Genomic DNA, 56,027 nt, shown 5'->3' with positions numbered 1-56,027 from the left:
CCCGAGCGGGCGAGCGGGCGCCGAACGGTCCCGGCCCGGGGCGGTGGCACCTCCGTGCCGGACGGTCCGCAGGCCCGCGTAGCCTGTGGCGCGTCAACGAGGCACGACCGTCCGTGGGGGCCCTTCCGTGAGTACCGTTCAGCCCGTTCGCGCGTCCTTCCGGATGGTGCGGAACAACCGCCGCTTGCTGGTGTTCCCGCTGCTCGGCGGTGCTGCTGCGGCGCTGGTGGTCGGTGTCCTGGCGGTGCCGGCGCTGCTCCGGGGCTGGGCCGACCCGTCGCCGTCCGCCTCCGCCGTGGCCGCCGTGGCCGCCGTGGCCGTCGGCTACCTCCTGGCGGGGTTCGTGTTCACCCTCTGCGGCGCCGCGATGGTCTGCGCGGTCGATGACGTGCTGCGGGGGGAGCCCGTCCGGGTCGGCGTGAACTGTCGGCGGGCCCTGCGGCACTGGCGGCGGCTGCTGGCGTGGAGCCTGCTCAACACGACGGTCCTGGTGCTCGTCCGGCAGCTGGAGCGGGTTCCGGTCATCGGCTGGTTCATGGACGGCCTGTTCAGCACCGGATGGGCCGTCGCCACCTACCTGGCGCTGCCGGCCATGATGATCGACGGCCTCGGAATCGCCGAGGGCACCCGCCGGTCGGCCCGGATGCTGCGCGAGACCTTCTCCCGGCAGGTGTACGGCTCGGTGTGGATCGCGGTGCCCCTGGTCCTCTCGGTGATCGTCGGGTTCGTGGCGTTCATGCTCGGGGCGGAATCGAACAGCGCGGGCCTCGCCGCCGCGGGCGGGGTGCTCGCCGCCCTGCTCCTGGCCTGCGCGCTGCTGGCGGGGGCCACGGTCTCCGGAATCTTCCGCACCGTGCTCTACCGGGACGTCTCCGTCGCGGCCTGACGCCCCGGAGCCGATCGCCCCGCCCACGGCACGCCGGTCGCCGATGTCCTGCGACTCCTACCCGATCGGGGGGCGGAACAGCACCGGCACCCGGATCGAGGTGGTCCGGGAGGCCGAGGGCGGCCGGCTCACCACGGTCAGGGTCGGTCCGGCGGCCTGAGCGGGCCGTGGTCTACTGGACCCGGACCCACTGAACCCGGTGGTCGGCGGCTTGTAAAGAACTCTTTCCAAAGCTAGCTTTAGAACATGAGCGAACCGCCGCCGGCCATCCGGCTCACCGACCCGCGCGCCCTGCGCGCCTACGCCCATCCCACCCGGATGGCACTGGTGGGCCTGCTCCGCCTGCACGGGCCGCTGACCGCGACCCGGGCCGCGGAGCTGCTCGGCACCGAGTCGGTGGCGAGCTGCTCCTTCCACCTGCGCCAGCTCGCCAAGTACGGCCTGGTGGAGGAGGCGGGCGGCGGGCGCGGCCGGGAGAAGCCCTGGCGCGCGACCGCCGCCTTCACCAGCTGGGACGCCGCCCCCGCCGACCCGGAGCGGGCCGCCGCCACCGAGGCGCTGCAACGGGCCGTGCTGGACGGCTACTTCGCCCGCGCCACCAGCTGGCTGCTGCGCCGCGGCGAGAGCAGCCCCGAGTGGCGCGAGGCCGCCTCCTTCGGCGACAGCGCCGTCCTGGTCACCGCCGCGGAACTCACCGAACTCGAAGCCCGCGTCGAGGAGTTGATCCGTCCCTACGCGGAGCGGCTGGGCCGCCCCGGCCCGCCCCCCGCGGGCGCCCGGGCCGTCCAGCTGATCCGGCTCGCCGTCCCCACCGACCCCGCCCCGGAGGGGGAAGCACCGTGACCCTCCTCGCCACCCGCCCGGCCGCCGCCGTCCGCCGCCGGATACCCGAGCTGCTGCACGAACCGGCCTTCCGCCGCTACTGGACCGGCCAGACCGTCTCCTCGCTCGGCGACCAGATCACCCTGCTGGTGATCCCGCTGATCGCGGTCGCCACCCTGCACGCCGACGCCGCCCAGATGGGCTACCTGAGCGCCGCCGGCTACCTCCCCTACCTGCTGTTCTCGCTGCACGCGGGCGGCTGGGCCGACCGCTACGGGCGCCGCCGCCGGATGATGATCGCCACCGACCTGGGCCGGGCCGCCGCCCTGCTGACCGTCCCGATCGCCCACGCGGCCGGGGTGCTGACCCTGACCCAGCTGTACGCGGTGGTGCTCGCCGTCGGCGTGCTGTCGGTGTTCTTCCACGTCTGCAACCCGCCGCTGTTCGTCGCCCTGGTGCCCGCCGAGCGCTACCTCAGCGGCAACGCGCTGATCAACGGCAGCCGGGCCGCCACCTACGTGGCCGGCCCCGGCCTCGGCGGCCTGCTGGTCCAACTCCTGGCCGCCCCGCTGGCGCTGGTGGTGGACGCGGCCTCCTTCCTGGTCTCCGCGCTGTTCCTGCGGAAGATCGACCCGGTCGAACCGCCGCCCGCCGAGAAGGGGCACAGCGGCGCCGCGGAGGGCCTGCGCTGGATCCGGCGCGACCCGGTGATCCGGGCCTCGCTGCTCGGCACCGCCACCGTCAACCTGTTCACCTTCGTCATCGGCGCCCTGTTCGTCCTCTACGCCACCCGCGAACTGCGCTTCAGCGCCGGCCTGCTGGGCGCGGTGATGGCCGCCGCCGCGGTCGGCACCCTGCTCGGCGCGGCCCTCACCGGCCGGCTCGCCGCCCGGATCGGCATCGGCCCCGCCTTCCTGCTCGGCCTGGTGCTCTTCCCCGCCCCGCTGCTGCTGATCCCGCTCGCGGGCGGCTCGGTCGCCGCCGCCGCGGCCCTGCTGTTCGGCGCCGAGTTCCTCTCCGGCGTCGGCGTGATGATCCTCGACATCTCGGCCGGCACCATCTTCGCCGCCTGCATCCCCGACGCCCTGCGCTCCCGCGTCTTCGGCGCCTACCAGGCCGTCAACTACGGCGTGCGCCCGCTCGGCTCGCTGCTCGGCGGCCTCCTCGGCAGCACCCTGGGGCTGCGCCCCGCGCTGTGGATCGCCGCCGTCGGCGCGGTCTGCTCCGCCCTGTGGGTGCTGGCCTCCCCCATCCCGCGGATGCGCGAACTGCCCGTCCGGCCGGAGCCCGCCGAGGACGCGTCCCGGGCGACGGCCCAGGAGCCGACCGCCACGCGCTGACAGCCGTGCGCCGACCGGCGCTCCCCCGACGGCCGTACCCCGGCAACCTCGCCGCGGTGTACGGCCGTCGGCGTTCGCGCCGCCGCCCGTCTCACCGCCCGTCTCACCGCCCGTTTCGCCGTCCGGGTCGCTGCCCTCATCGCCGTCCGCAGCACGTCCGCGGCAGCGTTCACGTCGCTGTTCGCGTCACTCGGCGGACCGGTCGGCCCCGGCGGCGGTGGCCCAACCGGCGGCGCACCCTAGCGCATTCGCGCATATGCCCGAGGGATATGACCGAAAGTCTCGCTCTCCCGTGGCGACGCCGGTAGCGTTGCGTCCTGGTCAGACTACCGCAGGTGAAGGCGGTGACGGCGACGCACCGTGCCCGCACGGTGGGGAGGGAACGCGGTTCGTGTCCGGGATCGAGGAGTGCCTTGCGGAAGCCATGGGGATCACCGGCGCCCTGGGGGTCAGCCTGGTCGACTGGACCAACGGCCTGGCCATAGGCACCGCCGGTCTCGGCCCCGACGGCGACCACGAGGTCGGTGCGGCCGACGCCACCGAACTCGCCCGGGCGGTCACCCAGACCCCCTCGTTCGCCGACCCGGACACCGGCGCGCCGCCCGCCGAGGACGTCATCGTCACCTCCGGGGCCCACTACCACCTGCTGCGCTTCGTCCCCGCGTCCTTCGACGCCAACGTCTTCCTCTACCTGCGGCTGGACCGGGAACACGCCAACCTGGCGATGGCCCGACTGCGGCTGGCCGCCGTCGCCGACCGGCTGGTGCTCTCCTGATGTGGCCCACCGACACCCTCGCCCCGGCACCGCAACCGCCCGTGCCCTCGCTCCCGTCCGTCCCGGTCGCTTCGGTCGCGCCGGTCGTCCCGCCGATGCCGTCCGTGCCGCCGCTGCTGGTGGCCTCACCGGTCTCGGTGCACCGACTCGCCCCCGCCGCCGGGCCGTTCGGCCACGCCGCCGAGGTCCCCGGCCCGTACCTGACCGCCGACCGGCCCGCCGAACCGCAGGGCACCGGAGTGCAGGGCGCCGAACAGCGGGACGCCGGACCGGTGGCCGCCGAGCCCCCGGCCGCCGAGCCCCCGGCCGCCGAACAACCGGCCGTCCGGCCGCGGGCCCACGCGGCGCCGCTGCCGCGCCGCCGGCGCTCCAGCTGCGCGCCCGCCACCACCTTCGAGGCCGCGCTGACCGACCTCGCCGCCGACGGCTCCACCGGCGCCCTGCACGGCCCGGACGGCGCGGTGCACCTGTCCGGCGGCCTGGTGGTGCACGCCGAGGCGCCGGGCGCGGCGACCGTCGGCCACCTGCTGACCGGGGCCGGGCGGATCACCCTGCGCGAGTGGGAGAACAGCCTGCTGCTGGGGGCCGGACGGCACGCCGAGTACCTGGTGGGCAGCGGTCTGATCGGCCCGGGCGAACTCGAACTCGCCCGGCTGGCCGCCACCTTGGACGGCGCGCAGGACGCGCTCGCCCAGCACGACGGCGAGTTGCGCTTCGACCCGGTCGCCCGCCCGGCGTTCCGGCTGGCCCGCCCGCTCTCGGTGCTGGAGCTGCGCGGCGCGATCGGCCGCCGCCGCTCGCTGCTGGACGGCTGCTGGCCGTCCGCCGAGCTGGACCGGGCGCCGCTGCGGGCCACCGGCGCCGCCCCGACCCGCCGCACCGCGGTGCCGCGCCGCCGACGGCAGGCGCTGCTGGCCGCGGCCGACGGTACCCGCACCGCGCCCGAGCTGGCCCGGCTGCTGGGGCGCTCCACCTACGGCACGCTGCTGGACGTCCGGCAGTTGGCCGCGGCGGGGCTGCTCGCGGCCCCGCGGCCGGCCGCCGTCCCCGACCCGCCCCCGGCCGCCGTGCCGCAAGCCGCGCCACCGGACGTGCTGCTGCCGCCCGGTCCGCGCTCCCACGACTCCTCGGACCCGGAGGTGGGCCTGCTGCTCCGACTACGCGCCGCTCTGGAGGCCCTGTGACCGCCCCGCCCGCCCGTCCCGTCCCGCCGACCCCGTCATGAAGCGGACCTTTCGACAACTGACCGCGAGGAGGACCCCCGTGCTGCCGGAGGCCGAGGTGCAGGCCGAACTGCGGGGCCTGCGGGCGAGGATCCCGCACCTGACCGGGTCGCTGGTGGCCACCATCGACGGCCTGGTGGTGGCGCACGACGCGCCCGCGCTGGAGCCGGAGGGCGTGGCCGCGCTGACCGCGGCCGCGCTGGGCGTGGGTTCCCGGCTGACCGAGGCGACCGGGCAGGGCGCCTTCCGGGAGCTGATCACCCGCGGCGAGCGCGGCTACACCGCGACGTACGCGGCCGGCGCGTACACGGTGCTGACCCTGCTGGCCGGTCCACAGGCCAACGTGGGCCGGCTGCACCTAGAGGCCCGTCGGGCCGGGGCGCGGATAGCGGCCCTGGCCGACACCGACCTCGACCGGACGACCTTCTGACCCCGGACGCCCCTCCCACCCTGCGGTACACCCGTCGCTCCAAAGAGCTGACGAGTCGTCAATTCCTTTCACGGAAGAGGTACTTGGAAAAAATGGCTGCTGTGGAAACCGCCCTCAAGGACATCATGAGCGCGATCGAGGGCACCATCGGCGTCGCCCTGGTCGACTACAACAGCGGTATGGCGCTGGGCACCGTCGGCGGCAGCGCGGAGCTGGACCTCAACGTCGCGGCCGCGGGCAACACCGACGTGGTGCGGGCCAAGCTGCGCGCGATGGAGCTGCTCAACCTGAACGAGGCGATCGAGGACATCCTGATCAGCCTCTCCACCCAGTACCACCTGATCCGGCCGCTGACCTCGCGCACCGGCAAGGGCCTGTTCCTGTACCTGGCACTGGACCGCAACCGGGCCAACCTGGCGATGGCCCGGCACCAGTTGAAGCGGATCGAGGCCGACCTGGAGGTGTGACCTGCGCAGGGCGAGCAGGCCCCCGGTGGGAACGCGGACGGACGGCTCCGTCCCGCCGACCGGGGCCCGCGCCCGGGGGCGGCGGGGCAGCGAGGCAGCGGACGGTCTGCCGTTAGGCGGGGATGCGTCCCGCCCGGAGGTCTGGCCCGGTATGAGGTGTGACAGGTAACGTGGCAATGTGAAATTTCACTGTGCGGCGAGTCGGCCGGCCCGTCACCACCGCACACCCGGACCGCCCGGACCGCCCGGACCACCTCGGAGGAGCCCCCGCCGATGACCGACCAGCCCGCCCTGAACACCGGCAGCCACGACCTCCCCGTCAGCCCCGCCCTGGCCGCCCACATGACCGGCCAGTGGGCCGCCACCCCGCTGCCCGCCGACGCGCGCGTCCCCGGGTACGCCCACTTCCCGGGCCGCCGCGCCCGGCTCGCCGCCGCCTTCCCCGGCGAGCGGCTGCTCGTCCCCGCCGGGCAGTTGAAGGTCCGCAGCAACGACTGCGACCACCGCTTCCGCCCGCACAGCGCCTACGCCCACCTCACCGGCCTGACCGGCGAGGAGCAGGTCGGCCACGTCCTGGTGGTCGAACCGGACGGCGAACCCGTCCTGTACCTGCGCCCCCGCTCCGACCGCTCCGGCGGCTCCGGCGAGTTCTACCGCGACCGCCGCTACGGCGAGTTCTGGGTCGGCCGGCGCGCCGACCTGGGCGAGGCCGCCCGGCTCACCGGCCTGCGCACCGCCCACCTCGACGACCTGCCCGAGCTGTTCACCGGCAGCGTCCCCACCCGGGTGCTGTCCGGCGTCGACCCGGTGCTCGACGCCCTGGCCGGCCGCCCGGCCGCCGCACACGCCGCCCCCGACGGCCGGCTGGCCGCCGCGCTCTCCGAACTGCGCCTGGTCAAGGACGCCTGGGAGGTCGAGCAGCTCCAGCTCTCCGTCGACCACACCACCGCCGGGTTCGCCGACGTCGTCCGCGCCCTGCCCGCCGCCCTGCGCCACCACCGCGGCGAACGCGTGCTCGAAGGCGCCTTCAACGCCCGCGCCCGCGCCGAGGGCAACGGCACCGGCTACGAGACCATCGTCGCCTCCGGCGCGCACGCCTGCGTCCTGCACTGGATCCGCAACGACGGCCCGCTGGACGCCTCGGAGCTGCTACTGCTCGACGCCGGCGTGGAGACAGACACCCTCTACACCGCCGACCTCACCCGCACCCTCCCGCTCTCCGGCACCTTCGCCCCCGCCCAGCGCGACGTCTACCAACTCGTCCTGGCCGCCCAGGACGCCGCCATCGCCACCCTGCGCCCCGGCGCCTCCTTCCGCGCGTTCCACCGGGCCGGCATGCGCGTCATCGCCGAGGGCCTGGCCGCCTGGGGCCTGCTGCCGGTCCCCGCCGAGGAGGCCCTCCGGGAGGACTCCGGCCTCTACCGGCGCTACACCCTCTGCGGCAGCGGCCACATGCTCGGCCTCGACGTGCACGACTGCGCGAAGGCCCGCGCCGGGACGTACCTGGACGGCGTCCTCGAGGAGGGCATGGTCCTCACCGTCGAACCCGGCCTCTACCTCCAGCCCGACGACCTCACCCTCCCGCCCGAACTGCGCGGCCTCGGCGTCCGCATCGAGGACGACCTCGTCATCACCGCCGACGGGGCCCGCCTGATGTCCCACGCCCTCCCCCGCGAACCCGACGCCGTCGAATCCTGGATGGGCGACCTGCTCGGCTGAGCCGCCTCCCCCGGGGCCCGCAGTAGAGTCCGGGGCATGCTCCTGTGGATCAACGGGCCCTTCGGCGGCGGGAAGACGCAGACCGCGCACGAGCTCCGGCGGCGGCTGGCCGGCAGCGTCGTCTGCGACCCCGAGCACGTGGGCTTCGGCCTGCACCGGATGACGCCCCCCGCCCTGCGCGGGGACTTCCAGGACCTCCCCGCCTGGCGGCAGGGCGTGTACGAGGTGCTGGACCGCGCCCTCACCGGGCACGACGGGACGGTGATCGTGCCGATGACGGTCGTGGAGCCCGCGTACTTCCGCGAGACCGTCGGCCGGCTGCGCGAACGCGGCCACGACGTCCGGCACTTCGCGCTGCTGGCCGAGCGCGGGACGGTGCTCCGCCGACTGCGCGAGCGTGGCTTCGGGCACGCCGTGGGGCTCCTCGCCGGGAAGGACGCCCCGCTGCGCCGGGAGAGCTTCGCCGTGGCGAAGCTCGACCTGTGCCTGGAGCGCCTGCGCGGGGACGAGTTCGCCGCGCACCTGTGGACCGACCGCCTCAGCGTCCCGCAGGTCGCCGACCGGATCGCCGCCGCCTGCGGGCTGGCGCTCGCGCCGAACACCGACGGCGCGCTGCGCGGGCGCCTGCGCCGGGCCTGGACGGGGGCCCGACACATCCGGTTCGACTGAGCCGCCGACGCCCCGCCGCCCCCGCTCTCACCCCGCGCGCAGCGCGTCCCGCCACAGGTCGCGGGTGACGTCCGCCGCCCCGCCCGTGCGGGCCCGGCGGTGGGCGGTGCCCGCCCACAGGTGCATCGCCGCCAGGTCGCCGCGGCGGCCCGCGGCCGCCCTGAGCGGCTGGGTGAGGTGGTGCACCTCCGGGTACGCCGCCGGGGCGTGCCCCTCGTGGCGGTCGGTGAACGCGTTGCGCAGCCCGCGCGCCGGGCGGCCGGTGAAGGCCCGGGTGACGGTGGTGGCGTCCAGTTCGACCAGGGCCCGGCGGTGCGCGGCGGACGCCCCGGACTCCGCGGTGCGCAGGTACGCGGTGCCGAGCTGCACGGCCGCCGCACCGGCCCCGAGCGCCGCGGCGATCGCCGCCCCGTCCCCCAGCCCGCCCGCGGCGATCAGCGGCAGCGCGGTCACCTCCCGTACGGCGGCCAGGAGTTCGAGCAGCGGAAGCGTCCCGGGCGGGTCCTCGGCGCGGTGCGTACCGCGGTGCCCGCCGGCCTCCGGGCCCTGGACGACGAGCGCGTCGAGGCCGAGCGCGGTCGCGGCCCGGGCTTCCGCGGGGCTGGTCACGGTGCCGACCTGCCGGATGCCGGCGGCCCGGACGGCGGCGGCCTCGGCCGGTTCGGGCAGCCCGAAGGTGTACGACACCCAGTCGACCGGGTCGCGCAGCAGCAGTTCGACCTTGGCGTCCCAGTCGTCGCGGTCGGCCGGGATCTCGGCGGGCAGTTCGACCCCCCACCGCAGCGCCTCGGGCCGCAGCCGCTCCCGGTAGGCGTCCACCGCCCCGGACGGTGCGGGCGGCCCGGGGACGAACAGGTTCACGCCGATCGGCCGGTCCGTCAACTCCCGCGCCCTCTGCACCTGTTGGCGCACCCCCTCGGCACTGCGGTACCCCGCCGCGAGGAACCCGAGCCCCCCGGCCCCGTTCACGGCAGCCACCAACTCGGGGGTCCCCGCCCCACCCGCCATCGGCGCCACGACCACCGGCACCGCCCACTCCGCACCCATCCCGCGCTCCCTCCACCGCCCCCCGCCCGCCACCCTACGCCGCCCCGCACCACCCCCCGGCCTGCCACCACGGCGCGAATGTTCCGACAGGCGGGAGGCACGTGGTGGACACCGACCGGGGCAGGCGGGCGGCGCCTCCGACCGCCTACCGCCACGTCGGCCCGCCGGTCATCCGCGCCGCGGCCCGCGACGCGCCGCCGGGCACCCCGGTCGCCTCGGCCGCGCAACTGTCCGACCGGCTCGGGCGGCAGCCCGCCCCGGCCGGGCCGTTCACCTGCACGGTCGGGACGGACGGGGTGCTGCGGCCGGCGGACCGGCGCAGCGAGCACGTGGCGTGCGCGGGCGGCGGGGCGGTGCCGGGCGCGGGTGAGGTGGAGTTCGCGCGGGCGGCGGACGGCGGCCACCGCGCGGTGGAGATGTCGAACCCGTCGACCGGCTACTGCCCGGACACCGCGTGCCGGCCGGCCGTCGCGGCGGCGCTGGAGCGGGCCGGGGTGCGGCACCCGGGCGGGTTCACGTACGCGGCGGTGTTCCGGCGTTGCCCGGAGTGCGGGGAGACCTCCCTGGCGCGGGAAGGGTTCTTCGTGTGCGTCTTCTGTGAATCCGAGCCGCCTGCGCGGTGGAACGCGGGCCCGCCGATAGCGTGACGGGCGTCACACCCGAGGGCTGTCACATCGGGGACGGCCGCGGGGTCAGACCTTCGAAAGCACGCGACGACCGTTCGAAGAACAAGGAGCCACCACCATGGACGCACGCCTCGACTACTTCGCCAACCCGCTCGGCGCGAAGTTCCTGAAGTACATCAACTCGGCCGGCCACGCCCTGGGCCTGTCGGCGCTCCCGATGTCGACCCAGGAGCTGGTGAAGATCCGCGCCAGCCAGATCAACGGCTGCGGTTTCTGCACCGACATGCACACCAAGGACGCCGCGCACGCCGGGGAGACCCAGCAGCGGCTCAACCTGGTCGCCGCCTGGCGCGAGGCCAAGGTCTTCACCGAGGCCGAGCGCGCCGCGCTGGAACTCGCCGAGCAGGGCACCCGGATCGCGGACGCCGCGGGCGGGGTCAGCGACGACGCCTGGGCGGAGGCCGCCAAGCACTACGACGAGGAGCAGCTGGCCGCGCTGGTCGGCCTGATCGCCCTGATCAACACCTACAACCGGATCAACGTGATCATCCAGCAGCCCGCCGGCGACTACGTGCCCGGCCAGTTCGCCTGACCCACCCCGCCCCCGGCCGCCCCCGCCCCACCGTCAGGGCAGGGTGCGGCCGGTCCGCCCCCGGGACGGGCGAGGGGCACGGTGGCCGTCGGCAGCGGGGGCTCGACGGTGGACTCCGGCAGGGTGGCGAGGATGTCCTCCTCGCGCGCGAGGCAGCGGCGCATCGACGCCTTCCCCACCCCGCCCCCCGCCCCCGTTTCCGCAGCCCGCTCCGCAGGGGCGGGTCAGCCGGGGGTCCGCGCCACCGGTATCCACAGCTGCGCGGAGGACTCCCCCGGACCGTCCGGCACCGGCCGGACCCGCAGGATCTCCGGGCCGGGCCGGTACTCGTACGGGTTGGACGGCATCCACCGGGCCGCCACCTCGGCCCACAGCTGCTGCAGCGCCTGCGGGAACGGCCCGGTGTTCTCGAACACCGCCCAGCTGCCGGCGGGGCAGTCCAGCACGTCGAGGTCGGCGGGCAGGTCGTCCGCGTCCGCGCCGCTGACCACCGCGTGGTAGTAGTCGAGCAGGCTGCCCTCCGCGAAGCCGTCCAGGCCGTCCGGGCCCTCCTCCGGCAGCCGCACGGTCGCCGCGACCAGGCCCTGCGGGTCCTGGTCGGACAGGGCGGTGATCCGCCGCACGGTCTCCGCCGGGATGCCCCGGACGTGCTCGGCGATGTGCGGGTTGACGCCCTCGTGGACCAACGGGACCCGGGCCTTGCGGCCCACCACCCGGAACGCTTCCTTCTCCACGATGCGGTACCGCATGGTGGCACTCCCTTCGACGACGAGACGGAAGGAGAGCCGGGGCTGCGCGTTCAGCACCGCCCCGGAGCGCCGGGCTTCCCCGGGGCCGACCCCGTGCAGGGCCCGGAACGCCCGGGCGAAGGACTCCCCGGAGCCGTAGCCGTAGCGCACCGCGACGTCCAGCAGCGACGGCTCCCCGGCCAGCACCTCGGCCGCCGCGACGGTCAGCCGCCGGCGCCGCACGTACTCCGACAGCGGCATCCCCGCCAGCGAGGAGAACAGCCGCCGGAAGTGGTACTCCGAGGTGGCGGTGATCCGGGCCAGCTCGGCCACCTCCAGTCTCCGGTCGAGGTGCTCCTCGACGTGGTCCATCGCCTGGTTCAACCGCTCCAGCAACCCCGTTCCCCTTCCCTTTCCTTGCCACCGACCCTAGGCGGGGCCCGCCCCCCGCACCCGACATTCCCGGCCCGCTCCGGTCGGGTCCCCACCCGGGTCGGCGCCCGGCCCGGCCCCTGCCCGGGTCGGCGCCCGCTCAGCGTTCCGCGGCGCGGATCAGCCCGGCCGCGAGGCCGGCCGCGACGGCGGAGGTGCGGGAGTCGACGCCGAGTTTGTCGTAGATGTGCACCAGGTGGGTCTTGACGGTGGCTTCGCTGATGAAGAGGCGCCGGGAGATCCGCCGGTTCGGCAGGCCCTCGGCGAGGAGTTGGAGGATCTCCGCCTCGCGCGGGGAGAGCGAGGGCCGGCCCGCCCGGACGCGGCCGAGCAGCCGGGCGGCGACGGGCGGGGCGAGGACGGTCTCGCCCCGGGCGGTGGCCCGGATGGCGGCGGCGAGGTCCTCGGGCGGGGCGTCCTTGAGCAGGTAGCCGGTGGCCCCGGCCTCGACGGCGGCGAGGATGTCGGCGTCGGTGGAGTAGGTGGTGAGGACCAGGACGGCGGGCGGGTCGGGCAGCGCGGTGATCCGGCGGGTGGCCTCGACGCCGTGCATGCCGGAGCCCATCTGGAGGTCCATCAGGACGACGTCGGGGCGCTGCCCGGCGGGCAGTTCGGCGAGCAGGGCGAGCGCGGCGGCGCCGTCCGCGGCCTCGCCGACGGCGGTGGCCTCCGGCAGGTCCTCGACCACGGCGCGCAGTCCGCGCCGGACCACCGGGTGGTCGTCCACCACCAGCACCCGGATCACCGCCGCACCCCCGCGGGCAGGAACCGCCCGGCCGCCCGCCGCGCGCTGCCCGGCGGGCGTTCGACGGCGGGGCCGCCGGGGCCGGGTGCGGGCACGCCGGGGCCGGACGCGGGCGCCGCGGGCTGGTCGACGGCGCGCAGCGGGAGCGCCGCGGCGACGGCGGTGCCCTCGCCGGGGGCGGACTCGACGGTGAGGGTGCCGCCGAGGGCGGCGATGCGCTCGTGCATGCCGTGCAGGCCGAAGGAGTCGGGGGCGGGCGCGGTGGCGGGGTCGAAGCCGGTGCCGTCGTCGTAGACGTCGAGGGTGACGGCGTCGTCGAGGTAGCCGAGGGTGACGGCGACGTGCGCGGCGGCGGCGTGCCGGACGGCGTTGGCCAGGGCCTCCTGGGTGAGGCGCAGCAGGGCGACCTCGGCCTCGACCGGCAGCGGGTACGGGTCGCCGTCGCGGTGGAAGGCGGCTCCGGCGCCGTCGGCGAGGCGGCGCAGCGCGTCGGGGAGGGTGGTGCCGTCGAGCGCGGGCGGGGTGAGGGCGTGGACGAAGCGGCGGGCCTCGGCCAGGTTGGCGGAGGCGGTGCGTTCGATCTCGCCGAGCAGCGGGGCGGCGGCCGGGAGGTCGGCGGCGCCCCGGGCCTCGCGGGCCAGCAGCACGATGCCGGCCAGGCCCTGGGCCAGGGTGTCGTGGATCTCCCGGGCCAGGCGCTGGCGTTCGGCGAGGCGGCCGGCCTCGCGCTGGCTGGCGGCGAGTTCGTCGCGGGTGCGGACCAGGTCCTCGATCAGCCGCTGGCGGGCCCGGCTCTCCCGGTAGAGGGCGGCGTAGCCGTACGCGGTGAGCAGCGCGACGGCGGCGCCGGCCAGCGGGCCGAGCACCTTGGCGGTGGTGAGCCCGCCGGGGGTGGTGGCCTGGGCGGCGAGGACGGCGGCGGTGAGCGCGGCCACGGCGGGCAGGGCGAGGCGCGGCGGCAGCACGTGCAGGCAGCCGAAGTACAGCGGGAAGGCGAGGTAGCTGAACTCGGGGTGCCGCAGGGTCAGTCCGATCCACAGCAGGGCGACGGCCAGCAGCCAGGCGCCGCCCAGGGCGCGCGAGGCGCGGACCGGCCGCACCGCCCCGCCCGCCGCGTACAGCGCCGCCAGCGTGCCGGCGGTGGCCCAGCCGCCCGCGCCGAGCGCGCCGTCGGCGGCGGCCCGGGCCAGCAGCACGGCGAGCAGGGCGAGGAACAGGCCGTGCACGGCGAGGTTGGCCAGCCGCAGCGCGGGCGTCGGGCCGGCCGGCGCGGCATGTGGCGCGGCGTGCGCTGCGGCATGTGGCGAGGCGTGCGGCCCGGCCGCCGACTCGGCCTGCGACGGGGCCTGCGGCGGGGGCGGCGGCGGTTCGGTACGGGGCACGCCTTCCGAGGGTACGGGGCGGTGGCGGCCCCGGACCGCGCCGCGGCATCAACCGTTCGATGGATTTCCGGGTGCACCCCTCGGCGGGTGGCGGCTCCGTCCGTCTCCCCGATGGCGGCGGGGCCGCCGCGGACCAGTCTGGAGTGGTCCGCTCCTCCGTCCCTCCGAAAGGTCTCCCGTGTTCGTCGCTCTGCGTGACATCCGTTTCGCCCGTGGGCGGTTCGCCCTGATGGGCGCGGTGGTCACCCTGATCACCACCCTGGTGGTGTTCCTGTACGGCCTGACCGGCGGCCTGGCCTCGGCGGCGTCCTCGGCGATCGCCGAACTCCCGGCGGACGGCGTGGTGTTCGGCGCCCCGGCGGGCGGTCCGGCGGAGGCGTCGTTCGCGGCCAGCACGGTCTCGCCGGCCCAGCGGGACGCGGTGGCGGCGGCGGGGGCGGGCGCGGTGCACCCGCTGGGCGTGGCGATGAGCCGGCTGACGGCGGACGGCGGGGCGGCCGCGGTGAGCGTGCTGGGCACCGATCCGGCGCTGCTGCCGCCCCTGGTCGCGGGCGCCGCCCCGGCGGACGGCGAACTCGCGGTCGGCGCCGACACCGCCGCCGCGTACCACCTGGCCCCGGGCAGCCGGGTCACCGTGGGCGCGCGGCAGTTGACCGTCTCGGCGGTCACCGCGCAGCGCTCCCTGTCGCACGCGCCGAGCGTGTGGACCACCCCGGAGACCTGGCAGCAGGTCTCCGGCCAGCACCAGCCCACGGCGCTGGCGGTGCGCGGCACCCCGCACGGCCTGCCCGCCGACCTGCTGGCCGTCCCGCTGGGCGACGCGCTGTCCGGGATCGACGGGTACGCGGCCGAGCAGGGCAGCCTGCGGCTGATCCAGGGCTTCCTGTTCGCGGTGAGCGCCCTGGTGGTCGGCGCGTTCTTCACGGTGTGGACGGTGCAGCGCCGCCCGGACATCGCGGTGCTCAAGGCCGTCGGCGCCTCCAGCGGCTACCTGGTGCGCGACGCGCTGGCCCAGGCGGCGGCCGTCCTGCTGGCGGGCGCGCTGCTCGGCGGGGCGCTGGGCGCGACCGGCGGGGCGTTCGCCTCCGCGGCGGTGCCGTTCGACGTGGGCGTGTGGACGGTCGCCGTCCCGGTCGGCGCGATGGTGCTGCTGGGCCTGCTGGGCGCGGCCCTCGCGGTGCGCCGGATCACCGCCGTCGACCCGCTGGCCGCGCTGGGCGCCCACCGATGACCCCCCGTCCCGCCCCCGTCCCGCAGGAGCCCCCCGTGACCGTCCCCGCCACCCCCGCCACCCCCGCCTCCACCGCTGCCGCCGCCGTCCGCACCGGCCTCGCGCTGCACGGCGTGACGCTCAGCTACCCGGACGGCGAGAGTCGGCTGACCGCCCTGGACGACGTCGAACTGACCGTCGCCCCGGGCGAGTTCGCCGCCGTCGCGGGGCCCTCCGGCTCCGGCAAGTCCAGCCTGCTGGCGGTCGCCGCGACGCTGCTGCGCCCGGACCGCGGCCGGGTGCTGGTGGACGGCGTGGACGCGGGCGCGCTGGGCGAGCGCGAACGCACCGCGCTGCGCCGCGAGCGGCTGGGCATCGTCTTCCAGCAGTCCAACCTGCTGGCCTCGCTGACCGCCGTCGAGCAGCTGCTGGTCCTGGAGTCGGTGCGCGGTCGCCGCCCGGAGCGGGCCCGCCGCCGGGCCGAGGAGCTGCTGGAGTCGGTCGGCCTGGCGGGCGGCAAGCAGCGCCGCCGCCCGCACCAGCTGTCGGGCGGCGAGCGCCAGCGGGTGAACATCGCCCGCGCGCTGTTCGGCAGCCCCTCGGTGCTGCTGGTGGACGAGCCGACCTCGGCGCTGGACCACGAACGCGGCGCCCAGGTGGTCGAACTGCTCGCGGAGGTGACCCGCGCCCACCGCACCGCCACCGTGATGGTCACCCACGACCGCGACCTGCTGGGCCGGGTCGACCGGGTCCTGGAGATGCACGACGGCCGCCTGACCGGCTGAGCACCCGGCACCGCCCCGGCCGCCCGGGGAACCACCCGGGGAGCCGACCGGTCAGCACTCCACCCCCAGCAGCCCGCGCAGCGCCGCCCGCCCGCCCTCCGTGACCCGCAGCGCCCGGCTGTCCGGGCGCCGCAGCACCCAGCCGGCGTCCACCGCGTGCCGGCAGAGCGCCGCGCCGACGGCGCCCGCCAGGTGCGGGCGGCGCTCGGTGAAGTCCAGGCAGGGCCGGACGGCGGGGCGGCGGCCGGGGCGGACGGTGATGCCGGTCGCGGCGAGCCAGTCGGCCCCGGCGGCGGTGAGGGAGAGCCCGTTGCGGTCGTCGAGCAGGCCGCGGGCGGTCATCGCGTCGGTGACGGCGACGCCGAGCGCCCCGGCGAGGTGGTCGTAGCAGGTGCGGGCGCGGGCGAGTTCGCCCTGCTGCCGGGCGGTGCGCAGCGAGCGGGCGGGCGGCGCGGGGGCGTCCCGGACGCCGAACTGGGCCAGTGCCTCGACCAGTTCGGCGGCGGCCGGGCCGGACAGCCGCAGGTAGCGGTGGCGGCCCTGGCGCTCCTCGGCGAGCAGTCCGGCGCCGACCAGCCGGTTGAGGTGGCCGGTGGCGGTGGGGGCCGCGACCCCGGCGCGGCGGGCGAGTTCGCCGGCCGTCCAGGCGCGGCCGTCCAGCAGGGCGAGGCAGAACGCGGCCCGGGTCGGGTCGGCGAGCAGGGCCGCCGTCGCGGCGAGGGAGCGGGTGCCGGTCGGGGTGTCCATCCGTCCATCCTGCCGGGCGGACGCTTCGGCGCGGGCCGAAGCGTCCCGGTCCTACGGTCGGCGGCATGCGAAACGACCTTCCCCCGGCCCCCTCCCACCGCGTCATCGAGCCGCACGTCCTGTACTTCGGCACCCCGGTGGTGCTGCTGAGCAGCGTCAACCCGGACGGTTCGGCGAACCTCGCGCCGATCTCCTCGGCCTGGGCGCTGCACCGCACGGTGGTGCTGGGCCTCGGCCGCAACGGCTGGACGGCGCGCAACCTGGCGGCCCGCCCGGAGCTGGTGGTGAACGTGCCGGGGCCGGAGCTGTGGCGGCGGGTGGAGCGGCTCGGCGGTACCACGGGACGCCCGGACGCCCCCGGCGGACCGGACGCGCCGGACGGAGCGGAGACGCCGGAGACGCCGGACGGCCCGGTGTTCGTCCGGGACAAGTTCGCCCGCGCGGGCCTGACCGCGCTGCCCGGGCAGACCGTCGCCGCGCCGCGGGTCGCCGAGTGCCCGCTGCACCTGGAGGCCGAGGTGGTGGACCTGCGGCCGGACGCCACCGGGGAGTTCCGGCTGGTGGAGGCGCGGGTCCGGCGGACGCACGCGACGGAGGCGGTCATGGTGCCCGGCACCGACTACGTGGACCCGGCCGCGTGGAGCCCGCTGGTGTACAACTTCCGGCACTACTTCGGGCTGGGCCCGGAACTGGGCCACTCCGCCCGCAGCCGCACCGCGCGCGTCCCGCACACCTGACGGACCGTCAGCGGGCGGGCAGCCGCAGCGCGTTCTCCGGCTCGGCCGGTTCGGTCCGGTCGCCGGCCGCCCACAGGTGGCGGACGTGGCCGAGGTGGCGGGTCATGCACGCCTCGGCGGCGTCCGCGTCGCCGGTCAGCAGCACGTCCAGCAGTTCCAGGTGCTCCTCGGCGGAGCTGACCAGCTCGCCCTGCTGGTCGAGCCGGTTGAGGCCGTACAGCCGGGAGCGCTTGCGCAGGTCGCCCACGGTCTCGACCAGGCGGGCGTTGCCGGCCAGCGCGAGCAGGTCGAGGTGGAACTGGCGGTCGGCCTCCAGGTAGCCGATCAGGTCGTGCTCGCGGGCGGCCTCGACGATCGCCACGGCCTGCGGGCGCAGCGCCTCCAACTGTTCGGCGGTGGCGATCCGGGCGACCCGGCCGACGGTGGGGACCTCGATCAGGGCGCGGATCTCGGTGTACTCGTCGAGGTCCCGGTCGGAGAGCTCGGTGACCCGGAAGCCCTTGTTGCGGACCGCCTCGACCAGCCCCTCCCGGGTCAGGTCGAGCATCGCCTCGCGGACGGGGGTGGCGGAGACCCCGAAGTCGGCGGCCAGGGTCGGGGCGGAGTAGACCACCCCGGGGCGCAGCTCACCGGAGATGAGTGCCGCACGCAGGGCGTGGGCGACCTGGTCGCGCAGCCGCTCCTGGACGGAGATGAGGTTGCGGGGCTTGAGGTCGGCCATGGTGTTCCTCCGGAGGTTCAACAGGACCCCATTGTACAATGTCACGTTGCGGAGAGCGGACGCCCGGCCTTCGGTCGTGACTGTCCGTGTCGCCGCGCCGCCCGCCCGGACCACCCCGCGCCGCGCTACCCCGCCACCGACACCGCCACCGCCACCGCCGTCGACCCCGGCCCCGACACCGCCCGCCGCACGTACTGCGCCGCCGCCACCGCCAGATCCTGCCACGCCGTGCCGACGCTCTTGAAGAGCCTGGGACGATCATGGCCGACGGCAACCCCGCCCGTCACCAGTTCCACCGGATTCACCAGCCGCTCCGGCCCGGCCCCCGCCATCAGCAGGTCCCCGGCCTCGCGCAGCGCGACCGCCCGGGCCTCCACGAGCAGGTCGGCCCGGCCCACCGGGCGGGCGTCCACCTCGCAGACGTCCGGCTCGTGCGAGCCGACCGCCGCGACCGCCGCCCGGTCCGGCACCAGCCGGCCGTCGAACAGCGGGGTGCGGGCGGTGGTGCAGCCCACCACCAGGTCCGCCCCGGCGACCGCCTCCGGCCCGCCGACGGCGCCGCGGCCAGGCCGAACCCGGCCGCGTACGCCGCCACCTCCCCCGCGGGCCCCGGCCGCCGCGCCACCACGGTGACCCGCTCCAGCCCGGGCGGCACCGCCCGCAGCGCCGCCACGTGCCCCACCGCCCGCGGCCCGGCCCCGAACACCACCGGCTCCCGCGGGTCCGGCGCCGCCGGCGCCCGCAGCGCCGGCGCGGTGACCGCGGGCGTGCGCAGCACGGTCAGCGCCGCCCCGTCCAGCAGCGCGACCGGCCGCCGCGCGGGCCCGTCGAACCGCAGGTCCGCCCCGGCGATCCGCGGCAGCCCGGCCCCCGGGTTCCCGGGCGCCGCCCCCGCGGCCTTCACCCCGGCGAACCCCCGGCCGCCGCGGGCATCAGCAGCAGCTCCCCCGCCGGTACGGGCCCGCTCGCCCGCGCCGGGCACCCCTCCACGTCCGGCCCGCCCCGCAGCGCCCGCTCCAGCGCGTCGACGGCGGCGAGGTGGCCGAGGGTCGGCTCCAGGTGCTCGACCCCGACGGCCACCGCCCCGACGGCCACCGCCCCGACGGCCACCGCCCCGACGGTCACAGCAGGAACCCCGGGCCCAGGGTGTCCTCGGGGTCGAGGACGAAGCGGTGCTCGCCGGTGCGGTGGGCCGCGCCGGTGACCTCGGTGACGACCGCGCCGTCCTGCGGGGCGCGGACCCGGCCGGTGAAGGTGGTGCCGATGACCGAGTCGTGCCGCAGGGTGCGACCCGGAGCGAGGGCGCCGTCGTCGGCGAGCAGGGCGAGGCGGGCGGAGGTGCCGGAGCCGCACGGGGAGCGGTCGATCCGGCCGTCGGCGAAGACGGTGACGTTGCGCTGGTGCGGGCCGGACGGGGTGTCGGGCAGTTCGTCGTACAGGATGACGCCGTGGAGGCCGTCGCGGTGGTCGGCGAGCACCGGGTGGCCCGCCAGCGCGGCGCGGACCTCCCGGCCGGCGGCGGTCAGGTCGGCGAGCCGGTCGGGGACGACGGACAGGCCGAGCGCGGCGGCGGGCAGCGAGGCGTGGACCGCGCCGGAGTCCGCCAGGTCGACGGCCACCGGGCGTCCGAGCACGGTCAGGTCGACCTTGCGGGCCAGCACCCGGGTCGGCACGTTGCGGAAGGTCACGGCGGTGGTGCGGCCGCCGCGGCGGTGCACGGTGGCGCCGACCCGGCCGGAGGGGACGTCGATCCGCACCAGCGCGGTGCCGTCGTCGGGGGCGTCGACCAGGCCGGTGTCCACGGCCCACGCGCCGAGCGCCATGGTGCCGTGGCCGCACGCGGTCGAGTAGCCGTCCCGGTGCCAGAACAGGACGCCGAAGTGCGCCTCGCCGTCGTCCGCGGGGACGACGAACCCGCCGTGCGTGCCGGCGTGCCCGCGCGGTTCCCGGGTCAGCAGGCGGCGCACGTCGTCCAGCGGGCCGGGCCGCGGCGCGGTCGCGCTGCCGCCCGCGCCGATCGCGATCGCCCGGCGCTCGGCGACGGTGTCGCCGGGCACCGGCGGCAGCCCGGCGACGACGATCCGGAACGGCTCGCCCGCGGCGTGGTAGTCGACCGTGGAGACCCGGCCCATCAGTACTCCCCGGCGGGCAGCACGCTGACGGTGCGCGAGGCGGTGTAGAAGTCGAGCGCGGCCCGCCCCTGCTCGCGGGGGCCGTACGAGGCGCCCTTGGCGCCGCCGAACGGCAGGTGGAAGTCGACGCCGCTGGAGGGCGCGTTGATCCGGATCATGCCCGCGTCCAGGCGGTCCGCGGCGGCCAGCGCCACGTCCAGGGCGCGCGAGTGGACGGAGGTGGACAGGCTGTGCCGGGTGTCGTTGGCCAGCGCGACCGCCTCGTCCAGGTCGGCGGCGGGCAGCAGCACCGCGACCGGGCCGAAGAACTCCTCCGCCAGCAGCGGGTGCCCGGCCGGGACGTCCGCCAGCAGGGTCGGCTCCAGGAACCAGCCCGCCCGGTCGGCCCCGGCCCCGCCGGCCAGCACGGTCGCGCCGCCGGCCCGGGCGGTGTCGATCGCCCCGGTCAGCCGCTCCAGCGACGGCCGGCCGATCACCGGCCCGCAGACGGTGTCCGGGGCGGCCGGGTCGGCGGCCGGGGTCCGTCCGAGCGCCTCGGCCAACGCCTCGGCCAGCGGCTCGTACGCGTCGCCGACGGCGATCACCCGGCCGGTCGCGGTGCACTTCTGGCCCGCGTACCCGGCGATCGCAGCGGCCAGGTGGGCGGCGGCCTGCGCGATGTCGGCGTCGGGCAGCACCAGGGCGGCGTTCAGGCCGCCCATCTCGGCCTGCACCGGGACGCCGCGCCCGCTCGCCCCGGCGACCACCGCGCGGCCCACCCCGGACGAGCCGGTGAACGAGACCACGTCCGCGCTCCCGACCAGCGCCGTCCCCTCCTCGGCGCCGCCCGGGACGACGGTCAGCACGCCCGCGGGCAGGTCCGCGAGTTCGGCCAGCCGCAGCGCGCAGGCCACCGCCTCCGCCGACGGCTTGAGCACCACCGCGTTGCCGGCCGCCAGCGCGGGCGCGGCCTTCCAGGTCGGGATCGCCAGCGGGAAGTTCCACGGCGTGATCAGCCCGGCCACCCCGTGCGGGCGGCGGCGGGTCAGCAACAGGCCCTGGCCGGCGGCCGGTTCGTGCACCTCGCCGGAGGCGGCGAACGGCGCCTGCGCGTAGTAGCGCCAGATCGCCACCGTGCGGGCCACCTCGCCGCGCGCCTCGGCCACCGGCTTGCCGACCTCGCGCACCACCAGCGCGACCAGTTCCTCGGCCGCCGCCTCGACCGCCGCGGCGGCCCGGCCCAGCGCGAGCGACCGCCCGGCCGCCCCCAGCGCCCACCAGCCGCGCTGCGCCTCCCGCGCCCCCGCGACCGCCGCCGCGACGCCGTCGGCCCCCGTCGACGGCACCGAGGCCACCAGGTCGCCGGGGTCGGCGGGGTTGTACGAGTCGATGGTGCTCATGCTCAGGAACCTTCCATTGAACGTGAATTGACGGAACGGCACAGAAAGCCACCACCCCCGGCGGGCGGGCGCGCTACAGCAGGAAGCCCGCCGGGAACGGGTCCGTCGGGTCGAGGAAGTACTGCGCGGTGCCGGTCACCCAGGCCCGGCCGGTGACGGTCGGGACGACGGCGGGCAGCCCGGCGACGGTGGTCTCCTCGACCAGGCGGCCGGTGAAGGTCGTCCCGATGAAGGAGTCGTTGCGGAACTCGGCGCCGATCGCCAGCTCGCCGCGCGCGTGCAGCTGGGCCATCCGCGCCGAGGTGCCCGTCCCGCAGGGCGAGCGGTCGAACCAGCCGGGGTGGATGGCCATCGCGTGCCGGGAGTGCACCGCGTCCGAGCCGGGCGCGAGCAGCTGGACGTGGTGGCAGCCGTGGATGGACGGGTCCTCGGGGTGCGTCGGCCGGTGCCCGTCCGCGGCGTTGATGGCGTCCATCACGGCCAGCCCGGCGGCCAGGATCTCGTCCTTGCGCCCGCGCTCGAACGGCAGGCCGAGCCGTTCCAGCGGCAGGATCGCGTAGTAGTTGCCGCCGTACGCGAGGTCGTAGCCGACCGTCCCGTACCCGGGCACCTCCAGCTTCCGCTCCAGCGCCGCCGCGTACGAGGGCACGTTGCGGATGGTGACGCCGACCGCCGCGCCGTCCACCACCCGGACCTCGGCGACCACCAGCCCGGCGGGGGTGTCCAGCCGCACCGTGGTGACCGGTTCGACCACCGGCACCATGCCGGTCTCCACCAGCACGGTGGCCACGCCGATGGTGCCGTGCCCGCACATCGGCAGCAGCCCGGAGACCTCGATGTACAGCACCCCGAAGTCGGCGTCCGGCCGGGTGGGCGGCTGGAGGATCGCGCCGCTCATCGCGGAGTGGCCGCGCGGCTCGTACATCAGCAGCGTGCGGAACTCGTCGAGGTGCCGCTGGAAGTGGGTGCGCCGCTCGGCCATGGTGGCGCCGGGGATGGTGCCGAAGCCCCCGGTGACCACCCGGGTGGGCATGCCCTCGGTGTGCGAGTCGACGGCGTGGAAGACGTGGCGGGTCCGCATCGCGGTTGTTCTCTCCAGTCGGCTGTCGGCGGGTCCGGACCTCCGGCGGCCGGACCGGCTCCCCTCCGGGGCCGACCCGAACCGCCTTGCGGCACGGGCTACTTGTGGCCCTCGGCGAGCGCCTTCCCGGTCGCGGCGCGCACCGCGGCCTCGACCTCCGGGACGAGCGGCAGGCGCGGGGCGCGGGTCGGACCGCCGGGGCGCCCGGCGAGGTCCATGGAGAGCTTGATGGCCTGGACGAACTCGGTCCTGGAGTCCCAGCGCAGCAGCGCGTGCAGCGAGCGGTAGAGCGGGACGGCGGTGGCCGGGTCGCCGGAGACGGCCGCGTGGTACAGCTCGGCGCAGGCGGCGGGCAGCGCGTTCGGGTAACCGGCGATCCAGCCGACCGCCCCGGCCAGGGCCAGCTCCAGCAGGACGTCGTCGGCGCCGATCAGCAGGTCCAGTCCGGGGGCCAGCTCGGCGATCTCGTAGCCGCGGCGGACGTCGCCGGAGAACTCCTTGACCGCGACGATCGAGCCGTCCGCGTGCAGCTGCGCCAGCAGCGGCGGGACCAGGTCGACCTTGGTGTCGATCGGGTTGTTGTAGGCGACGACCGGCACCCCGACCCGGGCCACCTCGGCGTAGTGGGCCCGCACCGCGGCCTGGTCGGCCCGGTAGGCGTTCGGCGGCAGCAGCAGCACCGAACCCGCCCCGGCCTCGGCGGCCTGCTCGGCCCAGCGCCGCGACTCGGCACTCCCGTAGGCCGCCACGCCGGGCATCACTCGGGCCCCGTCCCCGGCCGCCTCGACGGCGGTGGTGACGACCCTGGCCCGCTCCTCGGCGGTGAGCGTCTGGTACTCACCGAGCGAGCCGTTGGGGACGACGCCGTCGCAGCCGCTGTCGATCAGCCAGCGGACGTGCTCGGCGTAGGCGTCGTAGTCCACCGTGAGGTCGTCACGGAAGGGCAGCGCGGTGGCGACCATGATGCCGCGCCAGGGACGGGCGTGGTCGCGGGGGGTGCGGGTCACGGGGATCTCCCTCGATATGATGTGTGACATTTTATAAGTGGGCACCAGGGACCACAAGGCCCCCGCCACCACCGGGCGGCCCCACGGCTCCCCCGGCCTTCGGCCGGAAGCGCCCTCGGTACGTCCTCTCGGCCCGCCCGGCCGGAAGCCCTCACACCGGGGGTGCGCCCGGGTTCTCGACCGGCGCGGCGAGAGCGCGTGCCGGGCGGGCCCGGCCGCCGGCCCTGGGGCCTGTCTTCGAACCCCCGTCGTAGCCCTGCAGCGTCCGGTACGTGCTCTCGGCGGGCCGGGCGAAGGGCCTCGTACTGGACGTACTCGGCTCTCTGCCCGGTGCGGCGGGAATGGGTGCCGGGCGTTGCGGGACAGGCGGGGGTTTGAAGACAGGCCCTAGTCCGGCCCCGGCTCGGCCAGTTGCGCCAGCGGCACCGGACAGGACAGCGGTCGGCTGTCCGGCCGTCCGGCTCCGCCGCCGGACAGGCGGGCCACCGCGGGTCCGCACATCCGGCCCTGGCACCAGCCCATGCCGGCCCGGGTGAGCAGCTTGACCGTCCGGGCGTCGCCGGCACCGAGCCGTTCGACGGCCTCCCGGACCGCCCGGGCCGGGACCTCCTCGCAGCGGCAGACCTCGGTGTCGTCGGTGACCCAGCCGGTCCAGTCCGGCCCGGGCGCGTGCGCGGCGGCCATCAGCGCGGCGAACGCGCGCCGCCGTCGGCGGACCGCCGCCGCCCGGGCGGGGAGCGGGCGCCCGGCCACCGCGTGGGCGGCCAGCACGCCCTCGGCGAGCGCCAGGTCCGCGCCGCCGACGCCGCAGGTCTCCCCCGCCGCCCACAGCCCGGACACGCTGGTGCGCTGCCGGGCGTCCACCGCCAGGGCCACCGTGCCGTCCGGCCCGGCGGCCGTCGCGGCGCCCAGTTCGGTGGCCAGCTCGATCTGCGGCACCAGCCCGTGGCCGATCGCCAGCGCGTCGCACCCGATCCGCCGCTCGCTGCCCGGCACCGGCTTCCACCGGGCGTCCAGCCGGGCCACCGTGACGGCGGTGACCCGGTCGGTGCCGTGCGCCTCGACCACCGCGCTGCCGCGGCGCAGCCGCACCCCGTGCCGCAGCAGCCGGGCGCCGTGCGCGGCGCCCTCGGCGAGTTTCCCGGGGTTGCCGGCCAGCACCGGCAGCCCGCGGGCGTAGCCGAGGTACGAGGTGGCCTCCACGATCGCGGGGACCTCCGCCCCGGCCGCGACCAGCGAGGAGGCGGCGGCCAGCAGCAGCGGGCCGCTCCCGGCCACCACGACGCGCCGGCCGGGCAGCACCAGGGAGGACTTGAGCATCGCCTGCGCGCCGCCCGCGGTCACCACCCCGGGCAGCGTCCAGCCGGGGAAGGGCAGTTGCCGCTCGTGCGCGCCGGTGGCCAGCAGGACCGCCCGGGCCCGGACGGTGGCCCGGTCGGCCGCCCCGGGGCCGCGGGTGGCGTGCAGGCGCCAGGGCCCGGTGTCGTCGCCCGGGGCGCCCGCCTCCAGCGCCCAGACGTGGTGGCCGGCCAGGTGGTCGACCAGCGGCGAGGCCGTCAGCCGCTCGCGCAGCCGGGCGAACACCGTCCAGCCGTGGTGCAGCCGCTCCGGCCGGGCCGCGCCCAGTTCGGGGGCGGGGTGCCGGTAGTACTGGCCGCCGAGCCGGCTGCCCGCGTCCACCAGGGCGACCCGCAGGCCGAACCCGGCGGCGGCGTCGGCGGCGGCCAGCCCGGCGGGGCCCGCGCCGATCACGGCGAGGTCGTAGCGGTCGCGGTACGGCCCGTCCCGGTGTTCGCGCGGCTCAGACTCCGAGGTCGGCATGGCCGTGCCCCTCCTGGGTGGTGACGGTGTCGCCGTGCTCGGCGGGCAGCAGGCACAGGCGCTGGTTGGGTCGGCCGTTGACGGTGGCCAGGCAGTCGAAGCACTGCCCGATCCCGCAGAACGCCCCGCGCGGACGGCCCCCGCGCCGGGTGGTGCGCCAGGCCGGCACGCCGTCGGCCCACAGCGCGGCGGCCAGCGTCTGCCCGGGCAGCGCGGGCACCGGGCGGCCGTCGAACCGGAAGGTCCGGACGGGGCCGGGTTCGGCTCCCACCAGGTCGAGCGGGTCCACGGCTACTCCTCCCCTTCCCGTACGTCGCACCGCACCGGCCACCCCGCGCGGAAACCCGCGCACCGCCACCCGCTCACCCCGCTCACCCCGCGCCCCCCGCGCTCCCCGTGCCCTCGGCGTCGTCGAACCGCTCCGGTCGGAACGGCGCCAGGTCCAACTCCGGCTCCGCGCCGGTGAGCTGGCGGCTGATCAGCAGCCCGGTGGCGGGCGCCAGCCCGATGCCCGCGCCCTCGTGCCCGCAGGCGTGGTACAGCCCGGGCGCCCGGACGTCGTGCCCGACGGCCGGCAGGTGGTCGGGCAGGTAGGGGCGGAAGCCCCGGTAGGCGCGCTGGACCTGGGCGGCGCGCAGCACCGGGAACAGCGCGGCGGCCTGGGCGGCGAGCCGGTGCAGCACCTCGGGGCTGAGGGTGCGGTCGAAGCCGACCCGCTCGCGGCTGGCGCCGATCAGCACCGGCCCGGCGTGGGTGCCCTCGACCACGGCGGAGGACTGGAGGCCGGCCGAGCCGGAGGCGACGTCGGCGACGTAGTCGGCGGCGTAGACCTTGTGCCGGACGATCCGCGGCAGCGGTTCGGTGACGAGGACGAAGCCGCGCCGGGGCAGCACCGGCAGGCGGACCCCGGCCAGCGCGGCGAGTTCGCCGCCCCAGGTGCCGGCGGCGTTGACCACGGCGGGGGCGGCGAGGGCGCGGCGGGCGGTGGCCACGCCGGTGACGGCGCCGCCGGGGCCGCGCAGCAGGCCGGTGACGGCCTCGCCGAGGTAGCGGTCGGCGCCGGAGGCGCGCAGCAGGTGGGCGGCGGCCAGCGCGGGCTGGACCTGGGCGTCCTGCGGGTACAGGTAGCCGCCGGGCAGGTCGGCGGCCAGGTGCGGTTCGAACTCGGGCAGTTCGTCGGCGGTGACCGGGACGGCGGTCACCCCGGCGGCGCGCTGCTGCGCGGCGAAGCCGTGCAGCGGGTCGAGTCCGGCGGGGCCGGTGGCGACCACCAGGCCGCCCTTGGGCTCGTACTCGACGCGTGCGCCGAGCTCGGCGGCGAGGTCGCGCCACAGGCCGGTGGAGAGCAGGGCGAGGTCGAGTTCCGGGCCGGGTTCCTTGTCGGAGACCAGCAGGTTGCCCTCACCCGCGCCGGTGGTCCCGCCGGCCACCGGCCCGCGGTCCACCACGGCGACCTCCAGGCCGGACCGGGCGGCGTAGTAGGCGCAGGCGGCACCGACCACGCCGGCCCCGACCACCACGACGTCGTAGGGGTTTCGCTTGAGCACCTCAGTAATATGTCACATGGCTCGAACTCCGGGCAAGGACTCCCTCCACCCGGTCGTCACCGCCCCCGGAACGCCGAACGGCCCCGGACCGACGGGTCCGAGGCCGTTCACCGCCGCGCGGGGCTCGCCGCCCGCGCGCCCGGTCAGGTGATGTCGTCGATCTGGTCGCGGCGCGAGGCCGGGACCGGCGCGGGCGCCTCCACCGTCTCGACCCCGCCGACCGGCTCGGCGCCCGCCACGCCCTCGACCGTCAGGTCGACCCGGGAGGCCTCCTCGTCGCTCAGCCCGGCGTCGGGGTTGCGGGCGGCCTTGCGCTTGTCGTTGAGGAGCGCGACCCCGACCGCCAGGAAGTACAGCGCCCAGATCGGCGCGGCCAGCGCCAGCATCGACAGCGGGTCGGTGGACGGGGTGGCGAAGGCCGCGAACACCGTGATGCCCATGACCATCGCGCGCCACCAGCTGAGCAGCCGCCTGCCGGTGAGCACCCCGACCAGGTTGAGCATCACCAGGAACAGCGGCAGTTCGAAGCCCGCGCCGAACACCAGCACCATGCGGGTGATCAGGTCCAGGTACGTCTCCACCGGCACGATCGACTTGACGCCGTCGCCGACGAAGCTGATCAGCATCTCCGCGGTCAGCGGCATCACCACGTACGCGAGCACCGCGCCGGCCAGGAACAGCGGGGTGCCGACCAGCAGGAACGCCACCGAGTAGCGCTTCTCGTGCTGGTGCAGGCCGGGCGCCACGAACTTCCACAGCTGGTACAGCCAGACCGGGGTGGCGGCCACCGCGCCGGCCGTGAGGCTGACCTTCAGCATGACCGTGAACGGGGTGGTCAGGCCGATGTTGGAGATCTCCGCGCAGTGCTTCAGGCCGGCCGGCAGGGTGCCGTCCGGGTTGCACGCGGGCAGCGGCTCGATCAGGAAGTCCAGCAGCGCCTTGTGGTAGAACACCGCGACGATCGTGAAGAGGATGATCGCCAGCAGCGACTTGACCAGCCGGTTGCGCAGTTCGCGGAGATGGTCGGCGAGCGCCATCCGCCCCTCAGGGTCCTTGGCCGCTTTGCTCGTCTTGCTCAACCCGGTCCTCGAATCGTGCGCTCGTCGTAGTCGGTGTGGTGCGGGGCCCGACGCGGGCGTTCAGGCGGCCCGGTCGGGGCGGGGGGCGCCCGGGGCGGCCTTGACCACCCGTTCCGGTTCGGCGGCGGGCCGCGCGGCCGGGGCGGGGGCGGGGGCGGCGGGCGCCTGTCGGCCGGAGTCGAACTCCCGGCGCAGCGCCCTGCCCTCGCTCTTGAGGATCCGCAGCGAGCGGCCCAGGGCCCGCGCCGCGTCCGGCAGCCGCTTGCCGCCGAACAGCAGCACCGCGAGCGCCGTGACCAGCAGCAGCGAGCCGGGTGAAAGGAGTCGCATCCGCAGTGCACCGCCTTCCTCGTCCGGGAGGCAGGGCCCCCTCTCTGCGGGCGATGGTAGCCGCTCGGGGTGTCCGCGCGGGAACCCGGTACCCAACGATCGGGTACCGGTCACCGACCGGCCGGCCGTGGTCAGTCGCCCGCGGCGGCCCGCTGCAGCGCGCCGACCGCGCCGTCCACCTCGCGGGCCAGCGCCCGCACGTCCAGCCACAGCCGCAGCGCCAGCGCGCCGAGCACCAGCAGTCCCGCGGTGGACAGCAGGACGGCTCCGACCAGGGTCCAGTTCACGTGCGGTCCTCCCTATCCGTCCACCGGCAGCAGCCGCATGGTGCGCACGCCGGCCTCGGTGAGCGCGGCGACGATCTTCTCCCCGGCGATCTTGCGGACGACCGCTCCGCAGGCCGGGCAGGTGAAGCTGTAGAAGGTGCGCTCCTTGCTGGCGCCGAGCGCCAGCCGGAACTCGCGGGCCGGGAGCTCGACCTTCTCCCGGCACTGCGAGCAGTACACCTTGAATCTGGTGCCGTCGGTCACGTGGTTCCGACCTGTCCGTCCCGGTAGTGCTCCAGCGCGGCCAGCGCGGCGGTGCGGGCCTGTTCGGCGAGCTGGGCGGGGGCGGTGATCCGGCCGTCCCGGCCCAGCCGCAGGGCGAGCGGGCGCAGGCCGGACGGCTCGGCGGAGCGCAGGGTGATCCGCAGGCCGCCGTCGGGGAGCTCCTCGGCGCTGTCGTGGGTGTAGTACTCGGCGACCCAGCGGCCGCCGGGGCCGACCTCGACCACCACCTGCGGGTCCTCGGCGGTGGGGGCGACCAGCCCGGCGGACAGGTCGCGGGGCTGGAGCCGGGGCGGGTTGGCGGGCTCGTCGAGCACCTTGATCTCGGCGATCCGGTCGAGCCGGAAGGTGCGCCGGTCCTCGGAGGTGCGGCACCAGCCCTCCAGGTAGGTGTGGCCCTCGGTGACCAGCCGGATCGGGTCGACCTCGCGCTCGGTCAGCTCGCCGCGGCCGTGCGACCAGTAGCGCAGCCAGATCAGCCGGCCCTCGCTGAGGGCGCGGTCGATGTCGGCGAAGACGGTGCCCTCGGCCTCGAAGGTGACGCCGACCCGGGCCGCGGACTCGGCGTTCTCGCCCGCCGCGTCCTCGATCTTGGCGACCGCCCGGGTGAGCGCCTGCCGGTCCCGCTCGCGCAGGCCGGGCAGCCCGGCGACGGCCCGGGCGGCGACCAGCAGCGCGGTGGCCTCGTCGGCGGCCAGCCGCAGCGGCTGGGCGACGTCGTCCACGTTGTGCCACCAGATCCGCTCGCCGTCGGTGTCGATGTCGAGCAGGTCGCCGCCGCGGAAGGAGGTGCCGCACATCGGCAGCACGTTCAGGTCGCCGATCAGCTCCCGCTCGGTGATCCCGAACGCCCGCGCCACCTCGGCGACCTCGGCCCCGGGCCGCTCGCGCAGGTAGGTGACCAGCGACAGCATCCGGCGCGTCTGGTCGATCGCGTTGCTCATGCCTGCACCTCCGCGAGACCGGCGACGGCGCGCAGCCGGTCGATGACGTCGGCCCGCAGGTCCTCCGGGCCGATCACGATGACGTCGGGACCGTACTCGGCCAGGTCGGCGCCCAGGCCGTTGCCGTACGGGATGTCCAGCTCGTCCCAGTCGGCGTCGGCCGGCCGGGTCTCCAGCGCGCGCTGGCGCAGCGGGTAGGCGGCGCCCGAGCGCACCCTGACCCGGGCCACCGCGGTGGCGCCCTCGCCGGCGAACCGGGCCACCACGGCCCGGACGTCCACGTGCTCGGGCACCTCGCCGGTGAACGCGCCGGCCCGGGAGCGGACCTTGCCGGTGATCCGGGAGAGCCGGAAGACCCGGGCCGAGCCGCGGTCGCGGTCGTAGCCGGCCAGGTACCAGTGGCCGCGCCAGCACTCCAGCGCCCAGGGCTCCACCGAGCGCGGCTCGGCGGTGGCGGCGCCGGCCTTGCGGTAGTCGAAGGTGACCGGCCGGCGGTCCCGGGCGGCGGTGAGCAGCGGCTCGAACGCGGCCTCCCGGCCGGGGATCCGCGGCTCCAGCGCGCCGTGCTCGCGGTCCTCGGCGAACGGGACGCCGGCCGCGCGCAGCTTCTGCAGGGCGCCGCTGGCGGCGCCGGACATCTTCGCCTGCTGCCAGACCCGGGCGGCCAGCGCCAGCGCGGCGGCCTCCTCGGCGTCCAGCGCGATCTCGGGGAGCCGGTTGCGGTCGCGGCGGGCGAGGTAGCCGATCTCGCCGTCGAGCGCGTTCTCGTCCACGTCGATGATCAGGCCGAGTTCGCGCAGGTCGTCCTTGTCGCGCTCGAACATCCGGTTGAAGGCGTCCTCGGAGCCCTGTTGCCAGGCCTCCCGGTACGCCTCGACGGACTCGCGCAGCTCTTTCTTGGAGAGCGGACGGCGGGTGTTCATCAGGCACAGGGCGAGGTTCATCAGCCGCTCTGCCTTGGCGATCGCCATCGGTGACCCTTCCTCCGATCGGGGGTGACCCGCCTGACCGTACCGGTACGAGCACGTCCAGAGAAAGCCGAACCCCCGGCTCCTGGCGGAACCGGGGGTTCGGTGGTGCGTCCGAGGTCAGACGCCCAGCAGGTCCACCACGAAGATCAGGGTGGAGCCGGCCGGGATGAGCGGGCTCGGGGACTGGTTCCCGTACGCCAGGTGCGGCGGGATGATCAGCTCGCGCCGGCCGCCGACCCGCATGCCCTCGACGCCCTGGTCCCAGCCCTTGATGACCCGGCCGCCGCCCAGCGGGAAGCGGAAGGTCTGGCCGCGGTTCCAGGAGGCGTCGAACTCCTCGCCGGAGGCGAAGGTGACACCGACGTAGTGGACCTCGACGACCGCGCCGGCCTTGGCCTCGGCGCCGTCGCCGACCACGATGTCGCGGATCTGGAGCTCGGTCGGGGCGTCGCCGCCCGGGAAGTCGATCTCCGGCTTGGTCAGGCTCACGATTGCTCTTCTCGTTCGGTTGCGTGAACGGGACTCATCCTAGGCGCACCGACGGGCCGTCAGCTGTCGCCGCCGCCGACACCGGCGTCCAGGATGTCGACCACGAACACCAGGGTGGAGTTGGCCGGGATGCTCTCGCTGGCCTGGTCCTTGTAGCCCAGCGAGGCGGGGATGACCAGCTCGACCCGGCTGCCGATGTTCTGGCCGACGATGCCCTTGTCCCAGCCCTCGATGACGCTGCCGGCGCCGGTGGTGAAGGTGAACGCCTGCCCGCGGTCGAGCGAGGAGTCGAACTTCTTGCCGTCCTTGTACAGCGCGCCGGTGTACTGGACCAGCACCTTCTCGCCGGACTCGATCTTGCGGCCCTTGCCCTGGATCAGCACGTGGCTCTTCAGGTCGGTCGGGTCGGCGGCGCCCTTGGGCGGGGTGATGTCGGCGGGCTTGGTGCCGTTGTCCTTGACCTGCGGGAAGTCCGCGGGCGGCGGGGTCACGTCACCGGAGAGCACCGCGCCCGGCGCGGTGGCCTGCCGGATGTCCAGCACGAAGACCAGGCTGTCGGCGGCCCCGATGCCCAGCTGGCTGTTGCCCTGCGCGCCGAACGCGGCCCCGGGCGGGGCGACCACCAGCAGGCGGCTGCCGGCCTTGTGGCCCTCGACGGCGTTGTCCAGCGCCGGGATCAGCGACCCGCCGCCGGCCTGGTACAGCTGCGGCTTGCCGTTCTCCTCCCCGTACGAGCCGGGGATGTCCTTGCCGGTCTGCCAGTCCATCGCCGTGTAGTCGACGGTGACCCAGTTGCCCTTCTCCACCTTCGGGCCGTTGCCCGCGGAGAGCTCCTTGACCACGAACGTCCCGTCCGGGGCGTCCTTGGGCAGCGTGATGGCCGCCTTGGAGCCGAAGTCGCCGGCGACGGTCGGCAGCACCTTGGCGCTGTCCTTGATCGGCGGCACCGGCTCCTGGGTCGGCGTGTCCGAGGGAGCGGGGCTGGCGGCGGCCGAGTCCGCCTGCGCGGAGGGCTTGCCGTCGTCCTTGTTGACGTAGTACATCGTCACGCCGGACGCGACCAGCAGCACGGCCAGGACCGAGCCCAGGATCACGCCGAGCCGGCCCACCCCGCCCGGGTCCTCGTCGTAGCCCGCTTCGGAGAGCGGCACCTTGCGCTGGTTGGACGCGAAGACCTTCGGGGCCTCCTCGGCCTTCTCCCCGGGGGCCACCGGGGCGGTGGGCGGCGCCCACCCCGCCTGGGTCAGCATCTCGGCGGGGACGACGATCGACTCGCGGTCCACCGAGGGCTTGTTCCCGTTGGTGTCGGCCTCGCCCGGGCTCGACGCTTTCTCAGACATGACTCCCCATTCGACTCGCCCGACGACGCGTGTACCACTGGTGCGGGGCAGCAGTATGTCAGGTCGGCATGAGAGCGGGTCAGCCCGGCCCTCGCCCGGCTGTCAGGCGGTTCTCAGACAGCTTCCAGGATGTCGATCACGAACACCAGGGTGGAGTTCGCCGGGATCGAGCCGCTGGCCTGGTCGCCGTAGCCCAGCGACGGCGGGACCACCAGCAGCACCCGGCTGCCGACGTTCTTGCCGACCAGCCCCTGGTCCCAGCCCTTGATCAGGCTGCCGGTGCCGACCTGGAGGGCCTGCGCGCCGCCGTGGTTCCACGAGGAGTCGAACTGCTTGCCGTCCGTCCAGGTCACGCCGGTGTACTGGACCACCAGCGTCTGCCCGCTCTGCACCTGCGGGCCGGTGCCCTGGACCAGCACGTACTGCTGGAGGTCGGCGGGCGGCTGCTGGCCGGCCGGGACGGTGATGGTCGGCGCGGCCTTGCCGTTGTCCTTCACCTGCGGGGCGTTCGCGGGCGGCTGGGTGAGGTCCCCGGGGACGGTGGTGTCCTGCGGCAGCGTGCTCACCACGTCCAGCACGAACACCACGGTGTCGTCCTTGCCGACGCCCAGCGCGCTGGAGCCCTGGCTACCGAACCCGGCGGCCGGCGGGGCCACCACCAGCACCCGGCTGCCGGCCTTCCGGCCCACCACGCTCTGGTCGAAGGCGGGCACCAGCTGCCCGCTGCCCGGCTGGTACAGCTGCGGCTTGCCGCCGGAGTCGTAGGAGCTGGACAGGTCCTTGCCGCTGGTCCAGTCCTTGACGGTGTAGTTGACGGTCACCCAGTCGTTCTTGTTGACCACCGCCCCGGAGCCCTCGCTCACGGTGCTCACCACGAACTGCCCGGACGGCGGCTCGGTGGGCAGCGTGATGGTCGCCTTCGAGCCGAAGTCCCCCGAGACGGTGGGCATCGGCGAGGCGGACGCCACCGGGCTCGGCACCTCGGCGGCGGAGGCCGAGGAGGCCGCCGGCGTCGTCGCGGTGGACTTCCCGGAGCCGCCCGAGCTGCTGCACCCGGCGAGCAGCGCGACGGTCAGGGGAACGGTGAGCAGGTAGGCGGTTCGACGCATGACGTCAGCCTATGACCCGATTCGTCCGGTCCGTCGGAGGCGCGGCGCGCCCCCGGCGGACCGGACCGGGCCGGCGGATCACATCCCGGCGATCAGCTTCTCCACCCGCTCGTCCACCGAGCGGAACGGGTCCTTGCACAGCACGGTGCGCTGCGCCTGGTCGTTCAGCTTGAGGTGCACCCAGTCGACGGTGAAGTCGCGGCGCTGCTCCTGGGCGCGCCGGATGAAGTCGCCGCGCAGCCGGGCCCGGGTGGTCTGCGGGGGCACCGACTTGCCCTGGAAGGTCAGCAGGTCGGTGGTGACCCGCTTGGCCTGGCCGTTCTTCTGCAGCAGGTAGAACAGGCCGCGGCGGCGGTGGATGTCGTGGTAGGCGAGGTCGATCTGGGCGACCCGCGGGTTGGACATGGTCATCTGGTGCTTGGCCCGGTACTTCTCGATCAGCTGGTACTTCATGATCCAGTCGATCTCGGTGCCGACCTTGGCCAGGTCCTCGCTGCGCACCGCCTCCAGGGTGCGGCCCCACAGGTCCAGCACCCGGGCCACCGTGCCCTCGTTGAGGCCCTTGCGGTCGGCGAACTCCAGCGCCTTGGTGTAGTACTCCTCCTGGATCTCCAGGGCGGAGGCCTCCCGGCCGTTGGCCAGCCGGACCTGGTGGGTGCCGGTCAGGTCGTGGCTGACCTCGCGGATCGCCCGGATCGGGTTCTCCAGCGTCAGGTCGCGCATCACCACGCCGGCCTCGATCAGCCGCAGCACCAGGTCGGTGGCGCCGACCTTGAGCAGCGTGGTGGTCTCCGACATGTTGGAGTCGCCGACGATGACGTGCAGCCGCCGGTAGCGCTCGGCGTCGGCGTGCGGCTCGTCGCGGGTGTTGATGATCGGGCGGGAGCGGGTGGTGGCGGAGCTGACGCCCTCCCAGATGTGCTCGGCGCGCTGGCTGACGCAGTAGACCGCGCCGCGCGGGGTCTGCAGCACCTTGCCGGCGCCGCAGATCAGCTGCCGGGTGACCAGGAACGGGATCAGCACGTCGGCCAGCCGGGAGAACTCGCCGTGCCGGGCCACCAGGTAGTTCTCGTGGCAGCCGTAGGAGTTGCCGGCCGAGTCGGTGTTGTTCTTGAACAGGTAGACGTCGCCGGCGATGCCCTCCTCGTGCAGCCGCCGCTCGGCGTCCACCAGCAGGCCCTCGAGGATCCGCTCGCCGGACTTGTCGTGGGTGACCAGCTCGGTGACGTCGTCGCACTCGGGGGTCGCGTACTCGGGGTGGGAGCCGACGTCGAGGTAGAGCCGGGCGCCGTTCTTCAGGAAGACGTTGCTGCTGCGGCCCCAGGAGACGACCCGGCGGAAGAGGTAGCGGGCCACCTCGTCCGGCGACAGCCGGCGCTGGCCCCGGAAGGTGCAGGTGACTCCGTACTCGTTCTCCAGCCCGAAAATTCGGCGGTCCATGTGCGACTCTTCTCTGTTCGAAGCTCGGTGGAACCCCTCGGTGGCGGTCGGTGGACCGGCGGGCGGCCCGCGCTGCGCGGCGGGCCGCCCGGGCGGTCATTCGGTGTCGGTGCTCGCGTCGCCCGCGCCGTCGGCGTCCTCGTCGGCGGCCGACTCGTCGCCGCTGAGCAGCCGGGCCAGCTGGCCGCCCAGGATGCGCTTGAACTTCCGCTGCTGGAAGCGCTGGCGGTCCAGGACCGCGACCTCCAGCTGCTCCGGCGTCATGGCGCGGGGGCTGCCGCCGTTGGGGTCGCGGGCCAGGCCGTCGACCGCCAGCTTGAGCGCCTCGGCGAGGGTGAGTCCGGCCCGGTGGCGCTGGCCGAGGTAGTTGCCGATGGAGTCGGCGTTGCCGCCGACCACCACGGCGTTCTTCTCGTCCACCACCGAGCCGTCGGGGGTGAGCCGGTAGATCTGGTCGTCGGCGGAGGTGCGGCCCACCTCGGCGACGATCAGCTCGACCTCGTAGGGCTTCTCCCCGACCGAGGAGAAGATGGTGCCCAGGGTCTGGGCGTAGACGTTGGCCAGGCCGCGGGCGGTGACGTCGGCCCGGTCGTAGGAGTAGCCGCGCAGGTCGGCGTAGCGCACGCCGCCGATCCGGAGGTTCTCGAACTCGTTGTAGCGGCCGACCGCGGCGAAGGCGATCTTGTCGTAGATCTCGGAGACCTTGTGCAGGGCCCGTGAGGTGTTCTCCGCGACGAAGACGATGCCGTCGGCGTAGGTGAGCACGACCACGCTGCGGCCGCGGGCGATGCCCTTGCGGGCGTACTCCGCGCGGTCCGCCATGGCCTGCTGGGGCGAGACGTAGAACGGCGTGGACACCGCCGGTCTCCCTTCGGGTGGTTGAGGCGGACTCAGAGAAGCGGGGCCTGCGGGCCGTTGGGGTGCTCGCGGCGCCGGTCGGTGATGGAGACCGCGATCGCGGAGACCTCCGCCTCGGTGAGCCGGCGGAAGCCGTCCTCGGTGATCAGCGTGACGATCGGGAAGATCTTGCGGGCCAGGTCGGGCCCGCCGGTCGCCGAGTCGTCGTCGGCGGCGTCGTACAGCGCCTGGACGGCGAGGGTGGCGGCCTCGTCGCCGGTCAGGCCGTCCCGGTAGAGCTTCTTCATCGAGCCGCGGGCGAAGACCGAGCCGGAGCCGGTGGCGGCGAAGCCGGCCCGCTCCTCGGAGCGGCCGCCGGTGACGTCGTAGGTGAAGATCCGGCCGCGGCCGAGGTCGAGGTCGTAGCCGGCGAAGACCGGGACGACCGCGAGGCCCTGCATGGCCATCGCCAGGTTGGAGCGGATCATCGTGGTGAGCCGGTTGGCCTTGCCCTCGAACGAGAGCACGGCGCCCTCGATCTTCTCGTAGTGCTCCAGCTCCAGCTGGAACAGCCGGACCATCTCGACCGCCAGGCCGGCCGTGCCGGCGATGCCGACGGCGCTGTACTCGTCCGCCGGGAAGACCTTCTCGATGTCCCGCTGGGCGATGACGTTGCCCATCGTGGCGCGGCGGTCGCCGGCCAGCACCACGCCGCCGTCGAAGACCGCGGCGACGATGGTGGTGCCGTGCGGCGCCTCGACGGTCATCCCCTCGGGGAGGGTGCGCCGCCCGGGGAGCAGCTGGGGCGCGTGGCTGTCGAGGAAGTCCAGGAACGAGGAGGAGCCGGGGGTGAGGAAGGCGGCCGGCAGACGCCCGGTGCCACTGAGGTTGGCTTCCACACGTGTCCTTCCGGATCGAAGATCGAAAGTTGCTTGGTGCCCCGGACCCTACCCGCTTCCGGGGCCGGTTCCACGCTCTCCGGGGGAGCTGCTCCGAGGAGCTTCCGGCAACACGAGGCCGCAGGCGCGCTCAGGGCACACCTGCGGCGCTCGTGCTGCTCTTTTCGGTGGACGGAGGGGTTTCCCCTCTCACTCGCCGCCCTTCTGGACGAATCCGCGCACGAAATCCTCGGCGTTGGATTCCAGTACCTCGTCGATTTCGTCGAGTACCGAGTCGACGTCGTCGCTGAGCTTTTCCTGGCGCTCCTTGAGCTCGTCCGAGGCCTGCGTTTCCGCCGCCTGCTCCTCGGCCTCCTCGGAGGAGCGGTTGGCCCGCTGCTGACCGCCGCCGGTGTCCTTCTCCGCCATTTTCCTCACCCCGCTCGTTCGGTGTTCTCGTTCAACGCTGGCTGCTCACCGGAATGATTCCCCGTCCGGGAAACGTTCACCCTCGGTGATCGAAAAGTTACCCGCCGGAGAGGACGCGCACTAGGTCCTCGGCGGTGCGGCACCGGTCGAGCAGCTCCTTGACGTGCTCCCGGGTGCCGCGCAGCGGCTCCATGGTCGGGACGCGCTGGAGGCTGTCGTGGCCGGGCAGGTCGAAGATGACGGAGTCCCAGGAGGCGGCGGCCACGTGGTCGGCGTACTGCTCCAGGCAGCGGCCGCGGAAGTAGGCCCGGGTGTCCTCGGGGGGCCGGGTGACGGCGCGGCGCACCTCGTCCTCGTCGAACAGCCGGTCGAACCGGCCGCGCGCCTCCAGCCGGTTGTAGAGGCCCTTGTCGGGCCGCACGTCGCTGTACTGGAGGTCGACCAGCTGGAGCCGGGGGCTGTCCCACTCCAGGGCGTCGCGCTGCCGGTAGCCCTCCAGGATCTCCTTCTTGGCGATCCAGTCGAGCTGCCGGGACAGGCTCATCGGGTCCCGCTCCAGGCGGCCCAGCACGTCCTCCCAGCGGGCCAGCACGTCCACAGTCTGGTCGTCGGCGTCCTGCCCGTAGCGGTCCTCGACGTACTTGCGGGCGAGCTCGCAGTACTCCATCTGGAGCTGCACGGCGGTCAGCTTGCGGCCGCTGCGCAGCTGGACCAGCTGCTTGAGCTCCGGATCGTGGGAGACCCGGTGCAGGGTGCGCACCGGCTGGTCGACGGCGAGGTCGACGGCGATGAAGCCGTCCTCGATCATCGACAGGACCAGCGCGGTGGTGCCGAGCTTGAGGTAGGTGGAGACCTCGGAGAGGTTGGCGTCGCCGATGATGACGTGCAGCCGGCGGTACTTCTCGGCGTCGGCGTGCGGCTCGTCGCGGGTGTTGATGATCGGGCGCTTGAGGGTGGTCTCCAGGCCGACCTCGACCTCGAAGTAGTCGGCGCGCTGGCTGATCTGGAAGCCGTGCCCGCCGCCCTCCTGCCCGATGCCGACCCGGCCGGCCCCGCACACCACCTGGCGGGAGACGAAGAACGGGGTCAGGTGGCGGACGATGTCGGCGAACGGGGTGGCCCGCTGCATCAGGTAGTTCTCGTGGGTGCCGTAGGAGGCGCCCTTGTTGTCGGTGTTGTTCTTGTAGAGCAGGATCCGCTGCCCGTTGGGCAGCTCCAGGGCGCGCTCGGCGGCCTCCGCCATGATCCGCTCGCCCGCCTTGTCCCAGAGCACCGCGTCGAGCGGGTTGGTGACCTCGGGCGAGGAGTACTCGGGGTGGGCGTGGTCGACGTAGAACCGGGCGCCGTTGGTGAGGATGACGTTGGCCAGGCCGATGTCCTCGTCGGTGAGCTGGCTGGAGTCGGCCACCTCCCGGGCCAGGTCGAAGCCCCGGGCGTCGCGCAGCGGATTCTCCTCCTCGAAGTCCCAGCGGGCGCGGCGCGCCCGGTGCATCGCCGCCGCGTACGCGTTGACGATCTGGGACGAGGTGAGCATGGCGTTGGCGTTGGGGTGGCCGGGCACGGAGATGCCGTACTCGGTCTCGATCCCCATCACGCGCCGTACGGTCATGCGGCCCTCCTGACCTGTGGGTACTGCTGGGTACTGCTGGGCGGTGCCGGTGCAGACGCACCGTCCGGCTGCGGAGCCCTGCCGAGCGCCGCAGCCGGACGGGGTGGTGCGCGTGCTACAGGTACTGCCCGGTGTTGGCGACGGTGTCGATGGAGCGGCCGGACTCGGCGCCCTGCTTGCCGGTGACGAGGGTGCGGATGAAGACGATCCGCTCGCCCTTCTTGCCGGAGATGCGGGCCCAGTCGTCCGGGTTGGTGGTGTTCGGCAGGTCCTCGTTCTCCTTGAACTCGTCCACGCAGGCGGCGAGCAGGTGGGAGACGCGCAGACCGCGCTGGCCGTGGTCGAGGTAGTCCTTGATGGCCATCTTCTTCGCCCGGTCGACGATGTTCTGGATCATCGCGCCGGAGTTGAAGTCCTTGAAGAACAGCACTTCCTTGTCACCGTTGGCGTAGGTGACCTCCAGGAAGCGGTTCTCCTCGGTCTCCGAGTACATCCGCTCGACCACCGACTGGATCATGGCGGCGACGGTGACCGACACCGAGCCGTCGTGCTCCTTGAGGTCGTCCGGGTGGAACGGGAGGGTGTCCCGCAGGTACTTGGAGAAGATGTCCTTGGCCGCCTCGGCGTCCGGCCGCTCGATCTTGATCTTGACGTCCAGGCGGCCGGGCCGCAGGATCGCCGGGTCGATCATGTCCTCGCGGTTGGAGGCGCCGATGACGATGACGTTCTCCAGGCCCTCCACGCCGTCGATCTCCGCCAGCAGCTGCGGGACGATGGTGTTCTCCACGTCCGAGCTGACGCCGGAGCCGCGGGTGCGGAAGAGCGACTCCATCTCGTCGAAGAAGACGATGACGGGTGTGCCCTCGCTCGCCTTCTCCCGGGCCCGCTGGAAGACCAGGCGGATCTGCCGCTCGGTCTCGCCGACGTACTTGTTGAGCAGCTCGGGGCCCTTGATGTTCAGGAAGTAGCTCTTGCCCTGCGGCCGGCCGGTCACCTCGGCGACCTTCTTGGCCAGCGAGTTGGCCACCGCCTTGGCGATCAGTGTCTTGCCGCAGCCGGGCGGGCCGTAGAGCAGGACGCCCTTGGGCGGCCGGAGCTCGTACTCCTTGAACAGGTCGGCGTGCAGGTAGGGCAGCTCGACCGCGTCCCTGATCTGCTCGATCTGGCCGGACAGGCCGCCGATCTGCCGGTAGTCGATGTCCGGGACCTCCTCGAGGACCAGCTCCTCGACCTCGGACTTCGGCACCACCTCGTACACGTAGCCGGAGCGCGGCTCCAGCAGCAGGGCGTCGCCCGCCCTGATCGTGACGCCGTGCAGCGGCTCGGCGAGCCGGACCACCCGCTCCTCGTCGGTGTGGCCGACGACCAGCGCGCGGTCGCCGCCCTCCAGCACCTCCTTGAGCGTGACGATCTCGCCGATCCGCTCGAACGCCATCGCCTCGACGACGTTCAGCGCCTCGTTGAGCATCACCTCCTGGCCGCGGCGCAGCTCGTCCAGCTCGACGCTGGGGCTGACGTTGACCCGGAGCTTGCGGCCACCGGTGAAGATGTCGGCGGTGCCGTCCTCGTTCTTCTCGAGGAAGGTGCCGAATCCGGCCGGCGGCTGTGCGAGCCGGTCGACCTCCTCCTTGAGGGCCACGATCTGGTCGCGGGCCTCTCGCAGGGTGGCGACGAGCCGCTCGTTCTGGGCGGTCACGCCGGCCAAGCTGTTCTGGAGCTCGACGATCCGCTCCTCAAGAACCCTTGAGCTGCGCGGAGAATCGGCGAGCCTGCGCCGCAGGACGGCGATCTCCTGCTCGAGGTACGAGACCTGTGCGGCCTCGTCGGACCCCCGTGCGGGCCTGCCGGCGCTGCGGTCGTAGTCGTCATCGTGGGCTGCCACGGTCCTCACCTCCTCCTGGGGGAGCTGGACGACCCAAACCTACCTGGCACCAGGGTCATGTAAACCCCTAGATCAGAAAGATGGATCGGGCGTGTCCGATGTCCGCCCCGCTCGCTTCCCCTCTGGTAGAGGAGATGCCCACCGCTCAACGGTTCAAAGCAGCGCGGATGTATCGTGACAGGAATGTCCCCGAATGCGGGGCGACCAGAGCAGAAACGGCAGGGGCAATGGCGGGGACTGGCGAGGCACTCGAAGTCTGGATCGACCAGGATCTGTGCACCGGCGACGGCATCTGCGCGCAGTACGCGCCCGAGGTCTTCGAGCTCGACATCGACGGGCTGGCCTACGTGAAGGGCGCGGACGACGAACTGCGCCAGCAGCCGGGCGAGACGGTGCCCGTGCCGCTGACGCTCCTTCAGGACGTGGTGGACTCGGTCAAGGACTGCCCGGGCGACTGCATCCACGTCCGCCGCGCGGCGGACGGCGTCGAGGTCTACGGGCCGGACGCGGACTGACCCGGCCGACCGGCCCGGCCCGGACGGCCGGGCTGACCGGCCCTCAGCTGCCGCGGACCGGCGTGGCGGTCTCGGTCTTCGTCCACGCCCCGCCGCCGGCCCGCTTCCAGGACAGCTCGACCTCCAGGTCGGGCGCGAAGCGCGGCACGTCCGGCGAGGAGTAACCGCGGGCCCTGCCGCGGATCGAGCCGTCGCTGCGGATCGCCAGCTCGGTGACGGTCAGGCCCTCGGTGTCGGGCAGCAGCACGGCGGGCGAGCCGTCCGGTCCGACCAGGAACACCCCGTCCGGCGGAGTGCCCATGTCGGCCTGGCAGTGCGCGGCGGCGACGGTCACCGGGGCGCCGCCCAGCACCGCGGCCGTCCTCAGGCTCACCGCGACCGGGAAGGGCCCGCAGTCGAGGGGGAGGTCCGCCTTCGACAGGTCCGCCTCCGGCGGGGCCGCCGTCCCCGCCGCCGAGCCGGCCGTCGGCTCCGCGGCCGGCTGACCGGCCGTCACGGCCCCGGTCGCCGAGGTCGCCCCCAGCGCCCCGCCCACCACGGCCGCGCACCCCGCCGCGACCAGCACCCAGTGCTTCAACCCCGAGCGCGCGTGCCCGGGTATCCGACGCTCCGTCACCACGAGACTCCCCTTTCCGGTCCGCGCATCCTCGCACACCGGCGCGGGCCGTCGCCCGGCCGGGGCGCGGGGGCGTCCGCGCGGGCCGGGGAACGCCGACAGCCAGGTCGCGGGGCGGCAGTGACCCGCCGTTCCCGCGCGACCTGGCTGTCGGTGCGCTGCCGTTACTGCGGGAGTTCCCGCGCGTCGTGCGAGGCGGCCTCGCGCTGGGCCTTGCGGACGGCCGCGCGCTCGGCGAGCGTCAGCTCGCTCTCCGGGCCGGTCTCGTAGTCCTCGCCGTAGGAGCCCTTCGCGGGGCGGCGGCGGCGCAGCGGGGGCTCGACGCCGTCGGCGAGGCGGCGGGCGGTGAGGAGGAAGCCGGTGTGGCCGATCATCCGGTGGTCCGGGCGGACGGCGAGGCCCTCCAGGTGCCAGGTGCGGACCATGGTCTCCCAGGCCTGCGGCTCGGTGAAGGTGCCGTGCTCGCGCAGCGCCTCGACGGTGCGCGACATCTGCGTGGTGGTGGCCACGTAGCAGCAGATCAGGCCGCCGGGGACGAGCGCCTTGGAGGCGACGTCCAGGCACTCCCAGGGGGCGAGCATGTCGAGGATGACCCGGTCGACGTCGGCCTCGACCAGGTTGTCCTGGAGGTCGCCGACGGTGAGCTTCCAGGCCGGGTGCGGGCCGCCGAAGTAGCGCTCGACGTTGCCGCGGGCGATGTCGGCGAAGTCCTGCCGGCGCTCGTAGGAGGCGAGCATGCCGGTGTCGCCGACGGCGCGCAGCAGGTAGGTGGAGAGGGCGCCGGAGCCGACGCCCGCCTCGACCACCCTGGCGCCGGCGAAGATGTCGGCCATGGCCAGGATCTGCCCCGCGTCCTTGGGGTAGATCACGGCGGCGCCGCGCGGCATGGACAGGACGTAGTCGGGGAGCAGGGGGCGCAGCGCGAGGTACGGGACGTTGCCCGTCGTGCGGACGACCGTGCCCTCGGGAGCGCCGATCAGCTCGTCGTGCGGGAACGCACCCTTGTGGGTGTGGAACTGGTTCCCGGCCTGGAGCGTGAACGTGTAGTGGCGGCCCTTGGGGTCGGTCAGCTGGACCTGGTCCCCGACCTGGAAGGGCCCGCGTCGGCGGGCGGCACCGGTCGGTTCGGACATGGGGGCCATCCTACGGGAGCCGGGGGGCTGCCCCCGACCACATGATCAGTCCGCTCCGGCGGCCCGGCCGAGCAGCGCGGCGGTGAGCCTGCGTTCGAGGTCGCTGAGCGAGAGCACGCCGTAGACCGAGCCGTCCGGCCGGACCACCAGGTACTCGGTGGCGGGGGCGCGGCGCAGGACGTCGAGGATCTGCTCGCCGGCCAGGTCGACGGGGACGGTGAGGCCGGGTTCGAGGTCGCGGGAGACGGCGGTGACGGCCACCCAGGGGCGGCGGTGCTCGGGGACGGCGCTGACCGCGGACTCCTTGACCACGGCGGTCGGCTCGCCGCGGCCGTCGACCACCACGATCGCCCCGGCGTGCGCCTCGCGGGCCCGGCGCATGGCCTCGCCGAGGGGGGTGTCGGCGGGGACGTCGATGCTGCGGCGGGCCAGCTCGCGGATCCTGAGCCGGGGCAGCACCTCCTTGAGGCGGGCGTTGCGCAGCGAGTTCCCGGCGCCCTGCCAGATGATGAAGCCGAGGATCGCGGCGAGCACGCCGTCGACCATGGCCTCGGTGGCGGAGCGCTCGACGTCCTGCGAGGAGCTGAAGATCGGCAGGCCGAGGACGACGGCGACGGCCAGCGCGCGGCCGACCCAGACCGCCGCCAGGGTGCCCTTCATCGGTTTGCCGGTGCAGGCCCAGACCACGGCGCGCAGCATCCGGCCGCCGTCCAGCGGGAGGCCGGGGAGCAGGTTGAAGGCGGCGACCACCAGGTTGGAGACCATCAGCCCGGCGAGCAGCACGCCGGGGACGGTGGCGGGTTCGACGGCGCGCAGGCCGAGCCAGAAGGCGCCGCCGAGGGCGAGCGAGAGTAGCGGGCCGACGAAGGCGAGCCAGAACTCGCGCCAGGGGCGGTCGGCCTCCTTCTCGATCTCGGAGACGCCGCCGAGGAACTGGAGCTGGATGCGGCGCACCCCGAGCCGGTAGCGCAGGCCGACCAGGGTGTGGGCGAGCTCGTGGACCAGGACGGAGCCGTAGAAGGCGACGGCGAAGGAGAAGGCGAGCAGGTAGCGGGCGGCGCCGAGGTCGGGCAGGACGTCGGCGAGGCGGCTGCCGAAGATCCAGGTGATCAGCGCGGCGACCAGGAACCAGGACGGGGTGACGTAGACGGGCACGCCGAACGGACGGCCCATCAGGATGCCGCCGCGCGGCTGGTCGTCGGGCTTCGGCTTCGGCCTCTCCGGTGCCCGCCCCTCGGTGTCGTTCACCGTGCTCCTCTCTCGCCGTCCGCTGGTGCCTCGTACGCTACGTGATCTCCCGGCGGGAACGGCGGTGCCCCCGCTCTCCCCTTTCCCCGTTCCTGCTCTCCGACCCGTGCGCGGCCCGTCCGCCCGTGCTGTCGGTTCGGTGCAATAGGGTCGTGGCATGCAGCAGACCGACCCCTCGCCCGCCCCGCGTCCGGCCGCCCGGCCGACCGGGCTGTCGCCGTCCCGGGCGGGTGACTTCATGACCTGCCCGCTGCTGTACCGGCTGCGGGTGATCGACCGGCTGCCGGAGCCGCCGAGCGCCGCCGCCACCCGGGGGACGCTGGTGCACGCGGTGCTGGAGCGGCTGTTCGACCACCCGCCGGCCGAGCGCACGCCGGAGCGGGCGCTCGGGCTGCTGGGCCCGCAGTGGGAGCGGTTGCTGGGGGAACGGCCGGAGCTGGCGGAACTGTTCCCGGGCGCGCCGGAGGAGTTGGCCGACTGGCTGGCGGACGCCGAGAAGCTGGTGCGCCGCTGGTTCCGGCTGGAGGACCCGACCCGGCTGCACCCGGTGGAGCGGGAGCTGTACGTGGAGACCGCGCTGGCCTCCGGCCTGCTGCTGCGCGGGTACATCGACCGGGTGGACGTCGCGCCCTCCGGCGAGGTGCGGCTGGTGGACTACAAGACCGGCCGGGCGCCCTCGCGGGACTTCGAGGGCAGGGCGATGTTCCAGATGAAGTTCTACGCGCTGGTGGTGTGGCGGTGGCGGGGCGTGGTCCCCAAGCGCCTGCAGCTGGTGTACCTGGGCGGCGGCGGGGACGTGGTGACGTACGACCCGGACGAGGCCGACCTGCTCGCGGTGGAGCGCAAGCTGGAGGCGCTGTGGGAGGCGATCTCGGCGGCGGTGGCCACCGGCGACTTCCCGGCGACGCGCAACCGGCTGTGCGACTGGTGCGACCACAAGGCGTCCTGCCCGGAGTTCGGCGGCACTCCCCCGCCGTACCCGCTGCCGGTAACTGTGACCATTCCTGGCAAGGAGTCGTAGGTGACGATCCGTGTGCTGCTGGTGGACGACCAGCCGCTGCTGCGTACCGGTTTCCGGATGATCCTGGAGGCGGAGTCCGACCTGGTGGTGGTCGGCGAGGCGGGCGACGGGCAGCAGGCGCTGGACCAGGTCCGCGCCCTGCAGCCGGACGTGGTGCTGATGGACATCCGGATGCCGCGGATGGACGGCGTGGAGGCGACCCGGCGGATCGCCGGCCCGGACCGGGACGGCCCGGCGAAGGTGCTGGTGCTGACCACCTTCGACCTGGACGAGTACGTGGTGGAGGCGCTGCGGGCGGGGGCCAGCGGTTTCCTGCTCAAGGACGTGCCGGCCGAGGAGCTGGTGCAGGCGATCCGGGTGGTGGCGGACGGCGCGGCGATGCTGGCCCCGTCGGTGACCCGCCGGCTGCTGGACATGTACGCCACCAAGCTGCCCTCGGGCGACGAGGCGCCGCCGCAGGCGCTGACGGTGCTGACCGAGCGCGAGGTGGAGGTGCTGCGGCTGGTGGCGCGCGGGCTGTCGAACGCGGAGATCGCCGCCGAGCTGTTCGTCTCGGAGACCACGGTGAAGACGCACGTGGGCCACGTGCTGACCAAGCTCCAGCTGCGCGACCGGGTGCAGGCGGCGGTGTACGCGTACGAGAGCGGCCTGGTGCGCCCGGGCTCGCTGTAGCCGCGGGCGGGAGCGCCGAACGGCCCGCCGCCCCCGAGGGGGTGGCGGGCCGTTCGGCGTGCGGGCGGACCGTTACTTCGCGGTGCGGCCGATCTCCCAGAACCGGAACACGCCGCTGCTGTCCACGGTGGAGTCCACGCCGGTGATGGCGGGCTGGTACACGTAGAAGGACTTGTTCTGGAACAGCGGGACCATCGGGACGGCGTCGGCCAGGATCTTCTGGATCTGGTCGTAGGCGCCGCCGCCGGAGCGGTCGGTGAGCTTGATCGAGTCCGGCACCAGCTTGCCGCTGATCTGCGGGTTGTCCCAGCCGTTGTGGAAGGCGCCGCCGCCGACCACCAGCGGGCTGATGTAGTCGTCGGCGTCGGAGTAGTCGGGGGTCCAGCCGACGGTGTACGCCTGGTAGCCGCCGTTCTTCCAGCCGGCCTGGAAGGCCGTCCAGTCGGGCTCCTGCTGGACGGTGACCTGGAACAGGCCGCCGTTCTCCAGCTGCTGCTTGACGGACTCCAGCTCGGCGGCGCCGGCCCGGGCCCGGGACCAGGTCAGGGTGAGCTTGACCGGGGTGGCGACGTGCGCGTTGGTGAGGATGCGCTTGGCCTTGGCCGGGTCGGGCTCGCCGTACTTGTCGAAGAACGCGGTGGTGTGGCCGGCCACGCCCGCCGGGACGATCGAGTAGAGCGGCTGCACGGTGCCCGCGTAGACGTCGTGGGAGATCGCCTTGCGGTCGACCAGCTGGGCGGCGGCCTGCCGGACGGCCTGGTTGCCGCCGGTCTCGTCCTTGGTGTTGAAGACCAGGTAGCGGGTCTCGCCGGAGGCGCCCTCGGCGACCCGGAGCTTGCCGGTGCCGGCCAGGTCGTCGCTCTTGATCTGGGCGGCCGCACTGGGGTCGAGGCTGTTGTCGGTGAGGTCGACCGCGCCGCTGTCGAGGGCGGACTTCAGCTCCTCGGGCTTGTCGAAGTAGCGCACCGCGAACTTGCTGTTCTGGAGCTTGGCGGTGCCCTGGTAGCCGGAGTTGGCGCTGAGCAGGACCTTGCTGGGGGCCTTGCCGTTCATCTCGACCGAGTCGATCTTGTACGGGCCGGAGCCGACCAGGGAGCCGTTGCCGAGCAGCTTGTCGGCCGGGAAGACCTGGTGGTCGACGATCGAGCCGGCCGCGGAGGCCAGCTTGGCCGGGAGCACCGCGTCGGGGCTGTCCAGGTGGAAGGTGATGTCGCGGTCGCCGGAGGTCTCCACCGAGGCGATGGTGGACAGCAGCGAGGCGGGGCCGGACGGGTCGTCGATCTTCTTGACCCGGTCGATCGAGAACTTGACGTCCTGGGCGGTCAGCGGGTGCCCGTTGGAGAACTTCAGGCCGCTGCGCAGCTTGCAGGTGTAGGTGAGCGCGTCGGCGCTGGTGAACTGGCAGGACTCGGCGGCGTCGGGCTGCGGCTCGGTCGCGCCGGAGGGGAAGCTCAGCAGCGACTGGAAGGTGTTGTTGAGGATCAGCCAGGAGCCCGCGTCGTACGCGCCGGCCGGGTCCAGCACGCTGGTCACGCTGGTGGTGCCCATGGTGATCGTCTCGTTGCCACCGCCGCCGGCGACCTTCTCGACGGAGGCGCAGCCCGCCGCCGTGGTGGCGACGAGGGCGGCGCAGCTGAGCACGGCCAGGCGGTTGGGCGTCGTCATGCGGGGTGGTCTTCCTCACTGCGTGCGGCCGGCTGTCGCCGGTGGCCCGCCGTCCGGCGCCTGGGTGTGGCGGCGGTGGCGGGTCTGGTACGGCCCGCGTGCGCGCCCGGTACCCGGTTTTTCGGGTGGGGCGGCGCGGGGACTGGTGCGGCCTTAGCGTGCCACATCGGTCCCGGAGGGTCACCGGGCGTACGGCGGGCGCGGGCGCGCGGTTCGCAGGGCCTTGTCCGCTCAGCCGACGAGTTGTCAGCCAATGCCCGTTTTCGCCCGCGCGGCCGGACACGGTCCGCGTACCACCGAACGCGGAACGAAACCGACAAAGGGGGTGAGGGAGACGAACCTCACACCCCGCCTCGTACCCGGGCGCCGGCCAGGGTGCGCAGCAGGTCGAGGTCGACGTGCTCCAGCGAGGGCAGCACCAGGCGGCCGGGGGCGGGCTCGATCGGGGCGATCGAGGGGATCGCGATGACCGGGCAGCCGGCCGCCTCGGCGGCGGCGACGCCGGTGGGGGTGTCCTCGACCACCACGCAGCGGGCCGGGTGGGCGCCGAACCGGGCGGCGGCGGCCAGGTAGGGGTCGGGGTGCGGCTTGGTGCGGGCGACCTCGTCGCCGGCCACGGTGAAGGCGAAGTGCCGGGCCCCCAGGCTGCGCAGCACGATGTCGATGATGTGCCGGTGCGAGGCGGACACCAGGGCGGCCGGGACGCCGTGCGCGGCCAGGGTGTTGAGCAGCCGCTCGGCGCCGGGCATCAGCGGGACGCCGCCGGCCAGCAGGTCGACGAAGCGCTGGTTGATCAGGACGGTCAGTTCGGCGGGGCTGAGGGTGACCCCGGTGCGGGTGATCAGGTAGTCGATCACCCGGGTCATCGGTCCGCCGACCACGTGGGTGCGGTCCTCGGCGGTGAGGCGGTGGCCGAGTTCGGCGAACAGGTCGACCTCGGCCTGCCACCAGAAGTCCTCGGTGTCGACCAGGGTGCCGTCCATGTCGAGCAGGACGGCGTGCAGGCCGCCGTCCTCGCCGTCTCCGCCGATGCGGACCGGGGTCGAGACCGTCGTCATGCGCGCCGTCCTTCCTGGTGGGTGGCCCGGCGCGGTGCGGTTGCGGCGCGTCCGGGGATGGCGCGGGCCGGCCCGCTGGTCTGCGGACCGGCCCGTTCAGGATCATCAAGAATACGCCCGCCCGGTCGGATTGCACCGGGCGGCGGCGGGGCGAACGGATGATCTCCGGTTGAAGGTCTAGCGCGCGTTGAAGTACTTGGCCTCGGGGTGGTGGAGCACGATGGCGTCGGTGGACTGCTCGGGGTGCAGCTGGTACTCCTCGGAGAGGATCACGCCGACCCGCTCGGGGCGCAGCAGCTCGGCGATCTTGGCCCGGTCCTCCAGCTCGGGGCAGGCGCCGTAGCCGAGCGAGAAGCGGGCGCCGCGGTACTTGAGCGCGAACATGTCGCGCACGTCCTGCGGGTCCTCGTCGCCGAAGCCCAGCTCGTAGCGGACCCGGGCGTGCCAGAACTCGGCCAGCGCCTCCGCCAACTGGACGGACAGGCCGTGCAGTTCGAGGTAGTCGCGGTAGGAGTTGTCGGCGAACAGCTCGTTGGCGGCCTCGGAGATCCGGTTGCCCATGGTGACCACCTGGAGGCCGACCACGTCGCGCTCGCCGGACTCCTCGGGGCGGAAGAAGTCGGCCAGGCAGAGCCGGCGGCCGCGGCGCTGGCGGGGGAAGGTGAACCTGGTCAGCTCGGAGCCGTCCTCGCGGTACAGGACCAGGTCGTCGCCCTTGGAGTTGGCCGGGAAGTAGCCGTAGACCACGGCGGGCTCCAGCCAGCCCTCGGTCTGTAGCCGGTCCAGCCAGCCGCGCAGCCGCGGGCGGCCCTCGGTCTCCACCAGCTCCTCGTAGGACGGGCCTCCGCTGCGGCCGCCCTTGAGGCCCCACTGCCCCTTGAACAGGGCGTCCTCGTCCAGCCAGGAGGCGTAGTCCTGGAACGGGATGCCCTTGATGATCCGGTCGCCCCAGAACGGCGGGACGGGGATCGGGTTGTCGACGGCCACGTCGGAGCGGATCTGGCCGAGGTCGGCCTCCTCCGGCTCCTCCACCTCGACCCGGGCGTGCCGGCGCTTGCGCAGCTCGGGCAGGGTCGCGCCGGGCACGCCGCGCTTGATGCCGATCAGGGCGTCCATCAGCCGCAGGCCCTCGAAGGCGTCCCGGGCGTAGCGGACCTCGCCGTCGTAGATCTCGTGCAGGTCCTGCTCGACGTAGGCGCGGGTGAGGGCGGCGCCGCCGAGGATCACCGGGAAGTCGGCGGCCAGCGCGCGCTGGTTGAGCTCCTCCAGGTTCTCCTTCATGATCACCGTGGACTTGACCAGCAGGCCGGACATGCCGATCACGTCGGCCTTGTGCTCCTGGGCGGCCTCGACGATCGCCGACACCGGCTGCTTGATGCCCAGGTTGACCACGTTGTAGCCGTTGTTGGACAGGATGATGTCGACCAGGTTCTTGCCGATGTCGTGCACGTCGCCCTTGACGGTGGCCAGCACGATGGTGCCCTTGCCCTCGCTGTCGGACTTCTCCATGTGCGGTTCGAGGTGCGCGACGGCGGCCTTCATCACCTCGGCGGACTGGAGCACGAACGGCAGCTGCATCTCGCCGGAGCCGAACAGCTCGCCGACCACCTTCATGCCGGACAGCAGCGTGTCGTTGATGATCTCCAGCGCCGGGCGCTCGGCCAGCGCGGCGTCCAGGTCGGCCTCCAGGCCGTTGCGCTCGCCGTCGATGATCCGGCGCTGGAGGCGCTCCTCCAGCGGGAGGGCGGCCAGCTCCTCGGCCTTGGACGCGGCGCTGGAGGCGGCGGAGACGCCCTCGAACAGCTGGAGCAGCTTCTGCAGCGGGTCGTAGCCCTCGGCGCGGCGGTCGTAGACCAGGTCCAGGGCGGCCTGCCGGCGCTCCTCCGGGATGCGGTTCATCGGCAGGATCTTGGCGGCGTGCACGATCGCCGAGTCCAGGCCGGCCTCCACGCACTCGTGCAGGAAGACCGAGTTGACCACCTGGCGGGCGGCCGGGTTGAGGCCGAAGGAGATGTTCGACAGGCCCAGGGTGGTCTGCACGTCCGGGTGGCGGCGCTTGAGCTCGCGGATCGCCTCGATGGTCTCGATGCCGTCGCGCCGGGACTCCTCCTGGCCGGTGGCCAGGGTGAAGGCCAGGCAGTCGACCAGGATCGAGGACTCGTCGATGCCGTACTCGCGGCCCAGCTGCTCGATCAGCCGCTCGGCGATGGCGACCTTGGTCTCGGCGGTGCGGGCCTGGCCCTGCTCGTCGATGGTCAGCGCGATCAGGCCGGCGCCGTGCTCGCGGGCCAGCGCGGCGATCCGGCCGAACCGGGTGTCGGGGCCGTCGCCGTCCTCGTAGTTGACCGAGTTGAGGACGGCCCGGCCGCCGAGCATCTCCAGGCCGGCCTTGAGCACCGGCGGCTCGGTGGAGTCCAGCACGATCGGCAGGGTGGAGGCGGTGGCCAGCCGGCCGGCGATCTCGCGCATGTCGGCGACGCCGTCGCGGCCGACGTAGTCCACGCACAGGTCGAGCAGGTGGGCGCCCTCGCGGATCTGCTCGCGGGCGATCTCCACGCAGGTCTGCCAGTCCGCGGCGAGCATCGCCTCGCGGAACTTCTTCGAGCCGTTGGCGTTGGTGCGCTCGCCGATCGCCAGGTAGGAGGTGTCCTGCCGGAACGGCACCGCCTGGTACAGCGAGGCGGCGGCCGCCTCGGGGTGCGGGTCGCGGGCGGTGATCGGCAGGCCCTGGACCCGCTCGACCACCTGGCGCAGGTGCTCGGGGGTGGTGCCGCAGCAGCCGCCGACCAGGGCCAGGCCGTAGTCGCGGACGAAGCCCTCGTGCGCGTCGGCCAGCTCCTCGGGGCTGAGCGGGTAGTGCGCGCCGTCCTTGGTGAGCACCGGCAGGCCGGCGTTCGGCATGCAGGAGAGGCCGACCTTGGCGTTCTTCGCCAGGTAGCGCAGGTGCTCGCTCATCTCGGCCGGGCCGGTGGCGCAGTTCATCCCGATGAAGTCGATGCCCAGCGGCTCCAGCGCGGTCAGCGCCGCGCCGATCTCCGAGCCCAGCAGCATGGTGCCGGTGGTCTCGACGGTGACCTGGGCGAGGATCGGCAGGTTCACCCCGGCCTCCGCCAGGGCGGCCTGGCAGCCCAGCACCGACGCCTTGGTCTGCAGCAGGTCCTGGCTGGTCTCGATCAGCAGCGCGTCCGCGCCGCCCGCGATCAGGCCCGCCGCGTTCTGCCGGAAGCCCTCGCGGACCACCTCGAAGGTGGTGTGGCCGAGGGTCGGCAGCTTGGTGCCCGGGCCCATCGAGCCGAGCACCCAGCGGGTGCGGCCGTCCTTCGCGGTGAAGGCGTCGGCCACCTCCCGGGCGATCCGGGCACCGGCCTCGGACAGCTCGAAGATCCGCTCGGGGATGTCGTACTCGCTCAGCGCCCAGTGGTTGGCGCCGAAGGTGTTGGTCTCCACGCAGTCCACGCCGACCGCGAAGTACGCCTCGTGCACCGAGCGCACGATGTCGGGACGGGTGACGTTCAGGACCTCGTTGCAGCCCTCCAGCTGCTGGAAGTCCTCCATCGTCGGCTCCTGCGCCTGGAGCATGGTGCCCATCGCACCGTCGGCCACCACCACCCGGGTGGCGAGTGCCTCGCGCAGGGCGTCGGCGCGGTCCTGCTGGGCGGACGTGGGTACAACGGTGGCCATGTGGCTGCTCCCTGAGTGCGACGGCTGTCGGCTATGCGCTCCCGCTGGACCGGGGACGCACCCCGCCAGGGTATCGGTCCCACCCCGGCCGGACGGAACCCGTTTCGAATCCTGGGCGTCCTTGTCCACCGGAAGGGAGCACGATCATGCCCGCTTCGGGGGAACAGAGCCGGTGGAAGCGCGCCGCGCGCACCCCGCGTGCGTCCGAATGGCGGACACTGCCGGCCCGGGCGCGCCGCCGCTGGCGCGGGCGCACCCGGTGGAGCCGGCCGCGCCGCGTCCTCACCGCGCTCGGCACCGTCCTCGCCCTGCTCCTGCTGCCGGTGCTCGGCGGGGCCGCCGCGCTGCGCTGGGAGTACGCCGGCGACCCGGCCGCGGACGCCCGCACCCGCGGCAAGGACGCGATCTGGCTCGGCCACGCCTGGGTCGACGGGCGGCGCACGCCCGAGGAGCTGACCGCGCTGGCCGCGAAGGTGCGCAGCACCGGCATCCACGACCTGTACGTGCACACCGGGCCGCTGGCGCACGACGGCTCGCTCGACCCGGCGCTGGCGCCCGGCGCGGCGGACTTCCTGGCCCGGGCGCACGCGGCGATGCCGGGGGTGCGGGTCCAGTCCTGGCTGGGCGACGTGGTGGCGCCCGAGAAGGAGGGGCTGCACCTGGACCGCCCCGACGTCCGGGACCGGATCACCGGCGCCGCGCGGCAGGTCCTCGACCTGGGCTTCGACGGCGTCCACTTCGACCTGGAGCCCGTGCACTCGGGCTCGGCCGGGTTCCTCGCCCTGCTCGACCAGGTGCACGCGCTCACCGCCGCCCGGTCGGTGCCGCTGTCCATCGCGGCCCCGCAGATCGATCCCGTCCCGGGGCTGGGGCGGGTCGCCTTCGCGCTCAGCGGGCACGGCAAGTACTGGTCCGCGGCGTACTTCGCGGCGGCGGCCGGGAGGGTCGACCAGGTCGCGGTGATGTCGTACGACACTTCGATGCCGGTCGAGTCGCTGTACGGCGGCTACGTCGCCCGGCAGACCTCGCTGGCCCTGGCCCACACCCCGCCGGGCGTCGACCTGCTCATGGGCCTGCCGGCCTACTGGGCCGACACGCCCACCCACCGCGGCGCCGCGGAGACCGTCCGCGCGGCGGTCCGCGGCGTACGACTGGCCCTCGGCCCGAACGGCCGGCGGAACTTCGGCCTCGCCCTGTACGTGGACTTCGCGGCCACGCCGGACCACTGGGAGGCGTACCGGGACGGCTGGTGCAACTAGCTGCGCGAGCGCGGAAAGCGAGCGCGGAAAGCAGGGGCGCGGGGAACTGCGCGCGGCGGGAGTCGCACGTCAGCGAGGTCGCGGGGCAGGGCAAGTGCTCGTCCTGCGTCGCGATCCGGCTGTGCGTGCTCGCTCGGCCGCGCAGTTCCCCGCGCCCCTGCTTTCGCGCCCCTGGTTTCGCGTCTGCCGTCCTGCTCCAGGTGTTACCTGAGCCAGACCGCCGTGTCGGTGGGGAGGTGGCCGTCGGTCAGTTCGCCGGAGGCCAGCAGGATCTCGCCGTCGAGCGGGAGCGGCGAGGTGGAGAGGTTGACCAGGCAGCGGACGTCGCCGCGGCGGAAGGAGAGGACACCTGCGGGGGCGTCCTCGGCCCAGGCGAACTCGCCGCGCAGTTCGCGGCGCAGCCGGATGCCCTCGCGGTAGAGGGTGAGCATGGAGGACGGGTCGCCGTGCTGGGCCTCGACGGTGAGCGGGGCCCAGTCGAGGGGCTGCGGGAGCCAGGGGTCCTTGCCGTCGCGGGTGAAGCCGTAGGGCGGGTGGGTGCCGCTCCAGGGGATCGGGACGCGGCAGCCGTCGCGGCCGGGGTCGGTGCCGCCGGAGCGGAAGTGCATCGGGTCCTGGAGGGTGTCCAGCGGGAGGTCCTCGACCTCGGGCAGGCCGAGTTCCTCGCCCTGGTAGAGGTAGAGCGCGCCGGGCAGCGCCATGCTGAGCAGGGCGGCGGCGCGGGCGCGGCGGCGGCCGAGGTCGAGGTCGGTGGGGGTGCCGAAGGACTTGGTGGCGAACTGGAAGCGGGTGTCCTCGCGGCCGTAGCGGGTGACGGTGCGGGTGATGTCGTGGTTGGCGAGCACCCAGGTCGCGGGGGCGCCGACGGGGGCGTGCGCGGCGAGGGTGGTGTCGATGGACTCGCGCAGCGCGGCGGCGTCCCAGGGGCGGGCCAGGAAGTCGAAGTTGAACGCGGTGTGCATTTCGTCCGGGCGCAGGTAGCGGGCGAAACGCTCGGCGTCGGGGACCCAGATCTCGCCGATCAGGACGCGTGGCGGGCTGTAGGAGTCGGCGACGGCGCGCCAGCTGCGGTAGATGTCGTGCAGGTCGTCGCGGTCGACGTAGGGGTGCGGGCGGCCGGGTTCGACGTCGGCGAGGTCGGGGTCCTTGGTGAGCAGGCCGGCCGAGTCGATCCGGACGCCGGCGGCGCCGCGGTCGAACCAGAACCGGAGGATCTCCAGGTGCTCCTCGCGGACGGCGGGGTGGTCCCAGTTGAGGTCGGGCTGGGCGGCGGCGAACAGGTGCAGGTACCACTGGCCGTCGGGCAGCCGGGTCCAGGGGCAGCCGCCGAACTCGGACTTCCAGTCGTTGGGCGGGAGTTCGCCGTCCTCGCCGCGGCCCTCGCGGAAGTGGAACAGGTCGCGCTCGGGGCTGCCGGGGGCGGCGGCGAGGGCGGCCCGGAACCAGGGGTGCTGGTCGGAGACGTGGTTGGGGACGATGTCGACGATGGTGCGCAGGCCGAGCTGCTGGGCCTCGTCGATGAGCAGTTCGGCCTCCTCCAGGGTGCCGAAGACCGGTTCGACGCCGCGGTAGTCGGCGACGTCGTAGCCGCCGTCGGCCATCGGGGAGGGGTACCAGGGGTTGAACCAGATCGCGCCGACGCCCAGTTCGGCCAGGTAGGGCAGGCGGGCGCGGACCCCGGCGAGGTCGCCGACGCCGTCGCCGTTGCCGTCGGCGAAGGAGCGGGGGTAGACCTGGTAGATCGCGGCGTCGCGCCACCACTCGGGGGTCGCGGGCTGATGTGCCACGGCGGGTTGTCCTTTCGGGAGGTGACGGAGCGTCAGCCCTTGACGGAGCCGGCGGTGAGGCCGGACATGATGTTGCGCTGGAAGATCAGGAAGAACACGACGGTCGGCGCGGAGGCGATGGCCAGCGCGGCGATGATCACGTTCTGCGGGACGCCGGTGGAGAGCGAGGTGATGCCGATGTTGAGGGTCTGGTTCTTCGGGTCGGTCTGCACCAGCAGCGGCCAGAGGAAGTCCTTCCAGACGTTGACCACGGCGAAGATGGAGACCACGCCGAGGATCGGCCGGGACATCGGCAGGACGATCGACCACAGGGTGCGGATCGGGCCCGCGCCGTCGACCGAGGCGGCGGCCAGCAGCTCGTTCGGGATGGAGTCGAAGAAGCGCTTCAGCAGGAAGATGTTGAAGGCGTTGGCGACGGTGGGCAGCCAGATCGCCCA

Annotated in this window: 56 protein-coding genes and 1 pseudogene (1 of these 57 only partly in view); 18 read left to right on the top strand and 39 right to left on the bottom strand. The window is 74.4% G+C overall.

The features are described from left to right. Positions 1-190: 190 nt before the first annotated feature. The 9 genes from ACIP60_RS03870 to ACIP60_RS03830 all read left to right on the top strand — a co-directional run bounded on the left by ACIP60_RS03870 (position 191) and on the right by ACIP60_RS03830 (position 8,331). The gene (locus tag ACIP60_RS03870; protein WP_400679933.1) at positions 191-886 is read left to right on the top strand and encodes a DUF6159 family protein; all 696 of its coding nucleotides are present in this window, start codon (positions 191-193) and stop codon (positions 884-886) included. Between the two features lie 246 nt (positions 887-1,132). Then, the gene (locus ACIP60_RS03865; protein ID WP_400679665.1) at positions 1,133-1,729 is read left to right on the top strand and encodes a winged helix-turn-helix domain-containing protein; all 597 of its coding nucleotides are present in this window, start codon (positions 1,133-1,135) and stop codon (positions 1,727-1,729) included. Then, positions 1,726-3,048 carry an MFS transporter gene (locus tag ACIP60_RS03860; protein WP_400679662.1) on the top strand — a complete coding sequence of 441 codons (1,323 nt, stop codon included), beginning with the start codon at positions 1,726-1,728 and terminating at the stop codon, positions 3,046-3,048. The genes ACIP60_RS03865 and ACIP60_RS03860 overlap by 4 nt, the downstream gene beginning before the upstream one ends. A 391-nt stretch (positions 3,049-3,439) precedes the next feature. After that, positions 3,440-3,823 carry a hypothetical protein gene (locus ACIP60_RS03855; protein ID WP_100839275.1) on the top strand — a complete coding sequence of 128 codons (384 nt, stop codon included), beginning with the start codon at positions 3,440-3,442 and terminating at the stop codon, positions 3,821-3,823. Beyond that, positions 3,823-5,007, top strand: coding sequence for a hypothetical protein (locus tag ACIP60_RS03850; RefSeq protein WP_400679658.1), 1,185 nt, complete (start codon positions 3,823-3,825; stop codon positions 5,005-5,007). Before ACIP60_RS03855 ends, ACIP60_RS03850 begins: the two co-directional genes overlap by 1 nt. A 79-nt stretch (positions 5,008-5,086) precedes the next feature. After that, the gene (locus ACIP60_RS03845; protein WP_111552065.1) at positions 5,087-5,476 is read left to right on the top strand and encodes a roadblock/LC7 domain-containing protein; all 390 of its coding nucleotides are present in this window, start codon (positions 5,087-5,089) and stop codon (positions 5,474-5,476) included. Positions 5,477-5,568: 92 nt separating this feature from the next. After that, on the top strand, positions 5,569-5,943 hold the full coding sequence (locus ACIP60_RS03840; protein WP_400679656.1) for a hypothetical protein: 375 nt from the start codon (positions 5,569-5,571) through the stop codon (positions 5,941-5,943). Positions 5,944-6,216: 273 nt separating this feature from the next. After that, complete coding sequence (locus ACIP60_RS03835; protein ID WP_400679653.1) at positions 6,217-7,662, top strand: aminopeptidase P family protein; 1,446 nt, start codon at positions 6,217-6,219, stop codon at positions 7,660-7,662. Positions 7,663-7,698: 36 nt separating this feature from the next. Further along, positions 7,699-8,331 carry an AAA family ATPase gene (locus tag ACIP60_RS03830; protein WP_400679651.1) on the top strand — a complete coding sequence of 211 codons (633 nt, stop codon included), beginning with the start codon at positions 7,699-7,701 and terminating at the stop codon, positions 8,329-8,331. A 27-nt stretch (positions 8,332-8,358) separates the two neighbouring features. Here the strand turns inward: ACIP60_RS03830 and ACIP60_RS03825 are convergent, their stop codons facing one another. After that, on the bottom strand, positions 8,359-9,378 hold the full coding sequence (locus ACIP60_RS03825; RefSeq protein WP_400679649.1) for a nitronate monooxygenase: 1,020 nt from the start codon (positions 9,376-9,378) through the stop codon (positions 8,359-8,361). Positions 9,379-9,482: 104 nt separating this feature from the next. Between ACIP60_RS03825 and ACIP60_RS03820 the strand changes: the two genes are divergently transcribed. Both ACIP60_RS03820 and ACIP60_RS03815 read left to right on the top strand, forming a co-directional pair. Then, positions 9,483-10,025: a hypothetical protein gene (locus tag ACIP60_RS03820; RefSeq protein ID WP_400679647.1), complete on the top strand. Its 543-nt coding sequence runs from the start codon at positions 9,483-9,485 to the stop codon at positions 10,023-10,025. A 97-nt stretch (positions 10,026-10,122) separates the two neighbouring features. Further along, a complete protein-coding gene (locus ACIP60_RS03815) occupies positions 10,123-10,596 on the top strand; it encodes a carboxymuconolactone decarboxylase family protein (RefSeq protein ID WP_400679645.1) in 474 nt (157 codons plus the stop codon). A 224-nt stretch (positions 10,597-10,820) separates the two neighbouring features. On the opposite strand, the gene ACIP60_RS03810 is transcribed toward ACIP60_RS03815, so the two are convergent. The 3 genes from ACIP60_RS03810 to ACIP60_RS03800 form a co-directional block, all read right to left on the bottom strand. Further along, complete coding sequence (locus ACIP60_RS03810) at positions 10,821-11,720, bottom strand: helix-turn-helix domain-containing protein (RefSeq protein ID WP_400679642.1); 900 nt, start codon at positions 11,718-11,720, stop codon at positions 10,821-10,823. A gap of 136 nt (positions 11,721-11,856) precedes the next feature. Beyond that, entirely contained in the window at positions 11,857-12,501 is a 645-nt protein-coding gene (locus ACIP60_RS03805) for a response regulator (protein ID WP_400679640.1), read from the bottom strand. Continuing rightward, positions 12,498-13,883 carry a sensor histidine kinase gene (locus tag ACIP60_RS03800; protein WP_400679638.1) on the bottom strand — a complete coding sequence of 462 codons (1,386 nt, stop codon included), beginning with the start codon at positions 13,881-13,883 and terminating at the stop codon, positions 12,498-12,500. The genes ACIP60_RS03805 and ACIP60_RS03800 overlap by 4 nt, the downstream gene beginning before the upstream one ends. Before the next feature lie 178 nt (positions 13,884-14,061). On the opposite strand from ACIP60_RS03800, the gene ACIP60_RS03795 reads away from it, so the two are divergent. After that, positions 14,062-15,114, top strand: a complete 1,053-nt coding sequence (locus ACIP60_RS03795) for an FtsX-like permease family protein (protein ID WP_400679637.1) — start codon at positions 14,062-14,064, stop codon at positions 15,112-15,114. 104 nt (positions 15,115-15,218) lie between these two features. Then, positions 15,219-15,878 carry an ABC transporter ATP-binding protein gene (locus tag ACIP60_RS03790; protein WP_400679931.1) on the top strand — a complete coding sequence of 220 codons (660 nt, stop codon included), beginning with the start codon at positions 15,219-15,221 and terminating at the stop codon, positions 15,876-15,878. Positions 15,879-15,929: 51 nt separating this feature from the next. On the opposite strand, the gene ACIP60_RS03785 is transcribed toward ACIP60_RS03790, so the two are convergent. Then, entirely contained in the window at positions 15,930-16,625 is a 696-nt protein-coding gene (locus tag ACIP60_RS03785; RefSeq protein WP_400679635.1) for a winged helix-turn-helix domain-containing protein, read from the bottom strand. Between the two features lie 65 nt (positions 16,626-16,690). On the opposite strand from ACIP60_RS03785, the gene ACIP60_RS03780 reads away from it, so the two are divergent. After that, positions 16,691-17,362: a flavin reductase family protein gene (locus tag ACIP60_RS03780; RefSeq protein ID WP_400679633.1), complete on the top strand. Its 672-nt coding sequence runs from the start codon at positions 16,691-16,693 to the stop codon at positions 17,360-17,362. A gap of 7 nt (positions 17,363-17,369) precedes the next feature. Here ACIP60_RS03780 and ACIP60_RS03775 read toward each other — a convergent pair whose 3' ends face one another. From ACIP60_RS03775 to arc, 26 genes and pseudogenes are all read right to left on the bottom strand, one after another. After that, entirely contained in the window at positions 17,370-18,083 is a 714-nt protein-coding gene (locus ACIP60_RS03775) for a GntR family transcriptional regulator (RefSeq protein ID WP_400679928.1), read from the bottom strand. A gap of 125 nt (positions 18,084-18,208) precedes the next feature. Continuing rightward, complete coding sequence (locus ACIP60_RS03770) at positions 18,209-18,598, bottom strand: hypothetical protein (protein WP_400679632.1); 390 nt, start codon at positions 18,596-18,598, stop codon at positions 18,209-18,211. Positions 18,599-18,711: 113 nt separating this feature from the next. Further along, positions 18,712-18,987, bottom strand: a pseudogene (locus ACIP60_RS03765) (ornithine cyclodeaminase family protein); the annotation flags it as partial. After that, on the bottom strand, positions 18,984-19,208 hold the full coding sequence (locus ACIP60_RS03760) for a hypothetical protein (protein ID WP_400679631.1): 225 nt from the start codon (positions 19,206-19,208) through the stop codon (positions 18,984-18,986). The gene ACIP60_RS03760 and the pseudogene ACIP60_RS03765, both read right to left, overlap by 4 nt. Continuing rightward, positions 19,205-20,215, bottom strand: coding sequence for a proline racemase family protein (locus ACIP60_RS03755; RefSeq protein WP_400679628.1), 1,011 nt, complete (start codon positions 20,213-20,215; stop codon positions 19,205-19,207). The genes ACIP60_RS03760 and ACIP60_RS03755 overlap by 4 nt, the downstream gene beginning before the upstream one ends. Beyond that, positions 20,215-21,594: an aldehyde dehydrogenase family protein gene (locus tag ACIP60_RS03750; protein ID WP_400679626.1), complete on the bottom strand. Its 1,380-nt coding sequence runs from the start codon at positions 21,592-21,594 to the stop codon at positions 20,215-20,217. The genes ACIP60_RS03755 and ACIP60_RS03750 overlap by 1 nt, the downstream gene beginning before the upstream one ends. 73 nt (positions 21,595-21,667) lie before the next feature. Continuing rightward, entirely contained in the window at positions 21,668-22,675 is a 1,008-nt protein-coding gene (locus ACIP60_RS03745; RefSeq protein WP_400679624.1) for a proline racemase family protein, read from the bottom strand. 98 nt (positions 22,676-22,773) lie between these two features. Next, entirely contained in the window at positions 22,774-23,712 is a 939-nt protein-coding gene (locus tag ACIP60_RS03740; RefSeq protein ID WP_400679622.1) for a dihydrodipicolinate synthase family protein, read from the bottom strand. Between the two features lie 357 nt (positions 23,713-24,069). Beyond that, entirely contained in the window at positions 24,070-25,503 is a 1,434-nt protein-coding gene (locus ACIP60_RS03735) for an NAD(P)/FAD-dependent oxidoreductase (protein ID WP_400679620.1), read from the bottom strand. Further along, positions 25,484-25,792 (bottom strand): (2Fe-2S)-binding protein, encoded by a 309-nt coding sequence (locus ACIP60_RS03730; RefSeq protein WP_100839294.1) that lies wholly within the window; start codon positions 25,790-25,792, stop codon positions 25,484-25,486. Before ACIP60_RS03730 ends, ACIP60_RS03735 begins: the two co-directional genes overlap by 20 nt. Positions 25,793-25,874: 82 nt before the next feature. Then, positions 25,875-27,050 carry an NAD(P)/FAD-dependent oxidoreductase gene (locus ACIP60_RS03725; protein WP_400679616.1) on the bottom strand — a complete coding sequence of 392 codons (1,176 nt, stop codon included), beginning with the start codon at positions 27,048-27,050 and terminating at the stop codon, positions 25,875-25,877. A 143-nt stretch (positions 27,051-27,193) separates the two neighbouring features. Beyond that, positions 27,194-28,087 (bottom strand): twin-arginine translocase subunit TatC, encoded by an 894-nt coding sequence (gene tatC, locus ACIP60_RS03720; protein WP_400679927.1) that lies wholly within the window; start codon positions 28,085-28,087, stop codon positions 27,194-27,196. Positions 28,088-28,189: 102 nt separating this feature from the next. Next, positions 28,190-28,459 (bottom strand): twin-arginine translocase TatA/TatE family subunit, encoded by a 270-nt coding sequence (locus ACIP60_RS03715; RefSeq protein ID WP_400679615.1) that lies wholly within the window; start codon positions 28,457-28,459, stop codon positions 28,190-28,192. Between the two features lie 131 nt (positions 28,460-28,590). Next, positions 28,591-28,746, bottom strand: a complete 156-nt coding sequence (locus tag ACIP60_RS03710; RefSeq protein WP_158585321.1) for a hypothetical protein — start codon at positions 28,744-28,746, stop codon at positions 28,591-28,593. 12 nt (positions 28,747-28,758) lie between these two features. Beyond that, positions 28,759-28,989, bottom strand: a complete 231-nt coding sequence (locus ACIP60_RS03705; RefSeq protein WP_100839298.1) for a zinc ribbon domain-containing protein — start codon at positions 28,987-28,989, stop codon at positions 28,759-28,761. After that, positions 28,986-29,951 carry a helix-turn-helix transcriptional regulator gene (locus tag ACIP60_RS03700; protein WP_400679612.1) on the bottom strand — a complete coding sequence of 322 codons (966 nt, stop codon included), beginning with the start codon at positions 29,949-29,951 and terminating at the stop codon, positions 28,986-28,988. The genes ACIP60_RS03705 and ACIP60_RS03700 overlap by 4 nt, the downstream gene beginning before the upstream one ends. After that, entirely contained in the window at positions 29,948-30,922 is a 975-nt protein-coding gene (locus tag ACIP60_RS03695) for a helix-turn-helix transcriptional regulator (protein WP_400679610.1), read from the bottom strand. Before ACIP60_RS03695 ends, ACIP60_RS03700 begins: the two co-directional genes overlap by 4 nt. Before the next feature lie 117 nt (positions 30,923-31,039). Further along, complete coding sequence (locus ACIP60_RS03690; protein ID WP_035868835.1) at positions 31,040-31,411, bottom strand: FKBP-type peptidyl-prolyl cis-trans isomerase; 372 nt, start codon at positions 31,409-31,411, stop codon at positions 31,040-31,042. A 59-nt stretch (positions 31,412-31,470) separates the two neighbouring features. Beyond that, positions 31,471-32,751, bottom strand: a complete 1,281-nt coding sequence (locus ACIP60_RS03685; protein WP_400679608.1) for an FKBP-type peptidyl-prolyl cis-trans isomerase — start codon at positions 32,749-32,751, stop codon at positions 31,471-31,473. Positions 32,752-32,864: 113 nt separating this feature from the next. Beyond that, positions 32,865-33,860, bottom strand: coding sequence for an FKBP-type peptidyl-prolyl cis-trans isomerase (locus ACIP60_RS03680; RefSeq protein ID WP_400679605.1), 996 nt, complete (start codon positions 33,858-33,860; stop codon positions 32,865-32,867). A gap of 78 nt (positions 33,861-33,938) precedes the next feature. Continuing rightward, positions 33,939-35,300: a Pup--protein ligase gene (pafA, locus tag ACIP60_RS03675; protein WP_033212823.1), complete on the bottom strand. Its 1,362-nt coding sequence runs from the start codon at positions 35,298-35,300 to the stop codon at positions 33,939-33,941. Positions 35,301-35,396: 96 nt separating this feature from the next. Next, positions 35,397-36,158 (bottom strand): proteasome subunit alpha, encoded by a 762-nt coding sequence (prcA, locus tag ACIP60_RS03670; protein ID WP_400679602.1) that lies wholly within the window; start codon positions 36,156-36,158, stop codon positions 35,397-35,399. Positions 36,159-36,190: 32 nt separating this feature from the next. Next, positions 36,191-37,036, bottom strand: a complete 846-nt coding sequence (gene prcB / locus ACIP60_RS03665; RefSeq protein WP_100839304.1) for a proteasome subunit beta — start codon at positions 37,034-37,036, stop codon at positions 36,191-36,193. Between the two features lie 189 nt (positions 37,037-37,225). After that, complete coding sequence (locus tag ACIP60_RS03660) at positions 37,226-37,444, bottom strand: ubiquitin-like protein Pup (RefSeq protein WP_100839305.1); 219 nt, start codon at positions 37,442-37,444, stop codon at positions 37,226-37,228. Between the two features lie 97 nt (positions 37,445-37,541). Then, a complete protein-coding gene (dop, locus tag ACIP60_RS03655) occupies positions 37,542-39,053 on the bottom strand; it encodes a depupylase/deamidase Dop (protein WP_400679599.1) in 1,512 nt (503 codons plus the stop codon). Positions 39,054-39,168: 115 nt separating this feature from the next. Continuing rightward, the gene (arc, locus tag ACIP60_RS03650) at positions 39,169-40,935 is read right to left on the bottom strand and encodes a proteasome ATPase (protein WP_400679597.1); all 1,767 of its coding nucleotides are present in this window, start codon (positions 40,933-40,935) and stop codon (positions 39,169-39,171) included. Positions 40,936-41,162: 227 nt separating this feature from the next. Here arc and ACIP60_RS03645 point away from each other — a divergent pair, with 227 nt between their 5' ends. Continuing rightward, on the top strand, positions 41,163-41,450 hold the full coding sequence (locus ACIP60_RS03645; protein ID WP_033255313.1) for a ferredoxin: 288 nt from the start codon (positions 41,163-41,165) through the stop codon (positions 41,448-41,450). A 43-nt stretch (positions 41,451-41,493) separates the two neighbouring features. Here ACIP60_RS03645 and ACIP60_RS03640 read toward each other — a convergent pair whose 3' ends face one another. The 3 genes from ACIP60_RS03640 to ACIP60_RS03630 form a co-directional block, all read right to left on the bottom strand. Next, positions 41,494-42,066, bottom strand: a complete 573-nt coding sequence (locus ACIP60_RS03640; protein WP_400679594.1) for a hypothetical protein — start codon at positions 42,064-42,066, stop codon at positions 41,494-41,496. Between the two features lie 164 nt (positions 42,067-42,230). Next, a complete protein-coding gene (locus ACIP60_RS03635; RefSeq protein WP_400679592.1) occupies positions 42,231-43,199 on the bottom strand; it encodes a tRNA (adenine-N1)-methyltransferase in 969 nt (322 codons plus the stop codon). A gap of 45 nt (positions 43,200-43,244) precedes the next feature. Beyond that, positions 43,245-44,447: a site-2 protease family protein gene (locus tag ACIP60_RS03630; protein ID WP_400679590.1), complete on the bottom strand. Its 1,203-nt coding sequence runs from the start codon at positions 44,445-44,447 to the stop codon at positions 43,245-43,247. A gap of 157 nt (positions 44,448-44,604) precedes the next feature. On the opposite strand from ACIP60_RS03630, the gene ACIP60_RS03625 reads away from it, so the two are divergent. Beyond that, entirely contained in the window at positions 44,605-45,468 is an 864-nt protein-coding gene (locus tag ACIP60_RS03625) for a RecB family exonuclease (RefSeq protein ID WP_400679587.1), read from the top strand. Next, the gene (locus ACIP60_RS03620; protein ID WP_100839311.1) at positions 45,469-46,140 is read left to right on the top strand and encodes a response regulator transcription factor; all 672 of its coding nucleotides are present in this window, start codon (positions 45,469-45,471) and stop codon (positions 46,138-46,140) included. 72 nt (positions 46,141-46,212) lie between these two features. On the opposite strand, the gene ACIP60_RS03615 is transcribed toward ACIP60_RS03620, so the two are convergent. From ACIP60_RS03615 to metH, 3 genes are all read right to left on the bottom strand, one after another. Next, a complete protein-coding gene (locus ACIP60_RS03615; RefSeq protein WP_400679583.1) occupies positions 46,213-47,805 on the bottom strand; it encodes an ABC transporter substrate-binding protein in 1,593 nt (530 codons plus the stop codon). Positions 47,806-48,146: 341 nt separating this feature from the next. Then, on the bottom strand, positions 48,147-48,863 hold the full coding sequence (locus ACIP60_RS03610) for an HAD family hydrolase (RefSeq protein WP_400679580.1): 717 nt from the start codon (positions 48,861-48,863) through the stop codon (positions 48,147-48,149). 177 nt (positions 48,864-49,040) lie between these two features. Next, on the bottom strand, positions 49,041-52,544 hold the full coding sequence (gene metH, locus ACIP60_RS03605) for a methionine synthase (protein ID WP_400679578.1): 3,504 nt from the start codon (positions 52,542-52,544) through the stop codon (positions 49,041-49,043). A gap of 146 nt (positions 52,545-52,690) precedes the next feature. Here metH and ACIP60_RS03600 point away from each other — a divergent pair, with 146 nt between their 5' ends. After that, positions 52,691-53,803 carry a hypothetical protein gene (locus tag ACIP60_RS03600; protein ID WP_400679576.1) on the top strand — a complete coding sequence of 371 codons (1,113 nt, stop codon included), beginning with the start codon at positions 52,691-52,693 and terminating at the stop codon, positions 53,801-53,803. A gap of 203 nt (positions 53,804-54,006) precedes the next feature. On the opposite strand, the gene ACIP60_RS03595 is transcribed toward ACIP60_RS03600, so the two are convergent. Next, on the bottom strand, positions 54,007-55,590 hold the full coding sequence (locus ACIP60_RS03595; protein ID WP_400679574.1) for a glycoside hydrolase family 13 protein: 1,584 nt from the start codon (positions 55,588-55,590) through the stop codon (positions 54,007-54,009). 32 nt (positions 55,591-55,622) lie between these two features. Continuing rightward, positions 55,623-56,027, bottom strand: the 3' portion of a protein-coding gene (locus tag ACIP60_RS03590; RefSeq protein WP_282203573.1) for a carbohydrate ABC transporter permease. Its footprint extends 465 nt past the window's final position; the window shows 405 of its 870 coding nt (coding positions 466-870); its start codon lies off the right edge, out of view; its stop codon occupies positions 55,623-55,625.

Source organism: Kitasatospora sp. NPDC088783, assembly GCF_044750705.1.
Classification (GTDB): Bacteria; Actinomycetota; Actinomycetes; order Streptomycetales; family Streptomycetaceae; genus Kitasatospora; species Kitasatospora fiedleri.
The sequence above is the reverse complement of the archived record's forward strand: the minus strand, read 5'-3'. Positions and strand labels throughout refer to the sequence as shown.

Excerpts from the sequence above, each read along its gene's own strand:
- ACIP60_RS03865 (WP_400679665.1), top strand. The coding sequence starts at position 1,133 with ATGAGCGAACCGCCGCCGGCCATCCGGCTCACCGACCCGCGCGCCCTG.
- ACIP60_RS03850 (WP_400679658.1), top strand. The coding sequence starts at position 3,823 with ATGTGGCCCACCGACACCCTCGCCCCGGCACCGCAACCGCCCGTGCCC.
- ACIP60_RS03840 (WP_400679656.1), top strand. The coding sequence starts at position 5,569 with ATGGCTGCTGTGGAAACCGCCCTCAAGGACATCATGAGCGCGATCGAG.
- ACIP60_RS03835 (WP_400679653.1), top strand. The coding sequence starts at position 6,217 with ATGACCGACCAGCCCGCCCTGAACACCGGCAGCCACGACCTCCCCGTC.
- ACIP60_RS03830 (WP_400679651.1), top strand. The coding sequence starts at position 7,699 with ATGCTCCTGTGGATCAACGGGCCCTTCGGCGGCGGGAAGACGCAGACC.
- ACIP60_RS03825 (WP_400679649.1), bottom strand. The coding sequence starts at position 9,378 with ATGGGTGCGGAGTGGGCGGTGCCGGTGGTCGTGGCGCCGATGGCGGGT.
- ACIP60_RS03815 (WP_400679645.1), top strand. The coding sequence starts at position 10,123 with ATGGACGCACGCCTCGACTACTTCGCCAACCCGCTCGGCGCGAAGTTC.
- ACIP60_RS03785 (WP_400679635.1), bottom strand. The coding sequence starts at position 16,625 with ATGGACACCCCGACCGGCACCCGCTCCCTCGCCGCGACGGCGGCCCTG.
- ACIP60_RS03780 (WP_400679633.1), top strand. The coding sequence starts at position 16,691 with ATGCGAAACGACCTTCCCCCGGCCCCCTCCCACCGCGTCATCGAGCCG.
- ACIP60_RS03775 (WP_400679928.1), bottom strand. The coding sequence starts at position 18,083 with ATGGCCGACCTCAAGCCCCGCAACCTCATCTCCGTCCAGGAGCGGCTG.
- ACIP60_RS03755 (WP_400679628.1), bottom strand. The coding sequence starts at position 20,215 with ATGGGCCGGGTCTCCACGGTCGACTACCACGCCGCGGGCGAGCCGTTC.
- ACIP60_RS03750 (WP_400679626.1), bottom strand. The coding sequence starts at position 21,594 with ATGAGCACCATCGACTCGTACAACCCCGCCGACCCCGGCGACCTGGTG.
- ACIP60_RS03745 (WP_400679624.1), bottom strand. The coding sequence starts at position 22,675 with ATGCGGACCCGCCACGTCTTCCACGCCGTCGACTCGCACACCGAGGGC.
- ACIP60_RS03740 (WP_400679622.1), bottom strand. The coding sequence starts at position 23,712 with ATGTCACACATCATATCGAGGGAGATCCCCGTGACCCGCACCCCCCGC.
- ACIP60_RS03735 (WP_400679620.1), bottom strand. The coding sequence starts at position 25,503 with ATGCCGACCTCGGAGTCTGAGCCGCGCGAACACCGGGACGGGCCGTAC.
- tatC (WP_400679927.1), bottom strand. The coding sequence starts at position 28,087 with ATGGCGCTCGCCGACCATCTCCGCGAACTGCGCAACCGGCTGGTCAAG.
- ACIP60_RS03715 (WP_400679615.1), bottom strand. The coding sequence starts at position 28,459 with ATGCGACTCCTTTCACCCGGCTCGCTGCTGCTGGTCACGGCGCTCGCG.
- ACIP60_RS03700 (WP_400679612.1), bottom strand. The coding sequence starts at position 29,951 with ATGAGCAACGCGATCGACCAGACGCGCCGGATGCTGTCGCTGGTCACC.
- ACIP60_RS03695 (WP_400679610.1), bottom strand. The coding sequence starts at position 30,922 with ATGGCGATCGCCAAGGCAGAGCGGCTGATGAACCTCGCCCTGTGCCTG.
- ACIP60_RS03685 (WP_400679608.1), bottom strand. The coding sequence starts at position 32,751 with ATGTCTGAGAAAGCGTCGAGCCCGGGCGAGGCCGACACCAACGGGAAC.
- ACIP60_RS03680 (WP_400679605.1), bottom strand. The coding sequence starts at position 33,860 with ATGCGTCGAACCGCCTACCTGCTCACCGTTCCCCTGACCGTCGCGCTG.
- pafA (WP_033212823.1), bottom strand. The coding sequence starts at position 35,300 with ATGGACCGCCGAATTTTCGGGCTGGAGAACGAGTACGGAGTCACCTGC.
- ACIP60_RS03660 (WP_100839305.1), bottom strand. The coding sequence starts at position 37,444 with ATGGCGGAGAAGGACACCGGCGGCGGTCAGCAGCGGGCCAACCGCTCC.
- dop (WP_400679599.1), bottom strand. The coding sequence starts at position 39,053 with ATGACCGTACGGCGCGTGATGGGGATCGAGACCGAGTACGGCATCTCC.
- ACIP60_RS03645 (WP_033255313.1), top strand. The coding sequence starts at position 41,163 with ATGGCGGGGACTGGCGAGGCACTCGAAGTCTGGATCGACCAGGATCTG.
- ACIP60_RS03635 (WP_400679592.1), bottom strand. The coding sequence starts at position 43,199 with ATGTCCGAACCGACCGGTGCCGCCCGCCGACGCGGGCCCTTCCAGGTC.
- ACIP60_RS03625 (WP_400679587.1), top strand. The coding sequence starts at position 44,605 with ATGCAGCAGACCGACCCCTCGCCCGCCCCGCGTCCGGCCGCCCGGCCG.
- ACIP60_RS03615 (WP_400679583.1), bottom strand. The coding sequence starts at position 47,805 with ATGACGACGCCCAACCGCCTGGCCGTGCTCAGCTGCGCCGCCCTCGTC.
- ACIP60_RS03610 (WP_400679580.1), bottom strand. The coding sequence starts at position 48,863 with ATGACGACGGTCTCGACCCCGGTCCGCATCGGCGGAGACGGCGAGGAC.
- metH (WP_400679578.1), bottom strand. The coding sequence starts at position 52,544 with ATGGCCACCGTTGTACCCACGTCCGCCCAGCAGGACCGCGCCGACGCC.
- ACIP60_RS03600 (WP_400679576.1), top strand. The coding sequence starts at position 52,691 with ATGCCCGCTTCGGGGGAACAGAGCCGGTGGAAGCGCGCCGCGCGCACC.